The 46,459-nt window shown below is 58.8% G+C and carries 42 protein-coding genes, 3 tRNA genes and 1 pseudogene; 28 read left to right on the top strand and 18 right to left on the bottom strand.

Annotated elements, in window-relative coordinates:
• From uvrC to ACRAUW_RS03335, 5 genes are all read left to right on the top strand, one after another.
• Positions 1–1,331 (top strand): excinuclease ABC subunit UvrC (gene uvrC, locus ACRAUW_RS03355; RefSeq protein ID WP_431361147.1); only part of this gene is annotated, 1,331 nt, incomplete at its 5' end.
• Between the two features lie 197 nt (positions 1,332–1,528).
• On the top strand, positions 1,529–2,083 hold the full coding sequence (gene pgsA / locus ACRAUW_RS03350; RefSeq protein WP_431361146.1) for a CDP-diacylglycerol--glycerol-3-phosphate 3-phosphatidyltransferase: 555 nt from the start codon (positions 1,529–1,531) through the stop codon (positions 2,081–2,083).
• Between the two features lie 180 nt (positions 2,084–2,263).
• Positions 2,264–2,339, top strand: a tRNA-Gly gene (locus tag ACRAUW_RS03345).
• 35 nt (positions 2,340–2,374) lie between these two features.
• Positions 2,375–2,448, top strand: a tRNA-Cys gene (locus ACRAUW_RS03340).
• Between the two features lie 41 nt (positions 2,449–2,489).
• A tRNA-Leu gene (locus ACRAUW_RS03335) sits at positions 2,490–2,576 on the top strand.
• Between the two features lie 116 nt (positions 2,577–2,692).
• On the opposite strand, the pseudogene ACRAUW_RS03330 reads toward ACRAUW_RS03335, so the two are convergent.
• The 3 genes and pseudogenes from ACRAUW_RS03330 to ACRAUW_RS03320 all read right to left on the bottom strand — a co-directional run bounded on the left by ACRAUW_RS03330 (position 2,693) and on the right by ACRAUW_RS03320 (position 6,128).
• Positions 2,693–3,853 (bottom strand): annotated as a pseudogene (locus ACRAUW_RS03330) (IS3 family transposase).
• 149 nt (positions 3,854–4,002) lie between these two features.
• Entirely contained in the window at positions 4,003–5,853 is a 1,851-nt protein-coding gene (locus ACRAUW_RS03325; RefSeq protein WP_431361145.1) for a DUF3413 domain-containing protein, read from the bottom strand.
• 47 nt (positions 5,854–5,900) lie between these two features.
• A complete protein-coding gene (locus tag ACRAUW_RS03320) occupies positions 5,901–6,128 on the bottom strand; it encodes a YejL family protein (RefSeq protein ID WP_005333874.1) in 228 nt (75 codons plus the stop codon).
• A 73-nt stretch (positions 6,129–6,201) separates the two neighbouring features.
• On the opposite strand from ACRAUW_RS03320, the gene yejK reads away from it, so the two are divergent.
• The 5 genes from yejK to ACRAUW_RS03295 all read left to right on the top strand — a co-directional run bounded on the left by yejK (position 6,202) and on the right by ACRAUW_RS03295 (position 12,677).
• A complete protein-coding gene (yejK, locus tag ACRAUW_RS03315; protein WP_431361144.1) occupies positions 6,202–7,251 on the top strand; it encodes a nucleoid-associated protein YejK in 1,050 nt (349 codons plus the stop codon).
• A 408-nt stretch (positions 7,252–7,659) separates the two neighbouring features.
• On the top strand, positions 7,660–8,841 hold the full coding sequence (gene malE, locus ACRAUW_RS03310; protein ID WP_005333871.1) for a maltose/maltodextrin ABC transporter substrate-binding protein MalE: 1,182 nt from the start codon (positions 7,660–7,662) through the stop codon (positions 8,839–8,841).
• A 75-nt stretch (positions 8,842–8,916) separates the two neighbouring features.
• Entirely contained in the window at positions 8,917–10,569 is a 1,653-nt protein-coding gene (gene malF, locus ACRAUW_RS03305) for a maltose ABC transporter permease MalF (protein ID WP_236350904.1), read from the top strand.
• A gap of 12 nt (positions 10,570–10,581) precedes the next feature.
• Positions 10,582–11,472: a maltose ABC transporter permease MalG gene (malG, locus tag ACRAUW_RS03300; protein WP_005333868.1), complete on the top strand. Its 891-nt coding sequence runs from the start codon at positions 10,582–10,584 to the stop codon at positions 11,470–11,472.
• 68 nt (positions 11,473–11,540) lie between these two features.
• Complete coding sequence (locus ACRAUW_RS03295) at positions 11,541–12,677, top strand: ABC transporter ATP-binding protein (RefSeq protein ID WP_431361143.1); 1,137 nt, start codon at positions 11,541–11,543, stop codon at positions 12,675–12,677.
• A gap of 112 nt (positions 12,678–12,789) precedes the next feature.
• Here the strand turns inward: ACRAUW_RS03295 and ppk2 are convergent, their stop codons facing one another.
• Positions 12,790–13,605, bottom strand: coding sequence for a polyphosphate kinase 2 (gene ppk2, locus ACRAUW_RS03290; protein WP_431361152.1), 816 nt, complete (start codon positions 13,603–13,605; stop codon positions 12,790–12,792).
• Positions 13,606–13,733: 128 nt separating this feature from the next.
• Here ppk2 and ACRAUW_RS03285 point away from each other — a divergent pair, with 128 nt between their 5' ends.
• Complete coding sequence (locus ACRAUW_RS03285; protein ID WP_431361142.1) at positions 13,734–14,534, top strand: alpha/beta fold hydrolase; 801 nt, start codon at positions 13,734–13,736, stop codon at positions 14,532–14,534.
• Between the two features lie 91 nt (positions 14,535–14,625).
• Here ACRAUW_RS03285 and ACRAUW_RS03280 read toward each other — a convergent pair whose 3' ends face one another.
• A complete protein-coding gene (locus ACRAUW_RS03280; RefSeq protein ID WP_431361141.1) occupies positions 14,626–15,696 on the bottom strand; it encodes an AI-2E family transporter in 1,071 nt (356 codons plus the stop codon).
• A gap of 25 nt (positions 15,697–15,721) precedes the next feature.
• Positions 15,722–15,955: a sulfurtransferase TusA family protein gene (locus ACRAUW_RS03275; protein WP_431361140.1), complete on the bottom strand. Its 234-nt coding sequence runs from the start codon at positions 15,953–15,955 to the stop codon at positions 15,722–15,724.
• Between the two features lie 121 nt (positions 15,956–16,076).
• Between ACRAUW_RS03275 and ACRAUW_RS03270 the strand changes: the two genes are divergently transcribed.
• Entirely contained in the window at positions 16,077–17,531 is a 1,455-nt protein-coding gene (locus tag ACRAUW_RS03270) for a beta-barrel assembly-enhancing protease (protein WP_431361139.1), read from the top strand.
• A 90-nt stretch (positions 17,532–17,621) separates the two neighbouring features.
• Here ACRAUW_RS03270 and ACRAUW_RS03265 read toward each other — a convergent pair whose 3' ends face one another.
• Complete coding sequence (locus ACRAUW_RS03265; RefSeq protein WP_431361138.1) at positions 17,622–18,104, bottom strand: TlpA family protein disulfide reductase; 483 nt, start codon at positions 18,102–18,104, stop codon at positions 17,622–17,624.
• A 60-nt stretch (positions 18,105–18,164) separates the two neighbouring features.
• Between ACRAUW_RS03265 and arsC the strand changes: the two genes are divergently transcribed.
• Together arsC and ACRAUW_RS03255 are read left to right on the top strand one after the other, a co-directional pair.
• Entirely contained in the window at positions 18,165–18,515 is a 351-nt protein-coding gene (gene arsC, locus ACRAUW_RS03260) for an arsenate reductase (glutaredoxin) (protein WP_416244368.1), read from the top strand.
• Complete coding sequence (locus ACRAUW_RS03255) at positions 18,512–18,895, top strand: DUF2069 domain-containing protein (RefSeq protein ID WP_431361137.1); 384 nt, start codon at positions 18,512–18,514, stop codon at positions 18,893–18,895. Before arsC ends, ACRAUW_RS03255 begins: the two co-directional genes overlap by 4 nt.
• 43 nt (positions 18,896–18,938) lie before the next feature.
• On the opposite strand, the gene ACRAUW_RS03250 is transcribed toward ACRAUW_RS03255, so the two are convergent.
• Complete coding sequence (locus tag ACRAUW_RS03250; protein ID WP_431361136.1) at positions 18,939–19,559, bottom strand: ACP phosphodiesterase; 621 nt, start codon at positions 19,557–19,559, stop codon at positions 18,939–18,941.
• Between the two features lie 163 nt (positions 19,560–19,722).
• On the opposite strand from ACRAUW_RS03250, the gene iadA reads away from it, so the two are divergent.
• Positions 19,723–20,853 carry a beta-aspartyl-peptidase gene (gene iadA, locus ACRAUW_RS03245; protein ID WP_431361151.1) on the top strand — a complete coding sequence of 377 codons (1,131 nt, stop codon included), beginning with the start codon at positions 19,723–19,725 and terminating at the stop codon, positions 20,851–20,853.
• Between the two features lie 84 nt (positions 20,854–20,937).
• On the opposite strand, the gene ACRAUW_RS03240 is transcribed toward iadA, so the two are convergent.
• Positions 20,938–21,840 (bottom strand): lysine exporter LysO family protein, encoded by a 903-nt coding sequence (locus tag ACRAUW_RS03240; protein WP_431361150.1) that lies wholly within the window; start codon positions 21,838–21,840, stop codon positions 20,938–20,940.
• Between the two features lie 532 nt (positions 21,841–22,372).
• Here ACRAUW_RS03240 and ACRAUW_RS03235 point away from each other — a divergent pair.
• From ACRAUW_RS03235 to maiA, 10 genes are all read left to right on the top strand, one after another.
• A complete protein-coding gene (locus ACRAUW_RS03235) occupies positions 22,373–23,143 on the top strand; it encodes an ABC transporter ATP-binding protein (RefSeq protein WP_431361135.1) in 771 nt (256 codons plus the stop codon).
• A gap of 49 nt (positions 23,144–23,192) precedes the next feature.
• Positions 23,193–23,966 (top strand): ABC transporter substrate-binding protein, encoded by a 774-nt coding sequence (locus ACRAUW_RS03230; protein ID WP_431361134.1) that lies wholly within the window; start codon positions 23,193–23,195, stop codon positions 23,964–23,966.
• Positions 23,967–24,182: 216 nt separating this feature from the next.
• On the top strand, positions 24,183–24,923 hold the full coding sequence (locus tag ACRAUW_RS03225) for an ABC transporter permease (protein ID WP_431361133.1): 741 nt from the start codon (positions 24,183–24,185) through the stop codon (positions 24,921–24,923).
• Positions 24,924–24,926: 3 nt separating this feature from the next.
• On the top strand, positions 24,927–25,619 hold the full coding sequence (locus ACRAUW_RS03220; RefSeq protein WP_431361132.1) for an ABC transporter permease: 693 nt from the start codon (positions 24,927–24,929) through the stop codon (positions 25,617–25,619).
• Between the two features lie 176 nt (positions 25,620–25,795).
• The gene (locus ACRAUW_RS03215) at positions 25,796–26,455 is read left to right on the top strand and encodes a TIGR01621 family pseudouridine synthase (protein WP_431361131.1); all 660 of its coding nucleotides are present in this window, start codon (positions 25,796–25,798) and stop codon (positions 26,453–26,455) included.
• The gene (locus tag ACRAUW_RS03210) at positions 26,455–27,165 is read left to right on the top strand and encodes an HAD family hydrolase (protein ID WP_431361130.1); all 711 of its coding nucleotides are present in this window, start codon (positions 26,455–26,457) and stop codon (positions 27,163–27,165) included. The genes ACRAUW_RS03215 and ACRAUW_RS03210 overlap by 1 nt, the downstream gene beginning before the upstream one ends.
• Positions 27,166–27,389: 224 nt before the next feature.
• Entirely contained in the window at positions 27,390–28,541 is a 1,152-nt protein-coding gene (hppD, locus tag ACRAUW_RS03205; RefSeq protein WP_431361149.1) for a 4-hydroxyphenylpyruvate dioxygenase, read from the top strand.
• Positions 28,534–29,685 (top strand): homogentisate 1,2-dioxygenase, encoded by a 1,152-nt coding sequence (locus ACRAUW_RS03200; RefSeq protein WP_431361129.1) that lies wholly within the window; start codon positions 28,534–28,536, stop codon positions 29,683–29,685. Before hppD ends, ACRAUW_RS03200 begins: the two co-directional genes overlap by 8 nt.
• A 10-nt stretch (positions 29,686–29,695) precedes the next feature.
• Entirely contained in the window at positions 29,696–30,691 is a 996-nt protein-coding gene (locus ACRAUW_RS03195; protein WP_431361128.1) for a fumarylacetoacetate hydrolase family protein, read from the top strand.
• Positions 30,692–30,760: 69 nt separating this feature from the next.
• Positions 30,761–31,399: a maleylacetoacetate isomerase gene (maiA, locus tag ACRAUW_RS03190; RefSeq protein ID WP_431361127.1), complete on the top strand. Its 639-nt coding sequence runs from the start codon at positions 30,761–30,763 to the stop codon at positions 31,397–31,399.
• Between the two features lie 174 nt (positions 31,400–31,573).
• Here the strand turns inward: maiA and ACRAUW_RS03185 are convergent, their stop codons facing one another.
• The 4 genes from ACRAUW_RS03185 to ACRAUW_RS03170 form a co-directional block, all read right to left on the bottom strand.
• Complete coding sequence (locus ACRAUW_RS03185; protein ID WP_431361126.1) at positions 31,574–32,242, bottom strand: ATP-dependent Clp protease proteolytic subunit; 669 nt, start codon at positions 32,240–32,242, stop codon at positions 31,574–31,576.
• Positions 32,243–32,663: 421 nt separating this feature from the next.
• Positions 32,664–34,196, bottom strand: coding sequence for a tripartite tricarboxylate transporter permease (locus tag ACRAUW_RS03180; protein WP_431361125.1), 1,533 nt, complete (start codon positions 34,194–34,196; stop codon positions 32,664–32,666).
• 9 nt (positions 34,197–34,205) lie between these two features.
• Positions 34,206–34,637: a tripartite tricarboxylate transporter TctB family protein gene (locus ACRAUW_RS03175; RefSeq protein WP_005350923.1), complete on the bottom strand. Its 432-nt coding sequence runs from the start codon at positions 34,635–34,637 to the stop codon at positions 34,206–34,208.
• A gap of 11 nt (positions 34,638–34,648) precedes the next feature.
• On the bottom strand, positions 34,649–35,635 hold the full coding sequence (locus ACRAUW_RS03170) for a Bug family tripartite tricarboxylate transporter substrate binding protein (RefSeq protein ID WP_431361124.1): 987 nt from the start codon (positions 35,633–35,635) through the stop codon (positions 34,649–34,651).
• A 222-nt stretch (positions 35,636–35,857) separates the two neighbouring features.
• Here ACRAUW_RS03170 and tctD point away from each other — a divergent pair, with 222 nt between their 5' ends.
• Both tctD and ACRAUW_RS03160 read left to right on the top strand, forming a co-directional pair.
• Positions 35,858–36,532, top strand: coding sequence for a transcriptional regulator TctD (gene tctD / locus ACRAUW_RS03165; protein ID WP_431361123.1), 675 nt, complete (start codon positions 35,858–35,860; stop codon positions 36,530–36,532).
• Entirely contained in the window at positions 36,528–37,931 is a 1,404-nt protein-coding gene (locus tag ACRAUW_RS03160) for a sensor histidine kinase (protein WP_431361148.1), read from the top strand. Before tctD ends, ACRAUW_RS03160 begins: the two co-directional genes overlap by 5 nt.
• A 60-nt stretch (positions 37,932–37,991) precedes the next feature.
• Here the strand turns inward: ACRAUW_RS03160 and ACRAUW_RS03155 are convergent, their stop codons facing one another.
• From ACRAUW_RS03155 to ACRAUW_RS03140, 4 genes are all read right to left on the bottom strand, one after another.
• Positions 37,992–41,426 carry an ImpA family metalloprotease gene (locus ACRAUW_RS03155; RefSeq protein WP_431361122.1) on the bottom strand — a complete coding sequence of 1,145 codons (3,435 nt, stop codon included), beginning with the start codon at positions 41,424–41,426 and terminating at the stop codon, positions 37,992–37,994.
• Between the two features lie 297 nt (positions 41,427–41,723).
• A complete protein-coding gene (lpxH, locus tag ACRAUW_RS03150) occupies positions 41,724–42,479 on the bottom strand; it encodes a UDP-2,3-diacylglucosamine diphosphatase (protein ID WP_431361121.1) in 756 nt (251 codons plus the stop codon).
• Positions 42,476–43,273 carry a DUF4269 domain-containing protein gene (locus tag ACRAUW_RS03145; protein ID WP_431361120.1) on the bottom strand — a complete coding sequence of 266 codons (798 nt, stop codon included), beginning with the start codon at positions 43,271–43,273 and terminating at the stop codon, positions 42,476–42,478. The genes lpxH and ACRAUW_RS03145 overlap by 4 nt, the downstream gene beginning before the upstream one ends.
• Positions 43,263–43,760, bottom strand: coding sequence for a peptidylprolyl isomerase (locus ACRAUW_RS03140; protein ID WP_431361119.1), 498 nt, complete (start codon positions 43,758–43,760; stop codon positions 43,263–43,265). The genes ACRAUW_RS03145 and ACRAUW_RS03140 overlap by 11 nt, the downstream gene beginning before the upstream one ends.
• Positions 43,761–43,972: 212 nt before the next feature.
• Here ACRAUW_RS03140 and cysS point away from each other — a divergent pair, with 212 nt between their 5' ends.
• Positions 43,973–45,349 carry a cysteine--tRNA ligase gene (gene cysS, locus ACRAUW_RS03135; protein ID WP_431361118.1) on the top strand — a complete coding sequence of 459 codons (1,377 nt, stop codon included), beginning with the start codon at positions 43,973–43,975 and terminating at the stop codon, positions 45,347–45,349.
• 632 nt (positions 45,350–45,981) lie between these two features.
• Here the strand turns inward: cysS and ACRAUW_RS03130 are convergent.
• On the bottom strand, positions 45,982–46,459 hold a 478-nt coding region (locus ACRAUW_RS03130; RefSeq protein ID WP_431361117.1), incomplete at its 5' end, for a hypothetical protein.

Here is a 46,459-nt window from a genome sequence, read left to right as displayed (position 1 = left end):
TCAAGCGCTGCGCCGGCCCTTGCGTGTCCGGACTGGTGAGCGAGGCCGAATATGCTCAGCAGGTGGAGCTGGCCAAGCTGTTTCTGGCGGGCAAGAACCAGCAGGTGATAGGCGAGCTGGTGGGCAAGATGGAGTCTGCCAGCGGCGATCTGCGTTTTGAAGAGGCGGCCCGCTACCGGGATCAGATCCTGGCGCTACGCCGGGTCACCGAGCAGCAGTCGGTGAGCGGCAACGTACTGGACGAGCTGGATGTGGTGGGGGTCGCCTTCCAGCAAGGTGCTGCTTGCATCCACGTGCTCTTTATCCGTCAGGGCAAGGTGCTGGGCTCGCGCAGCTACTTCCCGAAAGTGCCGGCCGACACCCCGCTCGACGAGGTGGTGCAATCCTTCCTGCTGCAGTTCTATCTGTCGGGGCAGGGGGGGCGGCAGATCCCGAGCGAGGTGCTGCTCGATGTGGCCCTTGAGGACGAAAACGTCATCGCCGAGACCCTAAGCCAGACCGCAGGCTACAAGGTGCGGGTGGTGAGCCGAACTCGCGCCGAGCGGGCCCGCTTTATCAAGCTCGCCTCCATCAACGCCGAGACGGCGCTACGCTCGCGGCTTGCCCACAAGAGTACGATGACTGCTCGCTACGACCAGCTGGAAGAGCTGCTGGAGCTGGAGCGCCCCATCGCCCGCATGGAGTGTTTCGATATCTCCCACACCATGGGGGAGCGCACGGTAGCCTCTTGCGTGGTGTTCAACCGGGAGGGGCCGCTCTCATCGGAATATCGTCGCTTTAATATCGACTGTATCACCGGCGGTGATGACTACGCGGCGATGGAGCAGGCGCTGGAGCGCCGCTTTGGCAAGCAGCAGGAGCCCGATAAGGTGCCGGACGTGCTGTTTATTGACGGTGGCCTCGGCCAGTTGCGCCGCGCCGAAGAGATCCTGGCCCGTCAGCTGGAGTTCCTCGGCGGTAAATATCCGCTGCTGGTGGGCATCGCCAAGGGGGTCACCCGCAAGGCGGGGTTGGAAACTCTCATCATGGGAGAGAGCCACGAAGAGCTGCATTTACCGGCAGATATGCCTGCTTTGCACCTTATTCAGCATATTCGCGATGAATCTCACCGTTTTGCCATTACTGGCCACCGTGCCAGACGGGCCAAGGCCCGCACCAGCAGTAGTCTGGAGGATATTCCGGGGGTGGGGCCAAAGCGGCGGCAGGCGCTGCTCAAATATCTGGGCGGTCTGCAGGAGGTGAAAAAGGCGAGCGTGGATGAACTGGCCAAGGTGCCCGGCATCAGCCAAGAGCTGGCCCAGACCATCCACGATGGCTTGCACAGCGCCTGAGTAGGGTTAGTTGCATGACAAAATCGCTAACTCCTTGATGCACAAGAGCCGTGACGCGGAGGGGCCGTAAATGCCATAATGGCCCTGCTGTTGAGAAGCTTGATGGATTTACAAGACCAAGACGGGCGCCAGTGCGGTTGCATCGAAAATCGGCTTTGGCGCACTATGTTGCGATGAACAAGAAGTGGCTGAAAATAATGACAAACATACCTAACCAGTTGACGTTTTTCCGGATTTTGCTCATTCCTGTCTTCGTCATCCTGTTCTATCTGCCTTATCAATGGTCCTATCTGGCTGCCGCCATCGTCTTTATTCTGGCCGCCGTCACCGACTGGTTTGATGGCTATCTGGCCCGCAAGCTCAATCAGTCCACCGCTTTTGGCGCTTTCCTTGACCCGGTTGCCGACAAGATCATGGTTGCTGCTGCACTGGTGGTCATCGTCGAACACTACAACACCATCTGGGTGACTATCCCCGCCATGACCATGATTGGCCGCGAGATCATCATCTCCGCTCTGCGCGAGTGGATGGCCGAGCTCGGCAAACGCTCCTCGGTGGCCGTCAGTTGGATTGGCAAGTGGAAGACCATGATCCAGATGGTGTCGCTCACCGGCCTGATCTGGCAATACAACGTCTGGATGGTATGGCTCGCCTATCTGATGCTCTATGTCGCTACTGTGCTCACCTTCTGGTCGATGTTCCAGTATATGAAGGCTGCGTGGAGCGATCTGACCCATCACTCCAGCTGCTGAGTGATTAGACAGTAATAGGCCGTTTCTAGCAATTTCAGACAAGAAACGGCCAAAGATGCTAAAAGTGTGCAAAAAGGGCAAAAAACGCTCGAACGATCAGTTAATTAAATATTTCTGGTTGACTGGGCGGGGAACATCGCTAGAATGCGTCCTCGTAGTCAGGCAATCAGCCAGACCGATGCGGGAATAGCTCAGTTGGTAGAGCACGACCTTGCCAAGGTCGGGGTCGCGAGTTCGAGTCTCGTTTCCCGCTCCAAATTCAGACAATAGAGAGCCAACTCTCTTTTGCATGGCGCGTTAGCAAAGCGGTTATGCAGCGGATTGCAAATCCGTTTAGTCCGGTTCGACTCCGGAACGTGCCTCCATATTGACAAGCCCGCCACGCGAGCTTGATACCGATTGCGGTGCCCGAGTGGTGAAATCGGTAGACACAAGGGATTTAAAATCCCTCGCTTTTCGAGGCGTGCCGGTTCGATTCCGGCCTCGGGCACCATTAAAATCAATGAGTTACAAAGGCCGCTAGAAATAGCGGCCTTTTTCTTTTTCTCCAGTGCCCACATTTGATCCACACAGTTTTTTTGATCTGACCCAGTAATCGTGGACACCGGGTTAAGCAGCTACCTTCTCAAACTCCTCTGGGGTTTGGTAACCCAGAGTGCTGTGCAGGCGATGTCGATTGTAATCGACCTCTATGTACTCGAATACCCTTGCCCGCATCTGGGCTCGGGTCGTGAACCGCTCGCCATGGATTGCTTCCACCTTCAACGAGTGAAAGAAGCTCTTCGAGCAGGCATTGTCATAACAATTGCCTTTGGCGCTCATGCTGCCGCGCAGGCCGTGGGCATTCAACAACGCCTGATAATCATGGGAGCAATACTGGGCTGCCCCGGTCGCTATGGACGATGACCCCCCGGGGGTTCCGACGTCGCTCCAGCGCCATTTGTAAGGTATCGCAGACCAACTGGGCCGTCATGCGCTCGGACATGGCCCAGCCGATGATGCGGCGGGAATAGAGGTCCAGCACCACCGTCAGATAGAGCCATCCTTCATCGGTCCAAAGGTAAGTGATATCACCGGCCCACTTCTGGTTGGGGGCGCTGGCGCTAAAATCCTGTGCCAACAGGTTGCCGGCTACCGGCAGGTTGTGCCGACTCTGGGTGGTTGCCTTGAACTTGCGTGCTGCTTTGGCCCGTAATCCCTGACGCTGCAGACTCTTGGCCACCGTTTTTCGGTTATGCACAGCGCCCTGTTTCGCCAGGATTTTGGTGATACGGATAGCCCCACAACGCCCCTTGGCAGCGGCAAAGGTCTCGGCCACCTGAACGTCCAGTTGATGTCGCATCTGGGCTCGAGCAGAGACCATGCCCTGCCTGGTCCGCCAGGCATAAAAACCGCAGCGGGCCACACCCAGGATGCGGGTCATGGTGGTCACCTTGAACTGCCGGATATGCTCGGCCATAAAGGCGTACTTCACTTCAGGTGTTTGGCAAAGTACGCGGCGGCTTTTTTTACCAGAGCCAACTCTTCTGCTTGCTCTGCCAGTTGGCGCTTGAGTCGGACATTTTCATCGGCGAGTTGCTGCTCGCGCTCCCCCGCATCCATGAGTTGCTTGGCCTTGGTGCGTCAAGCGTAGAGCTGGGCTTCTTTGAGGCCTAATTGGATGGCGGCCTTGCTCATTCCGACGCGCTCGGCCAGAGCCAAGGCTTCTTCCTTGTATTGTTGAGAGTAACGGGTTCTGGATGTTTTCTGTTCGTTCGTTGCTTTGGTCATGATGTACCTCTGTCAGTGATTTTACTCACTTAACCAGGTGTCCATCGAGAGTGGGTTAGATCAGATGAAATCAGCCAGCTAACCCTGGTCAATTTTGGACGCTGATCACTGGTCATTTTTCGATGCTGATTGACACATCAGCGCGGACTTCATTGGTTGCGATAGAAGCGGTTCAGCTCGTTCATCACTTCGATCATGGCGCCCATATCCGGTGTGCCGTGCTTGATCGGGCGATAGCTGTTGCGCTCCAGCAGTTCGAAGTCACCCTGCTTGTTGAAGTGGGTGATGGTGTCCCCTTCATAGATGGCGAAGTCGTTCTGATCCCCTGCCAGCAGCCAGTTGCGCGGGCTGGTATCAAACAGCGAGCGGCCAACGCTGTAATCGCGCGCAGGATTGCGCACGCCCAGCATCCCCTGCATCAGGGTCGGCGCCAGATCGAAATGGCTGCTCGGTTGTTCCCGAACGTCACTGCCACGCCCCGGCCAGGCCAGTACCAGCGGTACCTGCACCTGATAGGGTGAGTAGTTGCTGCCTGCGCCCCAGCTGTTGCTGCGGGTGTCGTTGAACTCCTGGCCGTGGTTGGAGGTGATGACGACGATGGTGTTGCTGTCCATCCCCTGCGACTGCAATTTGGTCAGCATCTGCTCAAGCAACTGGTCGGTATAGAAGACCGAGTTCTTGTAGCGGTTCTCCAGTTTTTGCAGGTTCTCCGCCCGATAGGCGGTCGCCGGATTGAAGTTGGCAAGCTCCGGTTGGAACGGCCCCTTCATGGTGGCGGGTAACTGGTAGTCGCCCGGGCTCGAGAGATAGACCAGCGAGAACCAGGGGCGCTCGGGAGAGCGCTTCTCCAGCCACTGCTGCCAGTCGGTCAGCAGCTTGCCATCGTCACTCTGCTCGGAGACAAACACCTGTTTGCGCAGACCGGCGAGAATGCTCTTGCGATACTTCTGGGCATCTTCCATCGCACCGAACAGCCCGAACTGGTAATCCTGGCGCAGCATCTCGTCGAACAGCACCGGTGGACGCTTGTCACTGCTGATCTCCTTGTAGTAGTGGCCGGGCAACCCGTAGAAGAGGCTGAACATCCCCATCAGATCGTCGTTGCCGCCACTCAAGTGATTGCGGAAAGTCAGGTGCTGATCCGCATAGCGCTGCAGATTGGGCATGTTGATGTTGTTGAGCATGTCAAAACGCAATGAGTCGACCACCACAATCAGCAGATTGTTGTGGGTCAGGGGCGCGTTGACGTTGAGCGGGCGCAGCGGGTAGTGCATCCGGCTGTCGCTGTTATCCCCCTGGGAGGCTGCCTGCTTCTCGTATTGATCCAGATCCAGCCAGCCATGTTTGGCCAGGAAGGAGCGGGCCGTCATGGGGTAGGAGAGGGGGAAGTTGGCTCTCTGCATGGTGATGGGCTGATAGAGGGTCGCATCCGCCCAGCTATTGACTAGGTGGGTCAGAATAAAGCAGATCAGCAGGGCCAGCCCCACCTGATTGCCGTACTGGCGGCGCTTGCGCTTGTTGATCTTACGCCAGACATAGGCCGACAGCAGCAGTTGCAGCAGGAAGATGGTGGGCACGGCAACGAAGATGATGCTCCAGATTGAGCCCTCTTCGGTTTGTGCCTGATCCAGCAGCAACTGCCATACCTGACTGTTGAGGTGGAACTTGAACAGCCGGAATACTTGGGTGTCGATCAGCAGCAGCACCAGCGCCAGGGTAGCGATGATGGCCGAGATGAACCGCAACGACTTCTCCTTGGGCAGCACGAAGCTGAGCGGGAAGATCGTCAACAGGTAGGTGACAAAACTCAGAAACGAGAAGTGGCCAATCCAGCTTACAACGAGATAGATCACGCCAAGCGTGGTCGATGGCCAGCTGATGGCACCCAGATAACGGGTGGCGATGAGCATGGCCAGAATAATGTTGAAGAAGGAGAACCAATGCCCCCAGGTGATCAGGCGAGAGACATTATCACGATAGGGGTTACCGGTTTCGACCATAGTGATCCCTCTGCGTTGAGAAACGTCAAATCAACAGAGTCGGGGACTCAGTGTGCGTCGTGGCGATTATCGACCGATGCGGTCAGGGCCTGGACAAACTTTTCAGTGATGGCCTGGCGCTGGGCCGGTGCCATACCGTTGATGATATTGGTGGTCAGATTGCCAAGCACCATAAGGCTGAGATCTACCGGCGCTTTATGCTTTTCCAGCGCGGTGATCAGGTCGTTCATCAGGGCGTCAAATTGCTCGTTATTGTACTTTGATACGATAGGCATAATCTTCAGTTCATCTCGGTTCAAAGCGCCTTATAATACTTCACCCTTTCGGCTAACACTATGGCTTTGTGACATGAGTCTCGATATCGACAAGATCATTCTTCACTCCTTGCGCCAGGGCGGCGATGGTCAACCCCACGCCGATACCCGCAGCCAGACCCTGCCCCCTGATGAGGCGGTACAGGGACTGATGGCGGAACTGCATCGGATCTATAACGGCAAGGGCGGTAAGGGCTTTGGCTTCTTTGCCAACCCCGAGGCCACCGTCGCCGATCTGGCCGACGGTATCGATGCTCCCAAGCAGCCTTCCCCCGAGTTTCGTATCGCCCTCGAACAGCTGCTCGACGAGCAGACCGAATTTGTGCCTTTCTCGGTCACCGTGACCCAGATGCTGGTCAAGCAGCTGGTGGAGCACGCCCTCGATGAGCAGGGGGTGCTGCTGTTTGCCAAATACAATTATGTCGGGGTCGATTATCTGCTGATTGCTCTGCTGGAGGGCAAGGAGAGCGTCACCGTCAGCGAAGCGCTGGAATTGCGTCATATCCAGTATCTGGATATCGGCAAACTCAATCTGGTGGCCCGCATTGATTTGACCGAATGGAAAACCCAGCCGGATTCGCGCCGCTATATCACCTTCAGCAAGGGACGCATTGGTCGCAAGCTGGGCGACTTCTTTATGGATCTGCTGGGTGCCCGTGAAGGAATGGATGCCAAGATCCAGAATAAAGGGTTGCTGCAGGCGGTAGAAGATTATTGCGACAGTCGCCAGCTCGAACCGACCGAGCGCAATGACTATAAAAAGCAGGTTTTCAAATATTGCACCGAGCAGGCGAGTGCCGGTGAAGAGATCGAGATCAAGGAGCTGTCTGCTGAATTGCCTGACGACGGTGACCTCGATTTTTACAGCTTTATCGGTCAGGAGTATGAACTGGAAGAGCGCTTCCCGGCGGATCGGTCTACCCTGCGCGGCCTGACCAAATTTGTCGGCTCCGGCGGCGGTCTGACCCTGAGTTTTGAGCAGAAGTTGTTGAACAGCCGTGTGTTTTATGACCCGCAAACCGACACCCTGACCATCAAGGGGGTACCGCCCAACCTCAAGGATCAGCTGCTGCGCCAGTCGTAGTCATGCTCCCGAGTGTGATCAACTCGTCATTTCTGGCAAAAAGAGACTCCGCCCCGGCGGGGTCTCTTTTTTTATCGCGCCTGGGCAGACCTCGAAACTGGCGCGGTATTTTGTTAACAAATCAAACAAAATAAATCACATGAAAGGGTTTTCATTGAGGTGAAAACCCTTTCATTCGTGAAATTTTATTTCATTTTGGTAATTATTATTCTGTGTTTGTCTGGAATTAAGCCGATAAATGGCCGTAAATCCCTGAAATAAGAAAATGTTTTCAAAACTTTCTGGAAGGAAATACGTAATTGCATTTCAAAAATGCGAGTTGCGTCATGTGAGCCGTTTGCTGCTTGGGATAATATTCATCTCGCACACAATGCTCTTACAGCGCGGAACTAATACAAGGAAAGGCTCATGAAAAAGAAATTGCTGTCATCCCTGATCGGTCTGGCCACTCTTGGCGTCGCTTGCTCTGCTACTGCTGCCATCGATGAAGGCCAGCTGACCATCTGGATCAACGGTGACAAGGGATACAACGGTCTGGCTGAAGTGGGTAAGAAGTTTGAAGCAGAAACCGGCATCAAGGTTACTGTGGCTCACCCGGATCAGGTTGAAGTGAAATTCCAGCAAGCCGCCGCCACTGGCAACGGCCCGGACATCTTCTTCTGGGCTCACGACCGTTACGGTGAGTGGGTCAAAGCCGGTTTGCTGGTTCCGGTAACGCCGAATGCGGCCACCAAAGGCAAATTTGAACAGCTGGCATGGGATGCCATGACTGTTGATGGCAAAACCTATGGCTACCCGGTTGCCATGGAAGCGGTCAGCCTGATCTATAACAAAGACCTGCTGCCCGAGCCGCCGAAAACCTTCGAAGAGATCGCCAAGATTGACGAGACTCTGAAGAAAAACGGCAAGCGCGCCATCATGTGGGCGTATGACACCCCGTACTTCAGCTATCCGCTGGTGGCTGCCAACGGTGGTTACGCCTTCAAGAAAACCGCTACCGGTTATGACGTCAAAGATACCGGCGTGAACAACGCAGGTGCCAAGATGGGCGTAGGCTACATCTCCGAGATGATCAAGTCCGGTCACCTGGAAAAAGGCATCGACTACGGTGTGATGGACGCCAAGTTCAACAAGGGCGAAGTGGCCATGATGATCAACGGTCCCTGGGCCTGGAGCAACCTGGACAAGAGCGGCATCAAGTACGGCGTAGCGCCGCTGCCGACCCTGAACGGCAAGCCGGCCAAAGCCTTCGTTGGCGTACTGGGGGCCACTATTAACGCCGCCAGCCCGAACAAGGATCTGGCTATCGAGTTCCTGGAAAACTACCTGCTGACCGATGCCGGTCTGGCGCCGGTTAACGCCGACAAGCCGCTGGGTGCCGTTGCGCTGAAATCCTTCCAGAAGACTCTGGAATCCGATCCGCACATCAAGGCCACCATGCTGAACGCCCAGGCTGGCGAGCCGATGCCATCCGTTCCCGAGATGAGCCGTTTCTGGTCCTCCTTCGAAACTGCCCTCAAGAACGTGACCTCCGGTCGTCAGGGTGTTGACGAAGCACTGGATACCGCTGCCAAGCGTATCGTTCAGTAAGCACGTACTACCCGGGAGGCCGTCATGGCCTCCCACTCTCTCAAATCTCTCTTGGCGTTATAAAGGTTAATTGGCATGGAAGTAGTACCTTCTGTTGAGTCCTATGCCGGTCCGAAGGATAAGCACACCTGGCTTAAGTGGACTATCGCGGCCCTGGTTGCCATCCTCAACGGTTACGCAGCCGTGATGATGTACGCCAGTGGCGAGTGGGTATTCGCGCTGCTGGATCTGGTGGTGGTTTCCGTCGGTCTGTATGTCTTCATGAACAAGAAGACCTATGCCCATCGCTACATCTTTCCGGGTGTGGCTGGCATGGTTGTGTTTATCATCTTCCCTCTTGCCTACACCATTGGCATTGCCTTCACCAACTATTCGGGGTCCAACTTGCTCTCCGTGGAGCAGGCGCGGGACTACCACCTGAAGAAAACCTACAAGGTGGCGGGCGGTGAATTCGATTTTACCTTGCTGGGTGGCGACAACGGCCAGTTCCAGCTGCTGCTGACACAGGATGATCAATCCTTTATCAGCCAACCTGTCTCCCTGATGACCAACAAGGCCCGTGAGCTGGCGTCCCGCGAGGGCCGTGTGCAGAACACCCAGCAAGTGGTTGAACTGCAGCCCTTCACTGGCGAAGCTGCCAGCAAGGCCGCACCGATCCGCGCCATTGTTGAGCATCGTACTCACCTGAGTGACCTTGATCTGGTGCTGCCGGATGGTGGTACCCACCTGACCCTGAGCAGCCTGCGCAAGTTTGCCGCCCAGAAGCAGCAGTACACCCGTCTGATGGATGGTGCCGTGCTCAAGTCCGGCGTGGTGATCAAAGACAGCAACCTGCTGCGTGATACCCAGAATGGCGAGCTGATGCTGCCCAATGGCGAGACCGGCTTCTATCAGTACATCGACGAACAGGGTCAGTTTGTCGGCAAGGGGATTGCTCCGGGCTTTGTGGTCAGCGTCGGTTGGAAGAACTTCGCGCGCATCGTCACCGATCCGGGCATCCAGTCACCCTTCCTGCAGATCTTCATCTGGACCGTGATCTTCTCAACCTGTTCTGTCGCCTTCACCTTGGCTATCGGCATGGTGCTGGCCTGTCTGGTGCAGTGGGAAGAGCTTAAGGGGCGTGGTTTCTATCGGGTCATGTTGATCCTGCCCTATGCGATCCCGGCGTTTATCTCCATCCTGGTGTTCAAGGGGTTGTTCAACCAGAACTTCGGTGAGATCAACATGTTCCTGGAAGCGGCGTTTGGCATCAAGCCGGACTGGTATACCAACCCCTTCCTGGCCAAGGTGATGATCCTGATCGTCAACACCTGGCTCGGCTACCCCTACATGATGATCCTCTGCATGGGCCTGCTCAAAGCGATTCCGGAAGATCTCTATGAAGCGTCCGCCATGGACGGTGCCGGCCCGGTACAGAACTTCTTCAAGATCACCGTGCCGCTGTTGATGAAGCCGCTGACACCGCTGTTGATTGCCTCGTTCGCCTTCAACTTCAACAACTTCGTGCTTATCCAGTTGTTGACCAACGGTGCGCCGGACATCATAGGCGCCAGCACCCCGGCCGGTACCACCGACTTGCTGGTGAGTTATACCTACCGGATTGCGTTCCAGGGATCGGGTGGTCAGGACTACGGTCTGGCCAGTGCCATCGCCACAGCTATCTTCCTCATCGTGGGTGCGCTGGCGCTGCTCAACCTGAAATTGTCCAAAGCCGACAAGCAGCTGTAAGGAGGCTTCAACATGGCAATCGTACAACCCAAATCAGTCAAATACCGGGTGTGGGCAACCCACCTGGTCATGTGGGGCTTCCTGGCATTGATCATCTTCCCGTTGATCATGGTTATCGCCATCTCGTTCCGTAACGGTAACTTCGCGGTAGGGGAGATCATCCCCTCCAATCCGACGCTGGATCACTGGAAGCTGGCGCTGGGCATGTCTATCACCAACGCCGACGGCAGCATCACGCCGCCGCCGTTCCCGGTGCTGACCTGGTTGTGGAACTCCATCAAGATCGCCGGCATCACTGCCCTGATGATCGTGACGCTCTCCACCACCTGTGCTTACGCCTTTGCCCGCCTGCGTTTTCGTGGCAAGTCCACCATCCTGCAGGGCATGCTGATTTTCCAGATGTTCCCGGCGGTGTTGGCGCTGGTAGCTATCTACGCGCTCTTTAACAAGATTGGTGACTACATCCCCTGGCTCGGTCTCAACACCCACGGTGGCCTGATCCTGGCGTACATGGGGGGGATTGCCCTCCACGTCTGGACCATCAAGGGCTACTTCGAGACCATCGACTCCTCCCTGGAGGAGGCGGCGGCCATCGACGGTGCGACTCCGTGGCAGGCATTCCGTCTGATCCTGTTGCCCCTGTCGGTGCCCATCCTGGCGGTAGTGTTTATTCTGGCCTTTATCGGTTCCATTACCGAGGTGCCCATGGCCTCCATCCTGCTTCAGGATGTGAACAATCTGACCCTGGCGGTCGGGGCCCAGCAGTACCTCTATCCGCAGAACTATCTGTGGGGTGATTTTGCGGCGGCCGCAGTGCTCTCCGGTTTCCCCATCACAGTGGTCTTCCTGTTGGCACAGCGCTGGTTGGTTGGCGGTCTGACTGCTGGCGGTGTGAAAGGTTAAGTTTATGGCCGGGGGAGCTGACTCCCCCCGCTATCACGATTTGCAAAGATTCAAGAGCGGAGCTCGTCATGGCTGAAGTAGTACTCAACAACGTTCGCAAAAATTACGATCCGGCTGTTCACAAGGACACCCTGCGCAACATCAACCTCTCCATCAAGGAAGGGGAGTTCATCGTCTTCGTCGGCCCGTCCGGCTGCGGCAAATCCACCCTGCTGCGGATGATTGCAGGTCTGGAAGACATCACCAGCGGTGAGCTGACCATCGGTGGTCGTTACATGAACGACGTGCCGCCAGTCGAGCGCAACGTCGGCATGGTGTTCCAGTCCTACGCCCTCTATCCGCACATGAACATCTACGAGAACATGGCCTTTGGTCTGAAGCTCAAGAAGATGGACAAGGAGAGCATTCACGCTCGGGTCATGCGCGCAGCCGAGATCCTGGGTCTCGAGCCACTGCTGGACCGCAAGCCCAAGGCGCTCTCCGGCGGCCAGCGCCAGCGGGTTGCCATCGGTCGCTCCATCGTACAGCAGCCACAGGTGTTCCTGTTTGATGAGCCGCTCTCCAACCTCGACGCCGCGCTGCGGGTCAAGATGCGGATCGAGATCGCCAAGCTGCACAAAGAGCTCAACTCCACCATCATCTACGTGACCCACGATCAGGTGGAAGCGATGACCCTGGCCGACAAGATTGTGGTGCTGAGCCCGCTCAAGGCCGAAGCTGCCACCAACCTGGAACAGTTCGGTTCACCGCTGGATCTCTACCACAACCCGGACAACAAGTTCGTGGCGGGCTTTATCGGCTCTCCCAAGATGAACTTCCTGGCGGGCGAGTTGCTGGAGATTGGCGAGCAGGAGTGCCTGGTCAAGTTGACCTCTGGCGATACCGTGCGTGCCCGTGTTGATGCCCGCAGTGGCGCTGTGGGTGACAAGGTGGAGCTGGGTATTCGCCCCGAGCATCTGATGCCGCTGGATCACCCCCATGCACACAGCAAGGTGAGCGGGATCGTGCAGGTGGCCGAGCACCTGGGCGCCGAGTCCTTCGTTTATATGGATGTGGATGGTCACGACTTTACCGTCAAGGCTACCTCGGATGTGGATGTGGCGACCGGTCAAACCTACAGCGTGGGTATCCCGGCCGAAGCCTGCTACCTGTTCGATGCCAAGGAGCAGGCGTTCCCCCGTACCGCCAAATATATCCGTACCTGATTTTTTGTTGTGCTGGTTTTCCTTTCTTAATAATCAATGCCTTTTTGCCGGTCGTCAGACCGGCTTTTTATTGCCTGCGATTTGAACATGCAGATAGGCAAGGTAACCCGGTTCAAGCCTCGAGTTCGGCGGTAATATCGGGCACAAAGGTCTGGCTGGCCAGCGGCGGGCGCTCATACCCTTCGGTTTTGATGGGGGGGAGCTTGAGGGGCTCATAGTGGATCGTCTCGTAGGGCACCTTGCCCAGCAGATGAGTGATGCAGTTGAGGCGGGCACGGCGTTTGTCATCTGCCTCCACCACGAACCAGGGACAATCCTCGGTGTCGGTGTAGGTGAACATGTCATCCTTGGCGCGGGAGTATTCCACCCAGCGAGAGCGGGACTGCAAGTCCATCGGGCTGAACTTCCAGCGCTTGATGGGGGTGTTGATCCGCTCCTTGAAGCGCTTCTCCTGCTCCTCATCGGAGACCGAGAACCAGTATTTGATCAGGGTGATGCCGGAGCGGATCAGCATCCGCTCGAACTCGGGGCAGGCGCGCAGAAACTCGCGATACTCGGCGTCGCTGCAAAAGCCCATCACCCGCTCTACCCCGGCGCGGTTGTACCAGGAGCGGTCAAACAGCACCATCTCGCCAGCGGCGGGCAGGTGGGCGACATAGCGCTGAAAGTACCACTGGGAACGTTCCCTGTCTGAGGGAGCGGGCAGCGCCGTCACACGGCAGACCCGGTGGTTGAGCGGCTCGGTGATCGCCTTGATGACGCCCCCCTTGCCGGCGGCGTCCCGTCCCTCGAACAGCACCACCACCTTGAGCCCCTCCTGCTTGACCCACTCCTGCAGCTTGACCAGCTCCTCCTGCAGATGGGTAAGGTGGTGCTCGTAGCACTTCTTGTCCAACCGCGGCCGCTTCTTGCTCTTCTCCTTCGCCATGGGCTTCTCCTTTTGGCATCCTTTCATGGGTGACTTCTTTGAGTCACTGTCAGCTTGCACTAGAGAGGCGTCACCTGCCAAGGGGGACGTGATACACTGCCCGCCCATCGCTGGCAACAGGAGATAACATGAAGCATTTTATGGAGATAGCGGGCCGTCGGATGGCCTATCTGGACGAAGGGCAAGGGCCGGTACTGCTGTTTGGTCACAGCTATCTGTGGGACAGCGCCATGTGGGCGCCGCAAATCGAGGCGCTCAAGGGCAGCTATCGCTGCATCGTTCCCGAGCTGTGGGGCCACGGCGATTCCGACCTGCTCCCCGAAGGTGGCTGCACCCTGGCGACTCTGGCGCGGGATCACCTGGCGCTGCTCGATGCCCTCGGGGTTGACGAGTTCGTACTGGTGGGCCTCTCCATCGGCGGCATGTGGGGTGTGGAGCTGGCGCGCATGGTGCCAAACCGACTCAAGGGTCTGGTGCTGATGGACAGTTTTGTCGGCCTGGAACCGCAGATCACCTGCGAGCGTTACCTCGGCATGCTGGCGATGATCGAGCAGCTAGGCACCGTGCCGGCGCCCATCATCGGACAGGTGGCGCCGCTCTTTTTTGCCAATCAGCCTGATGAGGCGCTGATGAGTGGCTTCAAGGCACGCCTTGCTGCCTGGCCAAACGAGAAGATTGCCGCCATGGTGACGGTGGGGCGCAGTTTTGTCACTCGCGAAGATCGTATCGAGTGGCTGGAAGAGGTGACGGTTCCTGCGCTGGTGATGACCGGTTGCGAAGACAAGGCCCGTCCGGTGCTGGAGGGCTATCTGATGGCCGAAGTGCTGGGTTGTCCGTTCAAGGAGATCCCGGCTGCCGGGCATATCTCGACGCTGGAGAATCCCACTTTCGTCAATGCGCAGTTGAGCGCGTTTCTGGCCACCCTGTGACCCGGTGTGGTGCCATATTGGCGCGATGTGACCTACCCAAAACGGGAGCCAATGGCTCCCGTTTTGATAGCGCTTGCATCATGGCGCGGTATCAGCTTGCGCTGTTGGCTGCCTCTTCCCGCTGGGGCCAGGCATTGATCACCGCCTTGACCAGGGTGGCGAGGGGAATGGCGAAGAAGACCCCCCAGAATCCCCACAAGCCGCCAAAGACCAGCACGGCGATGATGATGGCCACCGGATGGAGGTTGACGGCTTCCGAGAAGAGCACCGGCACCAGCAGGTTGCCGTCGAGGGCCTGGATCACCAGATAGGCCACCATCAGCCAGGCGAACTCGGGGGTGAGGCCCCACTGGAACAGGGCGACCATGGCCACCGGCACCGTCACCACGGCGGCGCCGATATAGGGGATCAGCACCGAGAAGCCGACCGCGACCGCCAGCAGCACCGAGTAGCGCAGTCCCATCAGGGCGAAGGGGACATAGGTGGCAATCCCGACGATGAGGATCTCGATCACCTTGCCGCGGATGTAGTTGATGATCTGGTTGTTCATCTCGACCCACACCCGGTTGACCAGGGTGCGGTTGCGCGGCAGGAAGCGGCGCAGGTTGCCCATCAGTACCCGCTTGTCCTTGAGCATAAAGAAGACCATCAGCGGCACCAGAATGAGGTAGATCATGATGGCCACCACGTTGACCAGCGAGCTGAGGGAGGCGCTAACCAGATGCTCGCCGCCACTGAGGATGCGCTGGCGGATGTTGTCGATGACGGTCTCCACCAGACTGACGTCGATGAGCTCGGGATATTTGTCCGGCAGGGTGCGCACATAATCCTGAGCGTGGGTCAGCATGGCCGGCGCCTCTTTGGCCAGATTGATCCCCTGACTGACCAGCGTCGGGATAAGACCCAGCAAGGAGGCCACCGCCACCGCAATAAAGAGGATCAGAATGACGCTGGTGGCCAGAGTGCGCGACAGCCCCGCTTTTTGCAGCCGGGCGACCGGCCACTCCAGCAGATAGGCCATTACCAGCGCCACCAGCAGGGGGGCCAGCAGATCGCCAAACAGCCAGATGATGGTGAAGCAGAACACCAGCAACAGGAAAAGGGTAACGGCATCGGGATCGGAAAAACGGGTCTGATACCAGCGCTTTAATACTTCTAACATGACGGCATCCTTACATCACTGGGGCTCAAGATGGTTGTTTCGCCCCGACAACCAACTGCAAAGAGAGGGTATTGTCTGGTTGTTGCTGCATCTCGACATGGTGGCCCTGACGGTGCAGATAGGCCGGAATATCCTGCCGGGAGCCCGCATCTGCCAACAGGATGGTGACGGTTTGACCGCTTTGGGCCTCCCTTAACCAGAGCTTGAGCCGGATCAGCGGCTCGGGGCAACGCCAGGGGGTCAGGTCGAGAACTTCCATGGGGGCTCCATCAGGCAGGTGGCCGCTATTATGGCCGTGATAGGAGCATGAAACAACGCTTGTAGCCCTTGATGGGCAAGGGTATTCTGCCGAGGCCCTTTCTGATGGAGATAGAGATAACGTGGCACGTTTTTCCCCCCTGATGGCATCGCTTCCCCTGCTGGCTTCCCTGATGGGCGCCACGTTTCATGCCGAGGCCAACAATCAGCTTCCCGACATAGGCACCGCCGGGGTATCGGCCCTGCCCATCGAGCAGGAGGTACGCTATGGCAACGCCTTCATGCGCTTTGCCCGTGCCGGCTTGCCGATCATCGATGATCCGGTGCTTAGCCAGTACATTGACGATCTGGGTCAGCGACTGCTGACCAACGCCGATGGGGTGCGTTTCCCGTTTACCTTCTTCCTCATCAATGATCCCACCATCAACGCGGCCGCCTTCCTTGGCGGGCGAGTCAAGGTGCATACCGGTCTGTTCCTCTACGCCGACAGCGAGAGCGAGCTGGCCTCGGTACTGGCCCACGAAATCACCCACGTGACCCAGCGCCATATCGCCCGTTATATGGAGGCGCAGGCGAGCAGCTCGGCGGTGACCCTGGCCGGTCTGGTGGGCTCCATCGCGCTGGCGGTGATCAACCCGACCGCCGGTATCGCCGCGCTGCAGACCACGTTGGGCCTCTCCATGCAGTCGGCCATCAACTACACCCGCGACAACGAATATGAAGCGGACCGGATCGGCATGAAGACCCTCTACGATGCCGGTTTCGATCCCATGGGGATGGCCAACTTCTTCCAGAAACTGGCTGCCGAATACCGTTACGCCAGCAAGCCGCCGGAAATGCTGCTCACTCACCCGCTGCCGGAGACCCGGATCAGCGAGGCTCGCGCCCGTGCAGGCAGCTATGGCCGCCGCGACTTGCCGACCAGCCTCGACTTCTGGCTGGCCAAGGTGCGGATTCAGGTGCGTTTTGGTACCGATACCCCGCAGGGGCTGCTGAGCTACTTCGATAGCCGGATCCAGAAGGGGGATTATCCGCTCAAGGATGCCGCCATCTATGGCAAGGCGCTGGCGCTGATCCAGCTCAAGCGCACCGACGAGGCGGATACCCTGATGCAGGAGCTGGCGGCCCGTCATCCGGAAGATCTCTTTATCGTCGATGCCCAGACCGACATCGATCTGGCCAAGGGGCGCAGCGCCCAGGCCATCGCTCGCCTCGAGAAGTTCCGCAGCCGGATGCCGGATAACGAAGTGGTGGTGGTCAACCTCGGCAACGCCTACCTCGAGAGCGGCAACTACAAGAAGTCCATCGCCATCCTTGACCCCTATGCCCGTGCCCATGAGGAGAACAATCTGGCCTGGAACCTGCTAGCCGATGCCTATCGCAAGGCGGGCAGAATGACCGATCTGCATATGGCGCGGGCCGAAATGCTCGCGCTGCGCGGGGATTATCAGGCGGCCATCGATGAGCTGATCGTGGCGCGCGGTACCACCAGCGACCGGATGACCCTGGCTCGTCTGGAGGCGCGCATCACCGAGCTGGAGCGGGCCAAGAAGGATCTCGACAGCCTCAAGGGCTAACGAAACCTATCAAACAAGGGCGCACTATGGTGCGCCCTTGTTGTTTATGGCGGTGGCGTTGATGTGGGGGACGGTGATAGCAGCGATGGGCTAGTGACTCATGCTGCTGGCGGTCGCCTTGAGCATCTCGATCTGCTGCTGGTCGAGCTCGCCGACCAGCGTCTGCGTGAGCTTGCCCTCACTGTCGAGCAGATAGCTGGTGGGTAGCCCGCTTGGGCGAGGGAAGGGGAGCCTGGCATCTTCATTGGCAATAAGGAGCGGCACCTTGATGTGGTACTGCGCGGCCAGCTTGTCCAGCTCTGCTGGTGTGATCGGGTCGTAGTTGATGGCCACCACTGTGATCTGGCCCTCCGCTGCCAGCCTGTTGAGGCGCGGCATCTCCCGCAGACAGGGGGCGCACCAGGGGGCGAAGTAGTTGACCAGCAGCGGCTTGCCGGCAAAGTGGCGCACGCTGACCGACTGCCCTGTTGCATCGGTAAATTCGGGGGCGGGTGTGCAGGCGCCCAGCAGGCCCGCCACAATCAGCCAACAAATTCGTTTCAATTCCTTTCCACTGCCGCTTACCCTGACCATCACTTTCCCCTACAATAGCGCCGTTTCTAGTCCCATCTTGCGATTAATCAGGGAGTTACCATGAGCGAGACCCAAATCTACCACAATCCGCGCTGCTCCAAGAGTCGCGAAACCCTGGCTCTGCTGGAACAGCACGGGATCGCCCCTGATGTGGTGCTCTATCTGGAGCAGGCCCCGAGCGAAGAGGAGATCCGCAACCTGCTCTCTCTGCTCGGCTTTAACGATCCCCGCCAGCTGATGCGCACCAAGGAGGATCTCTACAAGGAGCTGGGATTGGCCGATGTCAGCGGTGATGCCCTTATTCGTGCCATGCACCAGCATCCCAAGCTGATCGAGCGTCCCATCGTCATCAAGAATGGTCAGGCCCGCATTGGTCGCCCGCCGGAGCAGGTGCTGGAGATCCTCAAGTGAGCACCCGCTTCGCACGTTGGCTGACTCTGGTCGGCTTCTTCGGCCTGCTGGGCTGGGTCATCCTTTGGCATCTGTGGCTCTCGCCCCATCCCGATCTCAATCCCTGGCTGCTACCGGTGCTCTGGACTGTGCCGCTGCTCTTCCCCCTCAAGGGAATCGTGCAGGGCAACCCCTACACCCACGCCTGGGGCAACTTCGTGTTGATGCCCTATTTCCTGCACGCCCTCACCCTGATCACCACGGATGAGGGGGAGCGGTGGCTGGCGGTGGTGGAGCTGGTCTTCACCACTCTCGCCTTTGTCGGCACCATCTATTACGCCCGACTGCGTGGTCGGGAACTGGGCTTAAGCATTCGCAAGAAGAAAGACGAAGCCAACTGATGACAAACGCCCCGCAAGGGGCGTTTTTTATGGGGAAGCAGCTCTATCCAGAGGGATCACTGTGCCCTTGGGCTGCCCGATATTGGGCCAGCTGCTGTTGACTAAAGTCCATCAGCGCGGGATAGAAGCGCAGAAACCACGCCTCGCATGTTTGCCACTGCGACTCATCGAGGGTCAGCAGCGCCTCTCCCAGTTGTACCGGGCGGCGCAGTCGGCGACCTATGCCATTCAGCGCTTGCCCCAGCCCCTCCCTGTGGCGGTAGGAGGCGATCCAGTTCTGCTCGGCCATCCGCTTGAGGGGGAGTGGCAGTCCATCCGGCAGGCGTGGGTGATCCGCCAATAGCTGCTCATAACTGCGTTGCAGGAAGCGGGGCAGGGGCTCGGTACTGAACAGCTCCCAGTGCTGGCTCAGCCAGTGGTCGTAGATCATATCCACCACTATGCCGCCAAAGCGGCGCCAGGGGGCCTCGAAACAGGCGACGGCCGCCTTGTGCTCGGGGTGGCTGTCGGTGAAGGCATCAATTTTGCGGTGCAGCCAGATCCCCTCATCGAAGTGGGCGGCAAGCCCCGTGGGCAGCGTGCCTTTGACGAAATCGCCGAGCAGATTGCCGGTGAGGGAGCTTCGGGTGTGGGCAGCCAGATGAAGGTGAGCCAGAAAATTCATGATGAAAGCAGGGCCTGCGAACGGATAGTGCCGCCGAGAGTAGCGGATCTTCCATCTCTCATGAAAGTCTTGTTCAGGAAGTGCTTTCACCGGCGCGCCAATAGTGGGTAAATAGTTCATCTGCCTGATGGCGTGTCACGGTATTGAGCGAGGAGTAACCATGATGTTGACCCTGATCAAGGGGGCCGAAATTTTCAGCCCCGCCTACCTTGGCCAGCAGGATCTGCTGGTGGCGGATGGCCGCATCGCCTGGATGGGCAAGGGGATGAGTGTGCCCGCCGACTGGCCACTGATGCACGTCGATGGACGGGGTCACTATCTGGTGCCCGGCATGGTTGATCCGCTGGCCCATATCACGGGAGGCGGTGGTGAAGGGGGCTTTGCCTTTCGCACCCCTGAACTGGCGGCGAGCGAGGCGCTCAAGGCCGGAGTGACCACGCTGGTGGCGGCGCTTGGTACCGACAGCCTGACCCGCTCGCCGGCTCAGGTGCTCGGCAAGGTGCGTGAATTTCGCGCCGCCGGCGTAAACGCCTTCATGTATACAGGTTCCTATCATCTGCCGGTCAAGAGCATCACCGGCACGGTGGAGTCCGACATCATCCTTATCCCCGAAGTGCTGGGGGTGGGGGAGGTGGCCATCAGCGACCACAGATCCAGTGCGCCGACCCACGATGAACTGGCCCGTCTGGTGAGCGAGGCGCGGGTGGCCGGCTTGCTCGCGGGCAAGAGCGGGGTCAGCTTCTTTCATCTGGGCGATGGTCAGGGCGCACTGGCGCCACTACGGGCCCTGCGTGACAAGACCGATATACCGCTGCGCCAGCTCTATCCGACCCACTGCAATCGCAACCCCTGGCTCTTCGCCGAGGCGATCGAATGGGGCAAGGCGGGAGGTTGGGTCGCTCTCACCACTGCCAGCTTTCCCGATCTGGTAGAGGATGGCGAGCGGCTGGCGGCCGATGCGCTGGTGGAGCTGTTGGCCGCCAACGTACCAGCCGATGGCATCAGCTTCAGCTCGGATGCCAACACCAGCCTGCCGCGCTTTGATGGCGAGGGACGCCTTATCGAGATGCGCTGCGGCCAGATCGCCAGCCTGTGGCAGGAGTGCGTTCGTGCCTGCCAGCTCGGGGTGCCGCTCGAGGTGGCATTGGCGGTCGTGAGCGCCAACCCGGCGCAGGCGCTGGGGCTCGGCAGCAAGGGGCGGATCGGGGTCGGTCAGGATGCCGACTTGCTGTTGATCAAGTCATCTTCGCTGGCTATTGCGCGGGTGATGAGCGGCGGTCAGTGGCGTAGCTGAGCTTGCAGTGATTTATTGCGCGCATCCATTTGCTAAGCAAAAAGCCCGACAACCGTGTCGGGCTTTTTGTTTGAATGAGGCCGCCTAGATAGCCAGAAACCCGAGGATCAGGATGGGGCCGAGCAGGCTCAGGATAAAGCCGGAGACGATGGCCACCGGCACCACTTGAATGCCCCCTGATTTCTGGATAACCGGCAGGGTGAAGTCCAGCGCCGTGGCGCCGCCGTAACCGATGGCCGCCGAGGGGTGGCGGCGCATCAGGACCGGAATGATCAGAATGGCGATAAGCTCGCGCCCCAGATCATTGATAAAGGCGGCCGAGCCAAGCACCGGGCCCAGTTTGTCGGCCACCAGAATGCCGGATAGCGAATACCAGCCGAAGCTGGAGCTCATCGCCAGACCATGGGCAAAGGGCATGCCCAGCAATTGGGCCGCCAGCAGGCTGCCCAGCCAGCTGCTGAGGATGACGGTGGCGGCGATCTTCATCCCCCAGGGGTTGAGCAGGATCTGGCGCAGCCGCATGCCGGAGTTGCGCATCTGCACCCCGATGAGAAACAGCAGCAGCATCAGGGCCCACTCACTCCACTTGTCGATGGGCAGTGTGCGCAGATCCACCAGCAGCCCGAGCAGCACACCGCCTAGCACCACAAAGCAGAGCTGCAGCGATTCCCACAGCAGGTGTAGCTTGCTCGGCATCCTGGTATCACTCGCCTCATGGGTCGGCGGTGTGCGCTTGTCGAGCCACCAGAGGGCCAGCAGGTTGCAGACCGTGATCGCGGTCAGCATCACCCCGGCGACCTTGAAGATCACCGCCAGATTGCTGCCAAGGTTCTCCACATAGGCAAGCCCGAGCCCCATCAAAAACAGAATGAGGTAGACCATCTTGCCCAGACTCTGGTTGACCAGCTTGATCAGCCGGGCAGAGGAGAGGGGAATCAGATAGCCGATTGCCAGTGGCAACAGGATTAGCAACACATTGAGCAGCATCGAGGCCTCGATCACAAAAACTGGTAAAAACACAACCTTATCATTACTTATTGGCTCTGTGTCACATATCTCTCGCTTTCATGGCCGAAAACAGCCCTTTGGGGGGAGGATTGTTACTTTTTTGCCACAACCCCTCTGCTTGTTAAGCATCTCTGCGAACTCAACTGAACCAATAAAATCAAGTAGATCCGTTTTGATGGATGATCTTGTGCTCAGCAAAGGTATGCATAAAGCCATTTTGGTGCCTGTTTGGCACACATCACGCTTTTCTCTTGCCACTGATATGATTGGGGTATAAAAAGGCGGTATCGGAATAGCCATTGAAATGGCTGTTTATGCAAACAAAGTGCTGAAAAATACTCCGCAAGCGAATAAAAATAGAGCAAATCTATTGAAGACCCTTGTTCTGTATTGTTTTTTCACTATCCGGGTGATATTTTCGCTGAAGGTTGCCATCGGTTAATGTTTTGTTAAATGAGCGATGGTTGAGTCACGCCCCTGCGGCGTTTAGGGACAGACAAGGTTGTAATGGATGAGCGACGTTGCCGCACTGGAAGTACGTGATCTGCACAAGTATTTTGGCACCCACGAAGTGCTCAAGGGCATCGACATGACTGCCCACAAGGGGGATGTCATCTCCCTTATCGGCTCCTCGGGTTCGGGGAAGTCGACTTTTCTGCGCTGTATCAATCTGCTCGAAACCCCCTCATCTGGCACAGTCTCCCTCCATGGTGAGTTGATACGGATGAAAACCAGTCGCTCTGGCGAGCGGCTGCCGGAGGATATGCGTCAGGTGGAGCGGATCCGCAGCCGGCTGGCCATGGTGTTTCAAAGCTTCAATCTCTGGTCACACATGACCATCATGCAGAATATTATCGAAGTGCCGATCCAGGTGCTCAAGGTGCCTCGCGCAGAGGCTCTGGCCAAGGCGGAGCAACTGCTCAACCGGGTTGGACTCTGGGAACGGCGTGACTACTACCCGGGGCACCTATCCGGTGGTCAGCAGCAGCGGGCCGCCATTGCCCGTGCGCTGGCGGTGGATCCCGAAGTGATGCTGTTTGATGAACCCACTTCGGCTTTGGACCCCGAGCTGGTAGGGGAGGTGCTCGGCCTGATGCGCGAGTTGGCCGAAGAGGGACGCACCATGCTGGTGGTGACCCACGAGATGTCGTTTGCCCGGGATGTATCGAACAAGGTGATGTTTTTGCATCAGGGGCGGGTGGAGGAGGAGGGCAACCCCAAGGAGATTTTCGCCCATCCCAAATCTGAGCGGTTCAAGCAATTCATCTCCTCCATCTATTGATGGCGGGATGATCGGTTATTCAATCAACTGTTTTATCAAGGAGAGATACATGAACAAGCTGATGCTGGTGACAGCCGTAGCCACTGCCCTCGCGTCCGGTAGCCTGATGGCCAAGGAGTGGAAAGAGGTTCGGGTCGGGGTTGAGGGTGCCTATCCTCCCTTCTCCTGGACCGAGCCCAGTGGCGAGCTGAAAGGCTTTGATATCGACATCGCCAACGCCCTGTGCGAAGAGATGAAAGTGAAATGCACTCTGGTCAAGCAGGATTGGGACGGCATCATTCCGGCGCTGCTGTCGCGCAAGTTTGACGCTATCATCGCCACCATGGACATTACCGAAGAGCGCAAGAAGAAGGTGGACTTTACCCAGAAGTATCAGCACATTCCGGCCAGCTTCGTTGCCAAGAAAGGAACTGACGTCAAGCTCGACAAAGCCTTTATGGAAGGGAAATCCGTTGCGGTACAGCGTGCGACCTCCATGGATACCTTTATTACTGACAACTTCCCCAATGCCACTATCAAGCGTTATGGCACCGCTGACGAGGCCTATCTCGACCTGAAATCCGGTCGTGTGGACTATGTGCTCGCCGACTCTGCCGCTATCACCGATGGTCTGCTGAAGAAAGAGGGGGGCGATGCCTTCGAATTCGTCGGCCCGAAACTGACCGAGCCCAAGTGGTTTGGTGAGGGTGCCGGTATTGCGGTGCGCAAGGCTGACAAGGATCTGAAAGAGAAATTCAATGCCGCTATTCTGGCGCTGCGAGCCAACGGCAAGTACAAGGAAATCAACGACAAGTACTTCGAGTTCGACGTATACGGCGAGTAAAGACTGGAGCCGTGTAACGGTGAGTCATTCGCCACCTAGATAGCGACTAACAGGCCGACCTGCTCACCTCGTCAGTCGTCATCGGGCCCGTTCTCTCCGTGTGGAGCGATGGGCCCTATTAATTGCAATGGAGCTGCATCTGACCGTATTAAGGATGTGGGTTCTCTTGTTGTTCAGAGGCATCAGCCCACTCGATAAGTTGCAATGGAGCTGCATATGTTTGATTTGAAAGGATACGAAGCCTCGCTGCTGCAAGGCGCCTGGGTCACCCTGGAAGTGGCGCTCGCCTCCCTGCTGCTGGCGTTGCTGCTGGGGATGTTGGGGGCGCTGGCGAAACTCTCTCCCTACAAGTGGGCCCGGGCCATCGCCAGCAGCTATACCACCCTGATCCGCGGCATCCCCGATCTGGTGCTGATGATGCTGCTCTTCTTCGGCGGTCAGGTGCTGATCAACGGCATCTGCACCTGGGTCAACGAGACTTACAACAGCTGGTTACTGGAGAGCAATCCCAATCAGGATTGGGTCTCTCTGCTACCGGATTATGTAGATATCAGCCCGTTTGCCGCCGGTGTGGCGACCATCGGCTTTATTTTCGGCGCCTATATGACCGAGACCTTCCGCGGCGCCATTCTGGCGGTGGATAAGGGGGAGCTGGAGGCTGCGCGCGCTTTTGGCATGCGTTCGAGCCAACTCTTTGTACGGATCCTCTTTCCCCAGATGATGCGCCACGCCCTGCCGGGATTTGGCAATAACTGGCTGGTGCTACTGAAAACCACGGCGCTGGTCTCCATCATCGGCCTTGATGACATGGTGCGCAAAGCCTCGCTGGCGGCGGGATCGACCCAGCAACCTTTCACCTTCTACATGGCGGTGGCGCTGATCTTCCTGATCTTCACTGCCGTCTCCACCTCGGCGCTCAAGTGGGCAGAGCGTCACTATGCGATAAAGACGAGGTAAGCCATGGATTTCTCCATCATTCTCAAAGAGTGGCCCACCTACTGGGAGGGGCTCTACACCACCGTCTGGCTGGTGGCCCTCTCTCTGATCCTCGGTCTGATGCTGGCGGTGCCCATGGGCATCCTGCGCAATAGCCGCAACTGGTTGATCAAGGGGCCGATCTGGGCCTATATCTACTTCTTTCGTGGCACCCCGCTGCTGGTGCAGCTCTTTATCATCTACTACGGCGCTGCCCAATGGGAGTGGCTGAAGAACAGTGCCGCCTGGTCGCTCTTCTCCGAAGCCTGGTTCTGTGCGCTGCTGGCTTTCACCCTCAACACCGGCGCCTATACCGCCGAGATCGTGCGCGGGGCGGTGCACAATATGCCGCGCGGCCAGATTGAGGCTGCCAACGCCTTTGGCATGACCCGCTGGCAGACCCTGACCCGGATCATTTTGCCCAACTCGTTTCGTCGGGCACTGCCGGCTTACAGCAACGAGGTGATCTTCATGCTGCAAGGCTCGGCAGTGGCGGGCATCATCACCATCGTCGATCTGACCGGCGCGGCGCGGATCATCAACTCCCGCTACTACAGTCCGTTCGAGGCCTTTTTGACCGCAGGGCTGCTCTATATGCTGCTCACCTTTGTCATCGTTTGGCTGTTCAAGAAGTGGGAAGCGCGCTGGCACGCCCATCTGCGCCCGCGCAATGTGTAAGGTGTGATCTGCCAAGATGAGCGAAAATGGCTCCGCCTGTTGCAGGCGGGGCCATTTTTTATCTTCATCCTCTGCCCGCCCGGTTTGCCAAATGGCGGATGAGCAGGGAGAATGCAGCACTCCCGAGCGCCGCCAGTTGTTGGCTGCATGCCTTATTCCCCAGTTCCCGAGGTTTTATGTACCGGATATTGTTTGAGCATCCCGCTTTCCTGGTTATCGACAAGCAGCCCGGCATCGGCATGCACGACGAGAAGGGCGACGGGGAGTCGGTCAATCCGGGGCTGGTCAATCGGGTGAAGGCCGATACCGGGCTGACCCTCTATCCGGTTCACCGGCTCGACAAGATGACCTCCGGGCTGGTGCTGCTGGCCCGCACCACAGAGGCGAACCGTGAGCTGAGTATGGCTTTTGCGGCCCGTGAGGTGAGCAAGCAGTATCTGGCGCTCTCCGATCGTAAACCGAAGAAGAAGCAGGGATGGGTGAAGGGGGATATGCAAAAGGGGCGTGGCGGCAGCTGGATGCTGGTGCGCACGCTGGATAATCCTGCCATCAGCTGGTTTGATTCGGTGTCGGTGCGCGAGGGGCTGCGGCTCTATCGCATCAAGCCCCAGACCGGCAAAACCCACCAGATCCGGGTTGCCCTCAAAAGCATCGGCGCCCCCATTCTCGGGGATGAGCGCTATGGCGGTACGCCAGCCGATCGCGGCTATCTGCACGCCTGGCGACTGAGTTTTACCCTGGCGGGCGAGCCGTTCGACTTTGTCTGTCCGCCCGATGTGGGGAGTGCATTTGTCACCCCCGAGCTCACGGCAGCCATCGCAGCCCTTGCGCCCTGATGCTGATGCGCCCAGCGCCTGACACCATTATCCATTCAGCGAAAGAGCGTGATCCTGACGGACGTGCGCCGCGCTGGATCCTGGCCGACTTTGACGACACCCTGGCCCCCGGCGACAGCCACGCCGGTCTGCTGTGCTATATCCTGCGCCGCCGGATCTGGCCGCTGCTGCTGTTGCCAGTGATTGCGCTCGGTGGTTTGGTCTATTTGTTGCCAAGTCAGCTGGTTCCCAGCCCGCGGCGGAGCGGTATCTCCCTTATCTGGTGGGCCATCACGTTGGGGCTCTCTCCTCTCGGCTGGCGCAAGCTGGTGCGTGCCTATTGCAGCACCAGGCCGGGGCTGTATCGTCAGGCTCGCGAGCTGCTGCAAAGCGAGGGGGCGCGCTGCTGGGTGATCTCTGCCAGCCCCTGCGCGCTGGTGCGAGCCCAGCTCTATCAGCAACTGCCCGGCCAGTTGCCCCACCGGATCATTGGCTCGCAGATGTACTACCGTTTTGGCGGCCTGATGCCGCGCTTCTATTGCCACGGTCAGCACAAGCTGTTGCCCGAAATCTGCGCCCTCGATGCCGAGCTGACCTTGAGCGACAGCCTGCACGATCTGCCGCTGCTGGGGTTGGGGGAAGAGGCGTGGTTGATCAATCCAACGCCCACGCGACTGCAAAAAGCCCGGGCCCGCTTGCCCCATCTGCTGGTCAAAAACTGGCAACTGTAAGCCAAAGCTGACAGTCCTGCGGGTCGTCACCGTTTGATCCGCAAGGTTGTGGCTTCATTGTCACAATCTATTTACATTTTTTGCTGCCAGCTGCGAAAAACTATCTGCAACCCGCCTCTTCTCTTCCTGCTACGCCCTGCTTCTAATGAAACAAGTTGTTAACACTTGCCGCGCCGCTGGGTGCCGCAATCCGTTTTAACCGAATCAAGAGCAAGGAGCGCCCGATGAATGCCACCTCTTCCGCCACCCATACCATCAATCCGCTGAGCTCTAATCCGTTAGGGACGGACGGCTTCGAGTTTGTCGAGTACACAGCCCCCTGGCCTGCAGGGATTGCCGCCCTCAAGAGCCTGTTCGTTTCGCTCGGGTTTGCCGAGGTCGCCAAGCACAAACACAAGCAGTGCTGGCTCTACCGGCAGGGGGATATCAACTTTGTGGTCAATGCCGAGCCTCACTCCCAGGCGGAGCAGTTTGCCAGAGCGCACGGGCCGAGCGTTTGCGGCATGGCATTTCGGGTGAGCGATGCGGGCAAGGCCCAGCAGTATGCCATCGCCAAGGGGGCCAAGCCCTTTATCGGCAAGATTGGCCCCATGGAGCTCAATATTCCCGCCATCTACGGTATCGGCGAGAGCACGCTCTCCTTTGTCGACCGTTATGGCGACAAGGGCTCCATCTATGACGTGGATTTTGTCTTCTACCCCGACTGGCAGGCCCGGATGGCGGAGGTGGATGCAGGTCTCATCGAGATCGATCACCTGACCCATAACGTCCATCGCGGCAATATGGATGTCTGGTCCAACTTCTACGAGCGGATCGGCAACTTCCGTGAAATTCGCTACTTCGATATCGAGGGCAAGCTGACCGGGCTGCATTCACGCGCCATGACCGCCCCCTGCGGCAAGATCCGCATCCCCATCAACGAGTCGGCGGATGACAAGTCCCAGATTGAGGAGTACCTGCGCCAGTACAAGGGGGAGGGGATCCAGCACATCGCCATGGCCTCCAGCGATATCTACCACACCATCCGCACCCTGCGCAGCCGCGGTACCGGCTTTATGCCGACGCCCGATACCTACTTTGATCAGGTGAACAGCCGGGTCGAGGGGCATCAGGAGGATCTGGCGGCCCTCAAAGAGCTGCGCATCCTCATCGACGGCTCCCCCACCAAGGATGGCATTCTGCTGCAGATCTTTACCGATACCGTGATTGGCCCTGTCTTCTTCGAGATCATCCAGCGCAAGGGTAACGAAGGGTTTGGCGAGGGCAATTTCAAGGCGCTGTTTGAATCGATCGAGCTGGACCAGATCCGCCGTGGCGTGCTGGATGGCGGCGAGGATGAGAAGGGTGCCCGCAAAGAGGGAGCGAGCGATGCGTAACTGGATTAACTTCCCCCATCGGGAGGGGACTCACTCCCGACAGGCCCATGCCGATCTGCCCGAACAGGCCATCTATGAGCGCGAACTGGGGCGCAGCGGCTTTTTCGGCCCCGCCACCCACATGCACCACAAGCATGCCCCCACCGACTGGAGCAGTTGGGAGGGGCCGCTGCGGCCACGGCTGTTTGACCTCAATGCCCTGCAAGAGGAGGTGAGTTCCCTCTCCCCCTGGGTGGCCCCCGACATTCTCAGCAATCCCCACTGCCGCTATCGCATCTGGCGGCTCTCCGAGGCGATGCCGTTTCTGGTGCGCAACGCCGACGGCGACGAGCTGCTCTTTATCCACGAGGGGGGCGGTGAGTTCTTCTGCGATTACGGCCATCTGACTCTGCGGGACGGCGACTATGTGGTGATCCCCCGTGGCACCATGTGGCGCATCGAGCCGACGGCGCCCATGTTCATCCTGATGATCGAGGCGACCAACGACAGCTATCAGCTGCCGGACAAGGGGCTGGTGGGCAATCACGCCATCTTCGACCCGGCGGCGCTGGATGTGCCCGCCATCAACGAACGCTTTTTGGCCCAGCAGGATGAGAACCCCTGGTCGCTGCAGGTGAAGCGCCACGACGAGATTAGCGTCATCACCTGGCCGTTCAACCCGCTGGATGCGCAAGGGTGGCACGGGGATTTGTGCGTGGTGCGCCTCAACTGGCGGGATATCCGCCCGCTGATGAGCCACCGCTACCATCTGCCGCCGTCGGCTCATTCGACCTTTGTGGCGAGCCGCTTCGTGATTTGCACCTTCGTGCCGCGCCCCATCGAGAGCGATCCCGGCGCCCTCAAGGTGCCCTTTTACCACAGCAATGACGATTATGACGAGGTGCTCTTTTACCACGCTGGGGACTTCTTTAGCCGGGACAATATCGAGCGGGGCATGGTCACCTTCCACCCTGCCGGTTTCACCCACGGCCCCCATCCCAAGGCGTTTGCAGCAGGGCAGGCCTATGCCAAGAAGTTCACCGACGAGGTGGCGGTGATGCTCGACACCCGCGATGCGCTGAACGTCGGTAGCCTGTGTGAAGGGATCGAGAACACCCGGTATGTCTCCAGCTGGCAGCGCCCGGACGCGGCTGCCGGCAAATAAGGAATCGCTTATGAAATTGGCAACATTGAACAATGGCAAGCGCGATGGCGCTTTGGTGGTAGTGAGCCGGGATCTGGCCCAGGCGGTGCGGGTGAGCGAGATTGCCCCGACTTTGCAGGCCGCCCTCGACGAGTGGGCCGAGGTTGCCCCCAAGCTGGAGGCTGTTTATCAGCAGCTTAACGAGGGCCGTGCGGCCGAGGTGTTCCCCTTTGACGAAGCGTCTTGCCTCTCTCCGCTGCCGCGCGCCTACCAGTGGGCAGATGGCAGCGCCTACGTCAACCATGTGGAGTTGGTGCGCAAGGCGCGCGGCGCCGAGATGCCGGAAAGCTTCTGGTACGATCCGTTGATGTATCAGGGGGGCTCCGACAGTTTTCTCGCCCCCCGTGGGCCGATTGTCATGGGTTCCGAGGAGTGGGGGATCGATTTCGAGTCGGAGGTGGCCATCATCACCGACGATGTGCCGATGGGGGTGAGCTCGCAGGGGGCTGTTAGCCACGTCAAATTGCTGATGCTGGTCAATGACGTGAGCCTGCGCAACCTCATTCCGGGCGAGCTGGCCAAGGGGTTTGGCTTCTTCCAGTCCAAACCATCCAGCGCCTTCTCGCCGGTGGCCATCACTCCGGACGAGCTCGGCGATGACTGGCGTGATGGCAAAGTGCATCTGCCGCTTCTGACTCACCTCAACGGTGCCCTGTTTGGTGCGCCAGAAGCCGGGGTGGACATGACCTTCAGCTTCTTTGAACTGATTGCCCATGCGGCCAAGACCCGTCCCCTTGGTGCCGGTTGCATCATCGGCTCGGGCACCGTCTCAAATTACGATCGCAGCGCCGGTTCATCCTGCATCACCGAGCGCCGCATGCTGGAAATTCTTGATTGTGATCAAGCTATAACCCCCTATATGAAATTTGGTGATAGAGTGGCCATCACTATGCTGGATCGCAATGGCAGGAGCCTGTTTGGCACACTCTCCCAGCAAGTGGTGCAGAGTGGCAGCCAGACAGAGTGATGATCCCCGAGAGATGGGGTGCCGACAAGTGGTGGGTCTGCCTGTCAGCTGACAAAAGAGGGACGAAATATGTTGCAGTTGTTTGGTTATTGGCGCTCGTCAGCCAGTTTTCGAGTGCGGATCGTATTGCAGCTCAAGGGGCTGGATTATGAGCAGCACCCGATCAATTTGCGGCAGGGAGAGCAGCGCGAAAAGAGTTACATACGGATCAATCCGCAGGGGCTGGTCCCCTTTCTGGTTGATGGTGAGGTACAGATTGGCCAATCGGTGGCCATCATGGAGTACCTTGACGAAACCTATCCTGCCCATCCCCTGATGCCCTCGGCCCCCGAGGCGCGCGCCAAAGTGCGCCAGATTGTCAACATGATCGCCTGCGACACTCACCCTCTCAACAATCTGCGGGTGCTCAACTATCTGGAGACGCATTTCAGAGTGGGCAAGGATCAGGAGGCAGTTTGGTATCACCACTGGATTAACGAGACCTTCACTGCGCTGGAACAGTTGCTGATGACCACAGCCGGTGTCTATTGCGTTGGTAATGAGGTAACGTTGGCCGACTGCATGCTGGTGCCCCAGGTCTACAACGCCCGCCGCTACGATATGGCACTGGAAGCGTATCCGACCATCAACCGTATCGTTGCCAATTGCGAGCAGCTACAGGCTTTTATCAAGGCGGCTCCCGTCAGCCAGCCAGATGCGCAACCCTGAGCGCGCGATGCAGCATTTTGATAGCTAAAGCAGCAAATATTCATTGAGCCAGTGAGACGACTGGCTCACTCACGAAATATGTTCACGCTGTTGCCAGAACTCAGCTTGTTTTTTGTAAACCGCCCTGGCCCTTCCTGTATGTTGAAATGGCTGGCATGGCGGGATTGGCATAAATTAGTTCTGCATATCCGTGATGTAATAGGTCACGGGATATGTTGTCGGTTTTTTCATGTCCTGATTCACGAGGCCTACTTTTTTGGCATTTTCGATATTGTAGGTTGCACGTCGACTCTCAGACGAGGTAATGGCCTTTAGCTCCTCTGCCGGAATTTTGGTACAGGAGGAGTAAATGGTGCGAAAGAGCGAGTTGTATTTTTCAGCGTCGTCCAAAATACGCTGTGCCTGATCCGGCTTCAGGTAATCATTGATTTCATTTGCCGCAGCAGCAGGGTGCAGTAAGAAAGATGCCATTGGCATGGCATAACGCGCACTCGAGGCACAATAAATCATGGTTGCAGCAGAGCCAACCATTGATGCGTTAATCATATTCAGCTTCATCGGGTTTTTACGTAACGCCTCGTAGGCTATATACCCCGAATCCATATCGCCCCCCTCACTATTGAGGTATATGTCTATATATTTTGTGTTGCGAAAGTTACCATCAATTTCATCAATAGCAGCTAATAGCCAAGCTACAGTCTGCGGATTTATGCCAGCATTGAAATAGAGTGCGACTTTATCTACATCAGCATTATTAACAGAGTCAGCCTTGACGTAAAAAGAGTTCGCGTGTGCATGTAGTGGAAATGCCAGGGTAAGTAGCATGAAAATTTTTTTCAACATAAGTTTCCTTTGAGTAATAGAATATGGTCGCTTCATCTCTGACAATATCACAAAATCAAAGTTGGGCATCTAAAAAAACTTGTTGTCAATCGGTGCCTGTTTTAATAAAAGCCTGCTTGTGTCAACTTTGATTGAGCACTTGTGGTGCCGAGCTAACAAAGAGGTTCATCGCGGCTTTCCGGGGAGGGCCGCCTTGATTTTCAAGAAGAATTCCTCCGTGCAACGTTTCTTCTTGCTCATAACACTTGTTGAATGACGTCAGTTTGAAGCTCTTGATGTGTCAGAGAAAACGGGGCGATTAGCGTTGATATATCGGGTGTTTTTATACCGTTAGTAATAGATAGATGCGGTCTGGAAAAAGGGCGAGATCGTTCAGATCTCGCCCTTTTGTATCAATATATCCCGTCATCTTTCTATCGGATCAGGCTCCCTGCTCCGGGCGGGCGTCCGGGATCAGCGGAGCGGCTTTGCGGCGGCGCAGCAGGCGTACCAGCGGGGGCAGGGCGATCACTACAATAGCCAGAACCAGCAGGATCTGGCTGATGCCGCTGCTCCACAGGATGGCGTTGTCGCCATTGCTGATGGAGAGGGCACGGCGCAGGTTCTGCTCCAGCATTTCACCCAGCACGAAGCCCAGAATGAGCGGTGACATGGGGAAGTGCATCTTGCGCAGCAGGTAGCCAAAGACTCCGAGGCCCACCATCAGCAGCAGATCGAAGGTGGTGCTGTGCACCGCATAGACCCCCACCGCCGAGACGCTGGCGATGGCGGGAACCAGAAACCAGAGCGGGATGGAGAGCATGCGGGTAAAGATCCCCACCATGGGGATGTTCATCACCAGCAGCATGACGTTGGCCAGCAAGAGGGCGGCGATCAATCCCCACACCACATCGGGCTGTTCGGTGAACATGGTGGGGCCGGGGGTGATGTTATAGAGGGTCAGCGCCCCCATCATCACCGCCGTGGTGCCCGACCCCGGCACCCCCAGGGTGAGCATGGGGATAAAGGAGCCACAGGCTGAGGCGTTGTTGGCCGCCTCCGGCGCGGCCACGCCGCGAATGTCCCCTTCGCCGAATTTGGCATTCGGGCCGGCCAGCCGTTTCTCGCTCATGTAGGTGATGGCGCTGGCGATGGTGGCACCGGCGCCGGGCAGAATGCCGACGAAGAAGCCGATGGTGGAGGAGCGCAACATGGTGCCGGTGCAATAGACCAACTCCTTGAAGTTGAACAGCATCCGCCCGGTGGTGCGCACCAGCTTGCCGCCACCGCTGGTGTGTTCCAGCATCAGCAGGATCTCGCTCACCGAGAAGAGGCCGATCACCACCACGATAAACTGCACCCCGTCCGAGAGGTGAACGCTGTCGAAGGTGAAGCGATAGACGCCAGTGTTGGCATCCACCCCGACGGTGGCGAGCCCCAGCCCAATCAGCGCCGCCATAAAGGATTTGAGCGGATTCTGGCTCATCATGCTGCCAAGGCAAGCGATGGCGAACACCATCAGGGCGAAATACTCCGCCGGCCCGAAGGCGAGGGACCAGCGCGCCAGCGCCGGGGCGAATAGAATGATCCCCCCGATGGCGAGCATGGAGCCGACAAAGGAGCTGACCGCCGAGATGGAGAGGGCCACTCCCGCCTTGCCCTGCTGGGCCATGGGGTAGCCATCCAGCGCGGTCATGATGGCGGCGGCATCCCCCGGCACGTTGAGCAGGATCGAGGAGATCCGCCCGCCATACTCGCAACCTATGTAGACGGTGGCGAGCAAAATGAGCGCCGATTCGGGGGATAGTTTCAGGGCAAAGGCCAGCGGCAACAGGATGGCGACCCCGTTGATGGGGCCAAGGCCCGGCAGCAGGCCGACCACGGTGCCGACAAAGCAGCCGATGAGGGCGATCACCAGATTCTCCAGGGTGAGTGCCACCGCAAAGCCCTGGGAGAGGTACATCCAGGTATCCATATTGACTCCTTAAGAGAACCAGACGCCGAGGGGCAGGGTGACATCCAGCAGCCGGTCGAAGGCAAGATAGAGCACCAGACCGCCGACGACGCCGGAGAGCAGGGCGGCTTTGGCCGAGGCGCCAAACAGGCGCCCAAGCACAAAGGTGAGCAGGGTGGTAGCCAGCGGAAAGCCCAGCCACTCGAAGCTGGCACCGTACCCGGCCAGCGCCACCACCATGATGGCGAGGTGGCGCAGGGTACGCAGCGGCGGCCAGCTGACGGTGTCCGGCTGGCGGCGCAGCAGCAACAGGGCGCAGAGCGCCATCAGGCCGATGATGCCGAGCGGGAAGGGGCGTGGCCCCAGCGGCTCATAGCTGTATTCGCTCTGGATCTGCCAGGCGATAGCGGCGCCTGCCAGACAGAGCAGCAGCCAGATGGCGGCGAAGATGCGATCGCTCATGGCTGCGGCTCCTATTTGGCCAGACCGAAGGCTTTGGCCTGCTCGCGATATTGCGCCACCTGCTCCTTGACATAGCTGTCGAGCGCTTCGCCGGTGAGGTCAAACTCGAACAGGCCGCGCAGATCCCGCTGCGCCTTGAAGGTGTCGGTCTTCACCAGCTGATCGAAGGTCTGCTTCCACCACTGGTATTCGCTGTCGCTCACCTTGGGGCCGACATAGAAACCGCGGATCACCGGCCACACCAGGTCATAACCCTGCTCCTTGGCGGTGGGGATGGTGGCCAGCTTGCCGGGCAGCCGCTCGGCAGAGAACACCGCCAGCACCCGCAGTTTGTCGCCGCCGATATAGGGCACCATCTCGCTCAGATCGCCGGAGACTGCCTGCACATGGTTGCCCAGCAGCGCGGTGACCGGCTCGCCACCCCCTTCAAAGGCGACGTAGCGCATCTTGTGCGGATCAACCCCGGCCTGTTTGGCCAGCAGCGCCGTTTTCATCCAGTCCTGACTGCCGATGGAGGCGCCTGCCCCGATGACCACGCTGTTGGGATCGCGTTCCATGGCGCTCACCAGCTCCTTGAGGTTCTGATAGGGGGCATCGTGGCGCACCGCGATCATGCCGTAATCGGTGCCCACCGCCGCCAGCCAGCGCACATCGTCCACCCCGTAACGGCCAAATTTCCCCTGGGAGAGGTTGAGCAGGGAGCCACCGGAGAAGGCGACAACGGTCCCCGCCTCGGCAGGGCGCTGGGCCACGATGGCGTTGTAGGCCACGGCGCCGACCCCGCCCGGCATATAGGTGACCCGCATCGGTTTGTCGATGGTGCCGGTCTCCTGCAGGCTCACCTGCAGCAGCTTGCAGGTGAGATCGAAACCACCGCCCGGTTTGGCCGGTGCGATGCATTCGGTACGGCTCGGGGTAGCGGCACTCTCGGCCGCCTGCAGTGGCAGGGCGCCGAGCAGGGTCAGCAGGGCGAGGGCATGATGTGTGCGTTGCTTCATGGTTGTGTGCTCCATCTTGTCGTTGTTTTTCCTGGGTGTGACTCCGTCGATAGACGAAGTGATGCGGAATTGTTAAAACAGCAACCTTTCATTCACCTTTCAATCGCTGACCAATAGCCGGGAGTGTGACCTAGATCGCACCTTCTCCCGCAATAGCAGTGACGAAGGGGGGCAATTGAGGCACTTCGGCTGAATGCTGCGGTTAGGAACAAGGGGAGAGGGATGCGCTTGCTGTTGGCAGAAGACAATCACGAACTGGCCCACTGGCTGTCGCGGGCGCTCACCAGCGCCGGTTTCGCGGTGGATTGGGTGGCTGACGGCGCCCGGGCCGATCACCTGCTGCGCCACGAACAGTACGCGCTGGCGGTGCTCGATATCGAGATGCCCAAGCTCGACGGACTGGCGGTACTCGGCCGGTTGCGTAGTCGGGGGCAGGGGGTGCCGGTGCTGCTGCTCACCGCCCGCGGCGCGGTGGAGGAGCGGATCTGCGGCCTCAATGCGGGAGCCGATGACTATCTGGCCAAGCCGTTCGATCTGGGGGAGCTGGATGCCCGGCTGCGGGCCCTGCTGCGGCGCAGCGAAAGTGGCGGTGCCGAGTTGCGGCTGGGGCGTCTGACCCTGCACCCCGACGGCTATTTTCTGCTGGCCGATGCTCGCCTTGCCCTGACTCCGCGCGAACTGGCGCTGCTGACCGCGCTGATGTACCGCCACGGGCGGCCGGTCGCCAAGGGGCAGCTGTTCGAGCAGGTGTTCAACCTCGATGACGAGGTAGGGCTCGACAGCATCGATCTCTATATCCACCGGCTGCGCAAAAAGCTGGTGGGCAGCGGGGTGGTGATCACCACCCTGCGCGGGCTGGGCTATCTGCTGGAAGCGGCGCCGGAGGCCTCCCATTAGTCGCTCCCTGCTCCATCAACTGCTGCTGTTTCTGGGTGGCCCCCTGCTGATCCTCTGGGCCGCCTCGGCCTGGTACAGCTACTACGGCGCGTTGGCTGCGGCTACCTCGGCCTATGATCGTACCCTGCTCGCCTCGGCCCGCACCGTTGCCGAGCGGCTGACGGCAAGCGATGGTGTTCTCAAGGTGGATGTGCCCTACGTGGTGCTCGACAGCTTCGAGCGCAACATGCGCGATCGCCTCTTCTATCAGGTGCGCGGCATCGACGATAGGGTCATCTCCGGCTTTGACGATCTGCCCCCCATGCCGGACGGTACGCCCCTGACCGACCGCTATCCGGCGCTCGCCTACTTCTACGACGGGCTTTATCAGGAGGCGCCAATCCGCGCCGTGATGCTGTTGCAACCGGTGGGTGAGGGGGGCGTCAACGGCATGGCCCGCATCACGGTGGCGGAAACCCTGCTCGGTCGCCAGCAACTGGCACAGCAGTTGCTCTGGTCGGCCCTGCTGACCCAGGGGGCGCTGGTGGTGCTCACCCTGCTGCTCGCTTATCTGTTGCTCAAGCGGCTGCTCACCCCGATGCGCCGTTTGTCGCGGGAGATCCTGCGCCGCGATGCCGCCAATCTCGCCCCCTTGCCGGATCTGCTCCCCTGGCAAGAGACCCGGCCGCTGGTGCAGGCGTTCAACCGCCAGTTGGCCAGATTGCGCCAGCTGGTGGCCCGGCAGGAGCGCTTCAGTGCCGATGCCGCCCATCAGCTGCGCACGCCGCTCACCATCCTGAAAACCCAGGTGGAGGTGGCGCGAAGCAGTGGCGCCCCGGCCCTGATGAGCGAAAGCCTCGATGCCATGGCGGTGCGGCTCGATCACACCATCGCCCTGACCGAGCGGCTCCTGCTGCTGGCCAGACTCAAATCGGACGAGTGCTCCGGGTTGCGCCAGCGTGAGCCCATTGAGTTGACGGCGCTGGTGCAGCAGGCCTGTCTGTCACGGCTGGCGCAGGCGCGCAGCAAGGGGATCGATCTCGGTTACGAGGGGGAGGAGTCCGCCATCATGGTGGCAGGGGAGCCGCTGCTGCTCGGGGAGCTCTGTGCCAACCTGCTCGACAACGCCATCAAATACACCCCACCCCACGGCACCGTGACGGCGCGGGTGGTGCGAAGCAACGGGCAGATCTGGCTGGAGGTGGAGGATAGCGGCCCCGGCATCGCCCCCGAGTTGGCGGAGCGAGTCTGGCAGCCGTTCCAGCGCCTCGAGCAGGGGAGTGAACAGCCGGGGGCTGGGCTGGGTCTGGCGCTGGTGCGCGACATCACCCACTACCACCACGGCGAGGTGGTATTGCTGCCTGCCACCCAGCTGGGGGGCTTGCTGGTCAGGCTGATCTTGCCGCTGGCAACATCGTGAGGGCGTTCAAAAAAGAAGCGCCCTGCCGGGCGCTTGTTATGGTTATCGCGATGACCCTATTCAGGGTGTTGGGCAGGCGCTTGGCGAGCCACTGTTGCGGGGCCAGAGGGTGGTGTTGTCGCTTTCAGAGAGCGGCAGGAATGTGACGCCTTCGCTCATGTTGGCTGGGGGCAGGTCATCCTCTAGCACATACATCCCCATCGGCAGGCGGCCATAACGCTGGTTGGCCTGCACTTGAGCGACCGCGAGGCTTGAGTAACGCAGGCCAAGCAGATCGAAGTGATTGCGCCAGTCCCAACCGGTGAGCCGACTGAGTGCGACCAGCATAAAGTCATTGCCCGGTATGTCGCGCACCCGTTTGCCGCCATAGACAACATGCCCCGAGTAGGGGAACAGGCTAAAGCCAAGCCTATCCTTGTTGGCATTCCACTGCGCTTCACTGTCGGCTGCCGCGCCGAAGATCCGTGAATGCTGATAGAGCAGGGTGAAGAGAGTGAAGCCATCGTTCAGCCGGGAGCCATCAGCCAGGGTCATACCATGGGCGCGTAATGCCATCTGGATATAAAACGCCATGCGATAGCCGTTATGGACCGCATAGGCATTGCTCTTCCAGGGGGCTTCGTAGCGACTCTCGCCGGTATCGAGCACCTGGCAGTTGGCCCCGAGCACGACGCGGTTGCCACTCCTGTCCCGTACCTGCGCCGCATCAGACATGAACACATAGAAGAGATCCTTGTGATTCATGTGTCCATCCTTGATGGGCGCCGTATTGCCATCTCTCAGATAATGGGCGCGCCACTTCACCACATAAGGGAAGATGTTGTTGGAGTTTTCCCCCGCCCGGCTGTCGTAGCCACTCCAGTTGTCGGCATCGCCTGCCGCAGCGTACTGCACGTTCAACCGGTTGGTCTGCAGGTTGTGGCCCAGTTCGTGATTGTCGAGCCAGCCGGTCGGGCTGATGCTGCCGGAAGAGTCCCACGGGTTGCCACTGCAACCACTGCCGCAATGGGCATTCTGGTCATAGTTGGCATGCTGGATGATGGTGCGGGTATGGAGTGATTCATCGAGACAACCCTCCCCCAGCAGTGCCAAGCAAGCGTTTTTAACATCTACCGGCAGCGACTCATCGAGCCCCTTGCCCTGAATTTTCAGGCCCGCCAAGGTGTAGACACCATTGATGTGATCCCGGGCGATGCTGTCGAGCAGGGCATTGGTATCGGGGATCGCGCCACCCACTGCCTTGGTGAAACGGTCCCGGCGCAGATGCTGTTCGGCGCCATCGGCCCGCAGATCGATATGGGGCAGCTCGGTTTGCTCCAGCCGCTCGTTGAACTCGCGTATCTGCTGTTCATCACTGAAATCCAGGATGGCCGGATGACGGGTGACGCCAGTGGCGCTCACCTGGACAGCCAGCGACTCGGCCCCCCCCTCCAGATAGAGGTAGATTGGGCCGCCATAGGGAGAGGTGAAGGTAACGCTGCCCCCCTTTGCCAAGATCAGCCGCCCGGTGGTCAGCTCCAGCGGGGCCCGATAGACCTTTTGCTGATAGGCACGATTGGTATTGGGCCTGTGGTAGTTGAGCCGGACAGTGGCGGACACATCGGCGTTATCGGTGCGTCTCAGGGTGATGGTCTGTCCCGGCAGGGCATACCAGCCGGTGGTGGTCCACTGCCCGCTGTAGGGAACTGCAATACGCCGACTGTCGGTGAGTGTGGTGGGATAGGCATAGTGAGCCGCCTCTCCCTTGACCACCTTGCTGCGATCAGTGACGTACTCCCCCAGATCGGGCTGGGCCGGGGTACGGGTGCGGGCATAGTTCACCAGCCAGTCGGCAAACATCGCCTGCTGCCAGGATTGATGCTCATCCCAGGCAATCGGGTAGTCGATAGTGGCACGATATTTATCCGCCAGCAGCAGGGTGGCGGGCAGCAGTGTCAGGCCGTCACGGACAAAGGGGCTGATCCCTGCCTTGTCGAGGGTGCTGGCCCCATTTCTCAGCCAGTCTGCCCCCTGCTTGAACTGCTGGTTGAAGCTCTCCGACTCACCGCAATTGATGAAGTTGCCGCTGCAGCTATCGAGCCACTGGGTTGTGAAGTTGCGATCCAGAAGGTTGCCAAGCAGGGTATCGACCGCCATCAGCTGGGCGTCGGGTGCCATGATGGTGTTCACTGCCAGATTGCTGGTTCTGAGTTTTGACCAGTAGTTGCCCCAGGTGACCAGCCCCATATCGAGATAGAGGGGGCTGAGCAGCGGGCTGGCATCGCGCCGGTAGTTGGAGAGCAGCAGCGGGATCCCGGCCGCTTTGGCCTTGGCGATCCCCTCTGCGATCCCCTGATACCCCAGCCCCTGGCGGTCGATATCGCTGATCACGATAAGCTCCGGCGCCATGGTATCAATGCAGTCGCTCAGCGCCTGATAATCGCAGGTATTGGCCTGGTTGATATTGTGCTTGTCGGGATAGATCGTCTTGAGCCAGTCTCGCACGCCTTCGTTATGGGGAAAATACCAGCTATCGCTACGGCTCGGCATCTGGGCGGTGAGGATGCGCAGGCCATCGCTATCCTTGCCCCGGGTCAGCCAGCCAATCAGGCCCTTGAGCAGCGCCTCGCTCTGCGCTGTGCGGTCAACGGAAAACAGGTTCGCCCCCATGGCGGCCTGACGGTAATCGTCTTGCTCGGAGAGCATCACCAGCCCCCGGATCTCGCTCTCCCCCTTGCCATTGATGTTGGAGGGGAGCAGGGTCACCGTGCTCTCCGGCTGGAAGCTGGAAAAGGTGATGGCATCGTGGCCCGGGTTCCAGCTGATCTGTGCCATCCCCTGATAGAGGCTGCCAACCAGCGCGGTGCGGTGCGCCTCACTGTTGGCAATCGCCGCACGGGCATGGGCGATCAGGGATTGCTCGCTGGCAAGGGTATGATCTTCCCGGGCAATCGCATTGGCGGCATCGCTGATAAAGCGGGCCGAGACCTGACAATCGGCGCGCATGGGGGCTGTGGTGTAGGTGTTGCCTGCCAGTGTGCCCTCACACCCGTTGAGCTGCGCCAGCACGAAGCCACTCTCGGGCTGCACGGTGAAACGGCCCCGCTCACCGGTGTTCAGGCGCAACGAGTCGGGACTGAGTGCGCCCCCCTGAGAAGCTTGGGTGGTGGCGTTGAAATAGACGGCGGCACTCTCCTGCGTGAAGCTGGCCGAGATTTGGCAATCGCTGCTCATGGGGCCTGTGGTATAGGTGAGGCCGTCCAGGGTGCCATCGCATCCGCTTATCCCGGTCAGGAGGTAACCGCTGTCAGCCTGTACCGAGAAGCGCCCCTGTTCACCCGCCGCCAACCGCAGGCTGGTGGGGTTCAACTGTCCGCCCGCGCTGCTCTGGCTGGATGCCTCGAAATAGTTGGGGGTGACAGGGGGGCGAGTAGAGGTCTCTTCCTGTTCGCCGTCACCGCCGCCACAGCCTGTGATCAACAGCGTCAGTAAGGGGGTGAGAACCGTCTTTTTCATTGTTTGATACGTTCCTTGTGTTACGACGGGTAGGGGAGTCGGTAGTCTAATGAGCAGCCCTGCTTATTTCAACGCTGATTGAATGAACGTTTGGCTTTATTTTCAGCATCTTGGATGTTTTTTTTGGCCAGCTTTTGCCGTATTTGGTGTTGCTGGCGCAGCAGAACCGATAGGGATGGGGCGAGCACCCCATCAGCACAGGCCATACCAGCCTGAGCTCACCGTAATGAGTCGGTTCACCGGGTTAACGGGGGATGCCGGGCTGCAGGTTTTGCCTGCAACCCGCACAGGGGGATGTCAGACGGATGGGTGAGCGGCGGGATCGATTGTTGCCAGCGCCCGCATTTCCAGCCGCTGTTCGCCGGGGCGACAGACCAGCACCGAGCCTTGCTCGAACCAGTCTCCCAGCACGATGCGCCGCGCCGGCTGGCCATCGAGGGTGAAGTCGTGGATGGCGGGTCTGTGGGTGTGGCCGTGGATCATCATCCGGCAGTCGTGGGCGCGCAGGGTGTCGTCCACCGCCGCGGGCGTCACATCCATGATGATCTGGCTCTTGTGGGCATTTTCCATCTGGCTTTGGCCGCGCATCTTGCAGGCGATGGCCTGACGGCGGGCAAGCGGCAGCCGCAAAAAGAGCCAGCGCAGCCATTTGAGCTGGGTGATGCGGCGAAACTTCTGATACCCCTCATCCAGGGTGCAGAGCAGATCGCCGTGGCTCAGCACTACCCGCTCCCCATAGAGCTCGATGACGCAAGGGTCACCCAGCAATGTCATCCCAGCGCGCTTGGCAAACTGTTGCCCCAGCAGAAAGTCACGGTTGCCGTGGATAAAGTAGATGGGCACGTTCTGCTGGCTCAGGGCCAAGAAGGCGTCAGCTATCTGTTGATGAAGCGGATTGGGGTCATCATCGCCAATCCAGAATTCGAAGAGATCCCCCAGCACATAGAGGGCATCGGCGCCGGGGGCGTCGTGCTCGAGAAAGCGCACCAGTGCCGCGGTCATATCGGGCCGCTGGGCAGAGAGGTGAACGTCACTGATAAAGAGGGTGCTCATGATGTGGGGGTCGGGCTCTCGGTCGAAACAGGGCAAACGGGGGTGGCAGAAGTAGTAGAAACAACAGGGGACGAACAGTGCGCTGCGGGCGTCATCGCGCCAGTTGAGGTATGGATATCGTCACGGGATGGCGGCTGCCATGCCAGCTCGGCCAGATGGCGTCCCTCCAGCGTCAGCAGCGCGGCGTAAGGATCGCCCGCCAGACCCAGCAACCGGCACATGGCCGCTTCCCCTTTCAATCCCTCCTCAAGGCGCAGACGCAGCACTTCGCGGTAGAAGGCATCATCAAACCGCTCGATCAACGCGGCCATCAGGGTGAGGTGGCGCCAGCCGTTCAGCGTCTCGATGGGGGCGGGGGTGACGTAGAGCTCCAGCGGCCAGCTGGCATTGCTCTTGTCAGAACCGCTATCAGCACAGCTCTGGTCGAGGCAGGCAAAGGTGCGCTCCAGCAGCCAGATATTGTCGCCCTTGTGGCTCGCCTGCCACCCTTGATCTGCAAAAGTAGCGGCAAACTCGGCCGGAACAGGATGCTGGCAGAGAATATCGAGATCGCTACCCGGCCGATCGAGGCCGATGGCCAGCGTGCTCACCAGCGCCATGTCGGCGCACTGCGCTGCCAGCTCATCCCACAACCCGGCGGTGAGCAGGGCATGAGCCGAGCGCTGGCGCGGGTTGCCGTGGGCCAGATAGTCGAGGCGGCGCCAGTTTGGGCTGGCAGTGGGGGAGGCAGATGGAAAAACTGCGGCCGGGGCCGCAGTTTTGTCAGTGCCGAGTCGGCAGAGATCAGTCAGCAAGGGTCACCTTGGTGATCACCACGTCTTCTACCGGCACGTCCTGGTGGATGCGGCCGTAGTTGCCGGTCTTGACGCCCTTGATCTTGTTGACCACGTCCATGCCGGCGGTCACTTCACCGAATACGCAGTAGCCAAAGCCCTGAGTGGTGGCGGATTTGAAGTCGAGGAAGTCGTTGTTGTTAACGTTGATGAAGAACTGGGCGCTGGCAGAGTGCGGCTCCATGGTACGAGCCATGGCGATGGTGCCGACCTTGTTGGAGAGACCGTTGGCCGCTTCGTTCTTGATGGAGGCGCGGGTGTCTTTCTCTTCAAAGCCCGGGGCATAGCCGCCGCCCTGGATCATGAAGCCGTCGATGACGCGGTGGAAAATGGTGTTGTCGTAGTGACCGTCACGGCAGTATTGCAGGAAGTTGGCCACGGTTTCCGGGGCTTTTTCAGCGTTCAGGGTGAGGGTGATGTCGCCGTGATTGGTGTGCAGAGTGACCATGATATGTCCTTTCATTTGATGCGGGCGACGAAGTGCCCGCAGGTGTATGGCATAAAGTGGTGGCAATTCTAGCCCATCAGGGGCTGGCGGCATAGTCTCTCTGGCGCCGTAACCGTGCTGGCAGGCGGGATTGGCCCGCTTTTCTGCCTCGTTTTCTGCCCCCGAACGGGGTATTATGACCAACCATTTTACTCACAGGCAGTGGTTAGAAGATGCTGAAGATATACAACACACTCACTCGTCAAAAAGAAGAATTCAAACCTATCCACCCGGGCAAGGTGGGCATGTATGTGTGTGGCGTCACCATCTACGATCACTGTCATATCGGCCACGGCCGCACCTTCGTCTCTTTTGATGTGGTGGCTCGCTACCTGCGTTACGCAGGTTACGACCTGACCTACGTGCGCAACATCACCGACGTGGATGACAAGATCATCAAGCGTGCCGCCGAGACCCAAGTGACCTGCGACGAGCTGACCGAGCGTCTGATTGGCGACATGCACGCCGACTTCGACGCCCTCGGCATGGTGCGCCCGGATATCGAACCGCGTGCCACCCAGCACATCGAAGAGATCATCGAGCTGGTGCAATCCCTGCTGGAAAAAGAGCACGCCTACGTGGCGGACAACGGCGATGTGATGTTTATCGTCGAATCCTACGCCGACTACGGCAAGCTCTCCGGTCAGGATCTGGAGCAGCTGCAAGCCGGTGCCCGTGTCGACGTGGTCGATGCCAAGCGCAACCCGCTCGACTTCGTGCTGTGGAAGATGTCCAAGCCCGGCGAGCCGACCTGGGAAAGCCCCTGGGGCCCGGGCCGTCCTGGCTGGCACATCGAGTGCTCCGCCATGAACTCCAAGCACCTTGGCAACCACTTCGACATCCACGGCGGCGGCTCCGATCTGCAGTTCCCGCACCACGAGAACGAGATCGCCCAGTCCTGCTGCGCTCACGGTGGCGACTACGTCAACACCTGGATGCACAGCGGCATGGTGATGGTGGATAAAGAGAAGATGTCCAAATCCCTTGGCAACTTCTTCACCATCCGCGATGTGCTGGCCCATTTTGATGCCGAAACCGTCCGTTACTTCCTGATGTCTGGCCACTACCGCAGCCAGCTCAACTACTCGGAAGATAACCTCAAGCAAGCCCGCGCCGCGCTGGAGCGCATGTACACCGCCCTGCGCGATCTGCCGGTAGCCGCTGCTGCCGGTGGCGACGAGCAGGTGGCTCGCTTCAAGGAAGCGATGGACGACGACTTCAACACCCCGGAAGCCTACTCCGCCCTGTTCGATCTGGTGCGCGAGATCAATCGCCAGAAGGGTGAAGACATGGCCGTTGCCGCCGCGCTGGGCGCCCGTCTGCGCGAGCTGGGCGCCGTGCTCGGCATCCTGCAGCAAGACCCCGAGGCTTTCCTCAAGGGTGACGAAGCGGACGAAGAGGTTGCCGAGATCGAGCGCCTGATCGCCGAGCGCAATCAGGCCCGTGCCGACAAGAACTGGGCTGCGGCCGATGCCGCCCGCAACCGTCTCACCGAGATGGGTATCGTGCTGGAAGACAGCGCCGGCAAGACCAGCTGGCGCCGTGCCTAAGGCCAATGGTCTTGTTGGCGTCTGGTGCCAACAGGTTGAGCCAATGAAAAAACCGCAGCCCTAGGGCTGCGGTTTTTGTTTGTGGTCTGCCGGAGGGCTGACACCTTCCCTCTCTCCTGATTGGCATAGCTTTGCCATGCAGGACGCGAGGGCCTTGCCCTCGAAGGTGTTTCGCCCGCCCTTCGGGCTGGGGCGAGTGACTTTTGAAAGACCCACTCTCTTTGGCAAATAACACCAAAAGTCTTCTCCCCCGGCAAACCGCCCGCTTCGCGGGTTCCCTCGTCTCGTCCAACGGGTCGGACGGAGCGCCGCAGACGGCACTTTGGCCTACGCCATCCATGGCTGCGGCTGCGCCATCATCCCTGATGGCGCTCCTGACCCGTTGCACTCGACTCGGCGGTTTGCAGGGGGAACCAATACCGTGCCCGCCCGCGGCTGTAGCGTGCATGTTGACCGCTTTTCCCGCTGAAAAGGAAGAACTGTGCAAGGGGGGAAAAATTGAGTGCAAAAGTGTTTGGGGAATAGAAATAAAAACCGCAGCTCAAGGCTGCGGTTTTTTCTGTGACTTACTTAGGGGTGGGGAACAGCCTCTCATTTTGGAGAAAAGGGCGCCCATAGGAGCTTTATGGCAGTCATATAATTACTTCGTTAATTATTTTTTGTAATTTATCGTTCCAATTCCGCTCTCTTACAGTACTCGATTTTGAAAGGAAGTTACGGTGCCTAAATAATTGAGATTTAATAGTGCTTTGCCACTTTTTATCTAGAGAGTTAGTCTCCAGTATCTGCTCGAACGTAAATAGCATTGATGAAATAAACCAGCAATACTTTCCATAATCTATAGTCCTTTCTTCAGGTTTTTCCATACCGTAGGCAAATTCTGGTTTATCAATACACATAGATAAATATTGGTGATATAAATTGTGAGCTGTTGTGTTTCTAGTTTCAGCAATATTAGCCTCTAACTGTTTCCAGCCTAATTTTAATTGCTTGTTTGCGACATACAAGGCTGACCATGCAATTATTACGGTTGCTATGCTTGAAGCAATACCGATCCATTTCACCCATGTATCAATATCCATTAAAACTGTAACTCCATAATTAATAACA

This window comes from Aeromonas sp. (genome assembly GCF_050633025.1).
Lineage (GTDB): Bacteria > Pseudomonadota > Gammaproteobacteria > Enterobacterales > Aeromonadaceae > Aeromonas.
The sequence above is the reverse complement of the archived record's forward strand: the minus strand, read 5'-3'. Positions and strand labels throughout refer to the sequence as shown.

Coding starts and splice junctions, on each gene's coding strand:
- pgsA (WP_431361146.1), top strand. CDS start 1,529: ATGACAAACATACCTAACCAGTTGACGTTTTTCCGGATTTTGCTCATT.
- ACRAUW_RS03325 (WP_431361145.1), bottom strand. CDS start 5,853: ATGGTCGAAACCGGTAACCCCTATCGTGATAATGTCTCTCGCCTGATC.
- ACRAUW_RS03320 (WP_005333874.1), bottom strand. CDS start 6,128: ATGCCTATCGTATCAAAGTACAATAACGAGCAATTTGACGCCCTGATG.
- yejK (WP_431361144.1), top strand. CDS start 6,202: ATGAGTCTCGATATCGACAAGATCATTCTTCACTCCTTGCGCCAGGGC.
- malE (WP_005333871.1), top strand. CDS start 7,660: ATGAAAAAGAAATTGCTGTCATCCCTGATCGGTCTGGCCACTCTTGGC.
- malF (WP_236350904.1), top strand. CDS start 8,917: ATGGAAGTAGTACCTTCTGTTGAGTCCTATGCCGGTCCGAAGGATAAG.
- malG (WP_005333868.1), top strand. CDS start 10,582: ATGGCAATCGTACAACCCAAATCAGTCAAATACCGGGTGTGGGCAACC.
- ACRAUW_RS03295 (WP_431361143.1), top strand. CDS start 11,541: ATGGCTGAAGTAGTACTCAACAACGTTCGCAAAAATTACGATCCGGCT.
- ppk2 (WP_431361152.1), bottom strand. CDS start 13,605: ATGGCGAAGGAGAAGAGCAAGAAGCGGCCGCGGTTGGACAAGAAGTGC.
- ACRAUW_RS03285 (WP_431361142.1), top strand. CDS start 13,734: ATGAAGCATTTTATGGAGATAGCGGGCCGTCGGATGGCCTATCTGGAC.
- ACRAUW_RS03280 (WP_431361141.1), bottom strand. CDS start 15,696: ATGTTAGAAGTATTAAAGCGCTGGTATCAGACCCGTTTTTCCGATCCC.
- ACRAUW_RS03275 (WP_431361140.1), bottom strand. CDS start 15,955: ATGGAAGTTCTCGACCTGACCCCCTGGCGTTGCCCCGAGCCGCTGATC.
- ACRAUW_RS03265 (WP_431361138.1), bottom strand. CDS start 18,104: ATGGTCAGGGTAAGCGGCAGTGGAAAGGAATTGAAACGAATTTGTTGG.
- arsC (WP_416244368.1), top strand. CDS start 18,165: ATGAGCGAGACCCAAATCTACCACAATCCGCGCTGCTCCAAGAGTCGC.
- ACRAUW_RS03250 (WP_431361136.1), bottom strand. CDS start 19,559: ATGAATTTTCTGGCTCACCTTCATCTGGCTGCCCACACCCGAAGCTCC.
- iadA (WP_431361151.1), top strand. CDS start 19,723: ATGTTGACCCTGATCAAGGGGGCCGAAATTTTCAGCCCCGCCTACCTT.
- ACRAUW_RS03240 (WP_431361150.1), bottom strand. CDS start 21,840: ATGCTGCTCAATGTGTTGCTAATCCTGTTGCCACTGGCAATCGGCTAT.
- ACRAUW_RS03235 (WP_431361135.1), top strand. CDS start 22,373: ATGAGCGACGTTGCCGCACTGGAAGTACGTGATCTGCACAAGTATTTT.
- ACRAUW_RS03230 (WP_431361134.1), top strand. CDS start 23,193: ATGAACAAGCTGATGCTGGTGACAGCCGTAGCCACTGCCCTCGCGTCC.
- ACRAUW_RS03225 (WP_431361133.1), top strand. CDS start 24,183: ATGTTTGATTTGAAAGGATACGAAGCCTCGCTGCTGCAAGGCGCCTGG.
- ACRAUW_RS03220 (WP_431361132.1), top strand. CDS start 24,927: ATGGATTTCTCCATCATTCTCAAAGAGTGGCCCACCTACTGGGAGGGG.
- ACRAUW_RS03215 (WP_431361131.1), top strand. CDS start 25,796: ATGTACCGGATATTGTTTGAGCATCCCGCTTTCCTGGTTATCGACAAG.
- ACRAUW_RS03210 (WP_431361130.1), top strand. CDS start 26,455: ATGCTGATGCGCCCAGCGCCTGACACCATTATCCATTCAGCGAAAGAG.
- hppD (WP_431361149.1), top strand. CDS start 27,390: ATGAATGCCACCTCTTCCGCCACCCATACCATCAATCCGCTGAGCTCT.
- ACRAUW_RS03200 (WP_431361129.1), top strand. CDS start 28,534: ATGCGTAACTGGATTAACTTCCCCCATCGGGAGGGGACTCACTCCCGA.
- ACRAUW_RS03195 (WP_431361128.1), top strand. CDS start 29,696: ATGAAATTGGCAACATTGAACAATGGCAAGCGCGATGGCGCTTTGGTG.
- maiA (WP_431361127.1), top strand. CDS start 30,761: ATGTTGCAGTTGTTTGGTTATTGGCGCTCGTCAGCCAGTTTTCGAGTG.
- ACRAUW_RS03185 (WP_431361126.1), bottom strand. CDS start 32,242: ATGTTGAAAAAAATTTTCATGCTACTTACCCTGGCATTTCCACTACAT.
- ACRAUW_RS03180 (WP_431361125.1), bottom strand. CDS start 34,196: ATGGATACCTGGATGTACCTCTCCCAGGGCTTTGCGGTGGCACTCACC.
- ACRAUW_RS03175 (WP_005350923.1), bottom strand. CDS start 34,637: ATGAGCGATCGCATCTTCGCCGCCATCTGGCTGCTGCTCTGTCTGGCA.
- ACRAUW_RS03170 (WP_431361124.1), bottom strand. CDS start 35,635: ATGAAGCAACGCACACATCATGCCCTCGCCCTGCTGACCCTGCTCGGC.
- tctD (WP_431361123.1), top strand. CDS start 35,858: ATGCGCTTGCTGTTGGCAGAAGACAATCACGAACTGGCCCACTGGCTG.
- ACRAUW_RS03155 (WP_431361122.1), bottom strand. CDS start 41,426: ATGAAAAAGACGGTTCTCACCCCCTTACTGACGCTGTTGATCACAGGC.
- lpxH (WP_431361121.1), bottom strand. CDS start 42,479: ATGAGCACCCTCTTTATCAGTGACGTTCACCTCTCTGCCCAGCGGCCC.
- ACRAUW_RS03140 (WP_431361119.1), bottom strand. CDS start 43,760: ATGGTCACTCTGCACACCAATCACGGCGACATCACCCTCACCCTGAAC.
- cysS (WP_431361118.1), top strand. CDS start 43,973: ATGCTGAAGATATACAACACACTCACTCGTCAAAAAGAAGAATTCAAA.